Genomic DNA, 56050 nt, shown 5'->3' on the forward strand with positions numbered 1-56050 from the left:
AGACCGTCAGCTGACCACTTTTTTCGCTTGCGGCTCGCTTGGCGCCAGCCAGGCCTGCCCGGGCGACAACGACAGTGCCAGTGATACGGGCGGCAAAGGCCAGGACGCCAGCCGCCGGATGCAAAAACGGCTGCGCTTCGTCGAGACCGTCAGCTGACCACTTTTTTCGCTTGCGGCTCGCTCGGCGCCAGCCGCCGGACGCAAAAACGGCTGCGCTTCTTCAAGACCGTCAGCTGATGTTTGCGGCGAACGGCGCGATCTGCCGCTGCTTGTCGGCGATTTCGCACACGCCGTCGGCGTAGCGGTTCGAGATGGCGACGAACTGGTCCTGGATCTCCAGAAAGGCGTCGACGATCTCGGCGTCGAAGTGCGTGCCGCGCCCTTCGCTGATGATCTGCACGGCCTGCGCGTGGCCCATGCCCTGCTTGTAGATGCGCCGGCTGATCAGGGCGTCGTACACGTCGGCCAGCGCCATCAGGCGCGCGGAGATCGGGATCGCCTCGCCGGCCAGGCCTTGCGGATAGCCCGTGCCATCCCATTTTTCATGGTGGCTGTAGGCGATCTCCTTGGCATATTTCAGGAAATCGACTTCGATGCCCAGCTCGTGCTCGGCTGCCAGGATGGCGTCGCGCCCCAGGGTAGTATGCGTTTTCATGATGGCCATTTCATGCGGCTCGAAACGGCCCGGCTTGAGCAGGATATGGTCGGGAATGCCCACCTTGCCGATGTCGTGCAGTGGCGCCGTCTTGAACAGCAGTTCGATATTCTTGTCCGTCAAAAAAGCGCGGAAGCGGGGCAGGTGGCGCACTTTTTCCGCCAGCGCCTTCAGGTAATGCGAGGTGCGGCGGATATGGTTGCCCGTCTCGCTGTCGCGCGTCTCGGCCAGCGACGCCATGGCGTGGATGGTGACGTCCTGCAGCGCCTTGACCTCCTGCACGCGGCGCTCCACCTCCGTTTCCAGATACTGGTTCTGGTCGCGCAAAAAATCCTGCATCTGTTTCATCGCCAGCTGCGTCTTGATGCGCGCCAGCACGATGGGCGCGGAAATCGGCTTGGTGATGTAATCGACGGCGCCCAGCGCCAGGCCCAGCTGCTCGTCCGCCACTTCGCTCATGGCCGTGACAAAAATCACGGGAATGCCGGCCGTGGCGGGACTGGCCTTCAGCGCGCGGCAGACGTCGTAGCCGCTCATGCCCGGCATCATGATGTCGAGCAGGATCAGGTCGGGCTGGTCGCCGCCGGCGGCGATCTTCAGGGCGCGCTCGCCATTGACGGCGATCTTGGTGCGGTACTCGTCTTCCAGCACGGCGCGCAGCAGGTCGATATTGTCCGGCGTATCGTCGACCACCAGAATGGTTGGCTTGCTTGCCGGCGCTCTCATGCCCATCTCTCGCTCCGCATAGTTATCCTTGTCACAGTGTCAGTTCCAGCGCGTCGGCCACTTCGCCCAGCTGCGCCAGCGCGCCTTCGAAATCGTATTGCCCCAGCATGCGCTTCAACTGGCGCGCGTGTTCGGCCTGCCCCGCCGCCACCAGCACGGGCCCGATGCAGTCCAGGTGCTTGACGGCCTGGGCATCGTCCTGCTGCAGCAGCAGCGACAGTTCGCGCAAGCCCGCCTCCAGCTGCGCCCTGTCCACCGGCGCCACCGGCAGCGCCACGCCGCCACCCGCCTCCGCCACGCCGGCGCGCGACTGCATCGCCAGCACGATCTTCGGCACCAGTTCGTCGAGCGCCTGGCTGCACGCAGCCAGCGCCTGCGACAAGCCGTCGTGCGAGCCCAGGCTGAGCAGATGCTCGACCCGCGCGGCGCTGTCGGCCAATCCACCGGCGCCGATATTGCCCGCCAGGCCCTTCAAGGTATGCGCTTCGCGGATGGCCGTGTCCAGCTGGTTGTTGTCGATGGCGCTGGCGATGCGCAGCATGGCATCGAACTGGGTTTCCACGAAACGCTCCAGCAATTTTCGCATCAAAGCGGCATTCCCGCCCACGCGCCGCATGGCTTCCGTCATTTTCAGGCCGGCGACCAGCGGCAGTTCCACCTCCGGCTGCGCCTCCATTACGCGCGATGCCTGTGGCGCAGCCGGATTGATCCAGCGCGCCAGGGTGCCGAACAGCTGCGCCACGTCGATCGGCTTGGCGATGAAATCGTTCATGCCCGCATCCAGGCATTTCTCCTTGTCGCCCACCATGGCGTTGGCCGTCATGGCGATCACGGGCAGATTCGAAAAGCGCGGGTCCTGGCGCAGTTTGCGCGTCGCCTGGTAGCCATCCATCACCGGCATCTGGCAATCCATCAGCACGCCGTCGTAGGCGTTTTCCGCGATTTTCGCCAGCGCGATGGCGCCATTGCCGGCGATGTCCACACGGATGCCCGCATCATGGAGAATATGCTGCGCCACTTCCTGATTGACTTCGTTGTCTTCGACCAGCAGCAGCCAGGCGCCGCGCAAGGCACGCTCGTCGTCGCGGTAGCTGCTCTGGCGCTGAATCTTGCGGCTCTGGCCCGTGACGCCGCCAAACACGAACGCAATCTGATCGAGCAGGGTCGAGGCGCTGACCGGCTTGCTCAACACGCCATCGAGCGGCAACTCGCGCTGGCGCGCCGCTTCCAGCAGCGCCTCGCGGTGAAAGGCGGTGACCATGATGCAGGCCGGTATCGCATCGATGCCGGCGCCATCGGCGCGGATGGCGGCGAGGGTATCGAGGCCATTCATGTCCGGCATTTTCCAGTCCATCAGCAGCAATCCATACGGGCGCCCTTCGGCGCGCGCCTGCGCCACGGCGCCAATGGCCAGCCCGCCGCTGTACACGGCGCGTGCCTCGAAGCCCAGCGCCGTCAGCATATTGACGAAGATCTCGCGCGCGCTGGGGTTGTCATCCACCACCAGCACGCGCAGCCCGGCGAACTGCTGCTGGTGCTGCAGCTGCGGCAGGCCGTCGCGCGGCACGGCGGCCAGGCCGAAGCGGGCCGTAAAGAAGAAGGTGCTGCCCACGCCCGCTTCGCTTTCCAGGTCGATCTCGCCCTCCATCATTTCCACCAGGCGCTTGCTGATGGTCAGTCCCAGCCCCGTTCCGCCATGGTGGCGCGTGGTGGAGGTATCGGCCTGCGTGAACGCCTGGAACAATTTGCTGCGCTGGGCCGGTGTCAGGCCGATGCCCGTGTCGCGCACCGCGACGCGCAGGACGGCCGCATGCGCTTCGCGCTGCCGCAGGCGGATGGTGACGACGATCTCGCCCTTCTCGGTAAATTTGATGGCGTTGTTGGTGAGATTGATCAGCACCTGCCCCAGGCGCAGCGGGTCGCCCTGCAGCGCGTTGGGCACGTCCGGCGCGACGTCGAACAGCAGTTCCAGTCCCTTGTCCTGCGCCCGCATCACGGACAGGTCGGCGATCTGCGCCAGCACATCCTCAAGGAAGAAATCGACCTTTTCAAAGGCCATCTTGCCCGCCTCGATCTTCGAGAAATCGAGGATGTCGTCGATGATGGCCAGCAGGTTCTTCGATGCCGACTCCACCTTCTCCAGGTAGTTGCGCTGGGTTGGCGTCAGCTCCGTCTGCAGCGCCAGGTGGGTCATGCCGATGATGCCGTTCATGGGCGTGCGGATCTCGTGCGACATATTGGCCAGGAAATCAGACTTCATCTTGGTCGCATCCTCGGCCACTTCGACGGCGTGGCGCAGGTCCTGTTCGACGGCCAGGCTGGTGCTCATGTTTTTCAGCGCCTGCATCAATTCGCCCGTCTCGTCGCGCGACGTGACTTCGATGGCGGAACTGAAGTCGCCGTTGGCCACGCGCGTGGCGATCGCCACCGCTTCACCCAGGGGCCGCGTGATCGAGCGCGCCGACCAGGCAAAGGCCAGGCCCACCAGCAGCGCCGCCAGGCCGATGCCGCCCATCAGGGTCAGCGAGGTATCGATGTCATTGCGTATGCGGTCCGCGCTGTCGCGGATCTGCTGCTGCTGCAGGTCATCGAGCTGGCCCACGTACAGCAGCACCTTTTCCAGCACGGGCAAGGTTCGCGTCTGCATGGCCTGCTCCGCGCCCGCATCATCGCCCTGCGCGAGCAGCGCGAACAGCGTCTGCAGCGACGCGTAATAGTCGGCGCGGGCACCGTGCATCTGTTCCAGCAGGCGCCGCTCCTCGGCACGCGCCTTCAGGCCGTCGAGGACGCGTACCTGGTCGTCGATGCCCTGCTTGATCGCTTCCAGGCGCTCCTGGTTCGCCCGGCGCAGCGCCAGCTTGTGCTGCTCGGGCAGGCTGGCGATGCGCGTGGCCGCCTCGCGGGCCAGCCCATGGATCTTGCTGGTGGCCTTGGCGGCGACCCAGTCGCGCTGCAGGATATTGTCCGTCTCGGCGCGGATGGCATAGATGCGACTGCCAGACAGGACGATGACGACCAGCATCAGCACGATCAGCATGGCGTAGCCCGCGTTGATGCGCACGCCGATCCGGATATCCCTGAAACGCATGACAGTTTCCTATAAGAAATTCTTAAAAACGGCAGTCTGACCGTATTCCCCTACAAAATGCAAGGTCTTTTGCAAAGGAATGGCACGCCGACAGGCTTATTTGGCCGCTGTTGGCGCCGCGACAGGGGGTGTCAAGCTGGCGATGTGGGCTTGCAGGCAGGCCGGGCACCAGCAGCCCGCGGCAACGTTGCCGGGCATGGGAACGGCCGGCGGCAGGGCCACGCACCAGCATGGCTCACTGGCGTTCGGCTCAAGCTGGCCGCACTGGAAGGTGGCGCCGCAACGGCTGCACTGGCTCATGGCTGTAAGTGAATTGGCAAGTATGTGACGCGCTGCATGAATGCACGACGCACATGTAACTGGCGGTAAAAGGGCTGGCTGGCGGACATATCGGGCCAGACTATAGGATCATCAGGGAAAATACAACAAGATCGCCCTATAATGCCTCCAGGATTTTCTTCTTCCCTGTAAAATCGCACAAATCTATTTTCCGGACTCGCCATGAATCAACTAGCTAACTTGAACCTGGACATGAATGACGACTTGACGGCGGTGTCGCCGCAAATCAAGGCGCAGATTCTGGCCGAGGCCCTGCCCTACATCCGTAATTTCCACGGCAAGACCATCGTCATCAAATACGGTGGCAATGCCATGACGGACGAGCGCCTGAAGCACGGCTTCGCGCGCGACGTCATCCTGCTCAAGCTGGTCGGCATGAACCCGGTCGTGGTCCACGGCGGCGGACCGCAAATCGACAACGCGCTGAAAAAAATCGGCAAGCAAGGCACCTTCGTGCAAGGCATGCGCATCACCGACGAAGAAACCATGGAAGTGGTGGAGTGGGTGCTGGGCGGCGAAGTGCAGCAGGATATCGTCATGCTGATCAACCATTACGGCGGCCAGGCCGTGGGCCTGACGGGCAAGGATGGCGGCTTGATCCGCGCGCGCAAGATGCAGATGCCGGACCGCGAGCATCCGGGCGAATTCCTCGACATCGGTTTCGTCGGCGAGATCGACGCGATCAACCCGGCCGTCGTCAAGGCGCTGCAGGACGACGCCTTCATTCCCATCATTTCGCCGATCGGTTTCGGCCAGGATGGCCAGGCCTACAACATCAACGCCGACGTCGTGGCGGGCAAGATCGCGGAAATCCTGAAGGCGGAAAAGCTGATCATGATGACCAACATCGCCGGCGTCCAGGACAAGCAGGGCAACCTGGTGACCGACCTGTCGGCACGCGAAATCGACGAGATGTTCGCCGATGGCACGATCTCGGGCGGCATGCTGCCGAAGATCTCGTCCGCGCTCGACGCCGCCAAGTCCGGCGTGAACACGGTGCACATCATCGATGGCCGCATCGAACACTCATTATTGCTGGAAGTGTTGACCGAGCAAGCTTTTGGTACTATGATCCGTTCGCACTAAAAAAATCGCAATGCATCACAGCGAGTAGTCTGGCGGCGCAGATCACCTGGCGCCGCTTTTAATTTGCCCTTGTAGCTCAGTGGTAGAGCACTCCCTTGGTAAGGGAGAGGCCACGTGTTCGATCCACGTCAAGGGCACCAGTATCCTTTCCCCGCAGCTGTCAAAATGTCCATGGCGGCGTTGTCCTTCCTCGCCGTACTTGCGTACTGTCTTCGTCAGTCCGCCTTGCCCTGAACATTTTTCCATCTGCTCGGCTATCCGTCGCCCGCATCTCCTCCGCGTTTCAATACACCCGCTCGACCTTCAAGCCCTTCTGACGCAATAAATCCGGCACGCTTTTCGTTCCCACCAGGTGCAGCACGCCGATGGCGGCCAGGCTGGACTTTTCGCGCGCCAGCAGTTGGGCGATGCCGTCGGCCAGGGCCGGGTTGCGGCCGTCCAGCAATACCTTTTGCACGAACTGCGCGGCGAACGAGGGGTCTGTCGCCGCCTTGGCGGCCAGCCTGTCGAAGGCGGCCGCGTCGGCCGTGCGCCAGGCGTCGGCGATCTCGCGCGCTTCCTGGCTTTGCTCCTGGTCCTCGATCGAGGCCACGCCGTCTTCCAGGAAGCGGCATTGGTCGGCCGGCGTCATGGCGCCGAACAGCGCCATCTGGCTTTCCATCGATTCGAGTTCCACCACGGGGATCTTGCGCGCCCTGGCCTGCTGCGACAGATAATTGTCCACCGCCAGGTCCGAGCGGTAGCCGAGGGTGGAGAATTCGCCGATGGCCAGCACGCTGGCCAGCATCCACGGCTTCATCGGCGCCACGGCTTCCGGCGCGATGCCGTATTTTTGCAACAGCGGCGCCAGGCGCGGCGCCAAGGCCTGGCGGCAGTCGGCGGGCGCCTTGCTGCCCGGCGCCTCCATGCCATATTTCAGCACGGCGCTGATGGCGGTGCGCGGATCGGCGCCAGGATCGATCTCCAGCGCCAGCGCGCCGGCGCCTGCCAATGCCTGCGCCACCGTCGGCTCGAGCGGATAGAAGTCGGGCGCGCCGACATGGATGGTGCCGAACAAATACAGGGTATGACTGGCGTCCTGCACCTTGAACAGCGCACCGCGGTTTTGCGCCACGGGCGGCGCTTCGGCGCGGGCCGCCTGCAACGGCAGCAAGAATAATCCGCAAAACATCACTATAATCTGGCGTCGCATGGTTTTCCTGATTGTTGAATTTTTCATCTTTGCTTAAAGACTCCTGTGCCTGTGTCCCATCTTAACCGCTCGTCGCCGGTCTGGCTGTTTGACCTCGACAACACGCTGCACAATGCCTCGCACGCCATCTTCCCCACCATCACGGCCAATATGAATACCTATATTGCCCGCGTGCTGGGCGACGGCGTGACGCCGGCCGACGACGCCATCGTCAATGCGGCGCGCGCGGCCTACTGGCGCCGCTATGGCGCCACCTTGCTGGGCATGGTCAAGCACCATCAGGTGCAGGCCGCGCATTTTCTGCACGAGACGCACGCGTTCGACGATTTGCGCGCCATGATACGCGCCGAGCGGGGACTGGGGGCTTTACTCAAGCGCCTGCCTGGCCGTAAAATTTTACTCACCAACGCGCCGCTGCGCTATTCGAGCGACGTGATGCGCCACCTGGGACTGCGCCAGCACTTTTCACACCACATCGCGATCGAGGCGATGCGGGTGCACCGCCAGCTGCGGCCCAAGCCATCGACACTGATGCTGCGCAAACTGATGCGCAAGCATCGCATCCGGCCCGGCCGCTGCATCCTGGTGGAAGATACCCTGGCCAACCTGAAGGGCGCAAAAAAGCTGGGGTTGCGCACGGCCTGGGTCACGCAATACCTGAAAATGGCCGATCCGATCGGCGTGGCAAAACTGCCCAAGGCGTTAAATCGCCCCGCTTACGTCGATGTCAAAGTAAAATCTGTCCGGCATTTGGCACGCCGCCTTCACCGCCTGCGTTGAAGGGGAACTCTTGGGCCTCCGCTTGACAGCGGAAGCCGCACCGCTAGCGGCGGTGACGGAATTCTCCATCAAGGCAGCATTTTTTTTAACGACAAGAGAAAATATGGCAAGCACACCGCCGGGCCAACGCAGGCTACAAATTCTTCAGGCCCTCGCCGCAATGCTGGAGCAGCCGAAAGGCGAAAAGATCACCACCGCCGCACTGGCCGCCAGACTGGCCGTCTCGGAAGCGGCCCTGTACCGCCATTTCGCCAGCAAGGCGCAAATGTTCGAAGGGCTGATCGAATTCATCGAGTCGAGCGTTTTCGGCCTGATCAACCAGATCGCGGACAAGCACAGCGACGGCATGACGCAGACGCGCGACATCATCGGCATGCTGCTCAATTTCGCCATCAGCAATCCGGGCATGACGCGCGTGCTGATCGGCGACGCGCTGGTCAACGAGGACGAGCGCCTGCAGGTGCGCATGAACCAGTTCTACGACCGCGTGGAGCTGGCCCTCAAGCAGGCCTTGCGCGTGGCCGCGGCCGAAGGCCACGGCAAGGAAAGCGAAGTGGCGGCGCGCGCCACCCTGATCGTCAGCTTCGTCATCGGACGCTGGCACCGCTACGCCAAGAGCGGCTTCAAGATCAATCCGTCCCAGGAAGCGGCGCTGCAAATCGCCATGCTGCTGGGATAAGTCACCGCCGTCGTTGTTCCCATGCCTACCGACTGTTTCGCCCTGCTCGACGATGCCAGCTCCCCCGGCGCCGGTTCGCGCCTGTACACGGGCCTGGCGGCGGTCTTGCAGTGCACCGACGGGCAGGCATGGCCCGCCTTGCTGGATGGGCTGCAAGACGCCTTACATCGCGGCCAGCATGCCGTCAGCGTGTGCAGCTACGAACTGGGCGCGCACCTGCTGGCCATGCCGCCGCGCGCGGCCAGCCCTGACGCGCCGCCGCTGGCGCAGGTGCTGGTCTTTGAGCACTGCACCCTGCTGTCGCAAGACGAGGTGGCGCAGTGGCTGGCCAAGCACGCGCCAGCGACCGCTGCCCCGGCCGGCGTGGCCGGCATCGAAGCGAATGTCGACCAGGCAGAATTTACGCGCGCGCTGCACCGCATCCACGACTACATCCTGGCTGGTGACACCTACCAGGTCAACTATACGTATCGGCTGCGCTTCGATGCCTTCGGCTCGCCCCTGGCCCTGTATGCGCGGCTGCGCGCACGCCAGCCCGTGCCGTATGGCGCGCTGGTGATGCTGCCCGATGGCGGCGCCCTGCTGTCGCTGTCGCCCGAACTGTTCGTGCGCCATGCGCAGGGCGAACTGACGGCGCGCCCCATGAAAGGCACGGCGCCGGCCGCCCCGCCTGAACAAACGGACGAAAACGCGCGCCGCGCCGCCGCCCTGGCCAGCGACCCTAAAAACCGCGCGGAAAACCTGATGATCGTCGACCTGCTGCGCAACGACATCGGCCGCATCGCCGTCACGGGCTCCGTCAAGGTACCGGCGCTGTTCCAGGTGACGCGCTACAGCAGCGTGCTGCAAATGACCTCCACCGTGCAGGCGCGCCTGCGCGACGATGCATCGCTGGCCGACATCTTCCACGCCCTGTATCCATGCGGGTCGATCACGGGCGCGCCAAAACGGCGCACCATGGAAATCATCGCCGAGCTGGAGCCGGCGCCACGCGGCATCTACACGGGCGCCATCGGCTGGTTCGATCCGCCGGCCGCCGGCGCTGCCCATCCTGTGGGCGACTTCTGCATGTCCGTGCCAATCCGCACCCTGGCCTTGCAGCCGCCAGGCGCGAACGGCACCCGGCGCGGCGAGATGGGCGTGGGCGCCGGCATCGTCCTCGACAGCGATCCGCACGATGAATTCGCGGAATGCCAGCTCAAGGCGCGCTTCCTGACGGGCCTGACAAACGACTTCGAACTGTTCGAGACCCTGCACGCCAGCCGTGCCGATGGCTGCCGCCAGCAGGAACGCCATTTGGCGCGCCTGGCCGCCTCCAGCGCCTACTTCGGTTTTGCCTGGGATGCGGACGCGGCCCGCGCGGCGCTATTGGCGGCATGCGCGGCACGCGCCGACGATGCGCCGTTCCGCCTGCGCCTGGCCCTGCGCCAGGATGGCCAGTTCAGCGTGCACAGCGGCGCCCTGAGCGCCTTGGCGGCCACCGTGCGCGTCATGCTGGCGGACGACGCCACCGTGGCGGACGACCTGTTCCTGCGCCACAAGAGCAGCGTGCGCACGCGCTACGATGCGGCCTGGCGCACGGCCGAGGCGCAGGGCGCCTTCGACATGCTGTTCTTTAACGAGCGGGGAGAATTGACGGAGGGCGGGCGCAGCAATGTCTTCGTGCGGCTCGATGGCCGCTGGCATACGCCGCCCCTGTCCTGCGGCCTGCTGCCCGGCGTGCAGCGCGCCGCCATGCTGGCCGATCCCGCCTGGAATGCACAGGAAACCATCATCACGCGCGCCATGCTGGCACGCGCCGAAGCCATCGTCGTGTGCAATGCGCTGCGCGGCGCGCTGCCGGCCGTGCTGATGACTTAAATATCTATCCGCATGTCATAGCCGCCATAGATCATGCGCTTGCCATCGAACGGCAATTTTGCCGGGTCCATCATGTCTGCCAGGCGCGGATCCTTCATGACCTTGTCGTTGATCTCGTCGCGCTTGGCGCGCGATTCATAGACGATCCAGGAAAACACCACCACTTCGCCATCCTGCAAGTCCACCGCCTGCGGGAACGAGGTCAGCTTGCCGGGCTTGACGTCGTCGCCCACGCATTCACGAAATTCCAGCGCGCCATATTCGCGCCAGACGGCGCCGCAACTGCGCGACATGGCCAGATAGTCATCGAGCTTGGCTTTCGGCACGGGCACCACAAATCCATCGACATACGCCATGATGATCTCCTTGATGGTTGTTTTGACAAATTTTCTGACAAACGCGAACCACCAGCTTAGGACAAGCATGGCAAGACGACAAGCACGGCATTAAAAAAAAAGCAGGCTTGCAAGCCTGCTTCTGTTTTACATCGCCAGCGCCTTTTCCACCGCGCCGACCAGTTTCTTGTCGTCCGGCGTCACCTTGCTGGGGAAGCTGTCCACGACCTTGCCGTGGCGGTCGATCAGGTATTTATGGAAATTCCAGGCCGGCGTCTTGCCCGTCTGCTTGATCAAGTCCACGTACAGCGGGTTCGGCGCAGGGCCGGACACCACCGATTTGGCGAACATGGGGAACTTCACGCCATAGGTGTTGTAGCAAAAATCGGCGATTTCCTTGCTGTTGCCCGGCTCCTGCTTGCCGAAATCGTTCGACGGGAAGCCCAGCACCACCAGGCCCTTGCTGCCGTACTTGGCGTACAGCGCTTCCAGCCCCTCGTATTGGTTGGTAAAACCACAGTAGCTGGCCGTATTGACCACCAGCACGACCTTGCCCGCGTACTGGCACAGGTTTTGCGGCGTCTCGTCCTGCAGGCGGTTGAAGGTCTGCTTCAGAATGGCGGGACAGGCCGCCGGCGTGGCGGCGGCAGCGGGGGCGGCTTCGGCGGCATGGGCCGGCACGGCCAGGCTGGCACTGGCGGCAAGGGTGGTCAGCGCGAACAGCTGGGCAAGAGTCTTGGACATGAAAGGCACCATGGTCGAAAAGGAAAAAAACCATTCTATGCCAAACGCCGCCAGCGCGTATGCGAACGACAACGACAGCGATTGCTTGAGCGACATCAAGGACGGTGCAGTACTTGCCCAGCGCACAGTTTTTTTACCTATGCTCGGCCTTCCTGCCCCTTTCCTTGTCCTGTGGAGTTGCCATGCCCTACCCGCACCTGACCGCATTCCCCGCCGCCCTGCTGGCCGCCAGCCTGCTGCTCCTGGCGCCAGCCGGCGCGCACGCCGCCACCACCGCCAAAGCCGCCAAGGCCGTCAAGCCCGCCGCGAGCCAGGACGCCCCCGCCCTGCCCGGCTACCAGGCCGACCTGAGCCAGACCACGGTTTCCGGCCTGTCCTCGGGCGGCTTCATGGCGGCGCAGTTTGCCGTCGCCTACTCGGCCACCGTCGCCGGCGCCGGCATCATCGCGGGCGGCCCGTATTTCTGCTCGGGCATGCCCGGCCGTTTCCCCTACATTCCCTACCTGACGAACGCGCTGACGACCTGCATGAACCCGGGCGAATCGCAGGTGGCGCCGCCCGTGGCCAGCGAATTGCTGCGCGCGGCGAACGACTTCGCGCGCGCCAACCTGATCGACGATACGGCCAACCTGAAACGCCAGCGCGTGTACCTGTTCAGCGGGATGAAAGACCGGACCGTGACGCGGCCCGTGGTGGAGCAGGTGAATCAGTTCTATCTGCTGGCGGGCACGCCGGCGGCGCAGATCCGCTTCGTCGACAATGTCGGCGCGGGCCACGCCATCCTGACGGACAGCAGCGCCGACAAGCCGTGCGCCGTGACGGAGTCGCCGTTCATCAACGACTGCGACTACACGCAGGCGCGCGACATCCTGCAGCACCTGTACCCGGACCTGCAGCCCTCGTCGACCACCCTGACGGGCAAGGTGATCGCCTTCAACCAGCGCAACTTCATCCAGGAAGCGTATTCCAGCATGAACAATACGGGCTACGCCTACGTCCCGAAAGCCTGCGACAGCGAGAGCTGCCGCGTGCACGTGGTGTTCCACGGCTGCCTGCAAACGACGCAGGCGATCGGCAACCGCTTCTACACCAGCACCGGCTACAACCAGGTGGCTGACGCCAACAAGATCATCGTGCTGTACCCGCAGGCCGAGCCGAGCCCCGTCTACCCCTACAACCCGAAAGGCTGCTGGGACTTCTGGGGCTACACCAGCGTCAACCCCATCGACCCGGATTTCTACCGCAAGAGCGGCACGCAGATGCAGGCGGTCAAGGGCATGCTGGACCGCCTGGGCTCGGCCCGCAACAGCCGTCGATAACGGCCGTCAAGGATGCTTGAGAAAATCGTGGCGGGCGGCCACGATTTCCAGCCCGCGAAGCGGCGCCGGAGCGCAGCTTCGCGGCAGGCTTACTCAGGCATCCTAGATACCGCCCATGCAGATGTACTTGATGACCAGGTAATCCTCGATACCGTAGGTCGAGCCCTCGCGGCCCAGGCCAGACTGCTTGACGCCGCCGAACGGTGCGATTTCATTCGAGATCAGGCCCGTGTTGACGCCGACCATGCCCGTTTCCAGGCCTTCGGCCACGCGCCAGATGCGGCCGATGTCGCGCGAATAGAAGTAGGCGGCCAGGCCGAATTCCGTGTTGTTGGCCAGGCCGATGACTTCCTCGTCCGTCTTGAAGCGGAACAGGGGCGCCAGCGGGCCGAAGGTTTCTTCGGTGGCCACGCGCATGTCGTTCGTCACGTCGGCGATGATGGTCGGCTCGAAGAAGCCATTGCCCAGCGCATGACGCTTGCCGCCGGCCAGCAGGCGCCCGCCCTTGCCCAGCGCGTCGGCCACGTGTTCCTCCACCTTGGCGACAGCCTTGTCATCGATCAGCGGGCCTTGCGTGACGCCCGCCTCGATGCCATTGCCGACCTTCAGCTTGGCCACGGCCGCCACCAGTTTCTCGGCGAACGCTTCATACACGCTGTCCTGCACGTACAGGCGGTTGGCGCAGACGCAGGTCTGGCCCGCGTTGCGGTATTTCGAGGCGATGGCGCCTTCCACGGCCGCATCCAGGTCGGCGTCGTCGAAGACGATGAACGGCGCATTGCCGCCCAGTTCCAGCGACAGCTTCTTGATCGTCGGCGCGCACTGCTCGGCCAGCAGGCGGCCCACTTGCGTGGACCCCGTAAACGTCAGCTTGCGCACGATGGGATTCGAGGTCATTTCACCGCCGATATCCTTCGGCGCGCCGGTGACGATGCTGAACACGCCCGCCGGCACGCCCGCGCGCTCGGCCAGCACGGCCAGCGCCAGCGCGGAGAACGGCGTCGCTTCGGCGGGTTTCAGGACCATCGGGCAGCCGGCGGCCAGGGCCGGGCCCACCTTGCGCGTGATCATGGCGGCCGGGAAATTCCACGGCGTGATGGCGGCGCACACGCCGATCGGCTCCTTGGTGATGACAAGGCGGCGGTCCGGCCATGGCGACTGCAGGGTGTCGCCCGAGACGCGCTTGCCTTCCTCGGCAAACCACTCGATGAACGAGGCGCCGAACTGCACTTCGCCCTTCGCTTCCGGCAGCGGCTTGCCCTGCTCGGTGGTCATGATCAGCGCCAGGTCGTCGGCGTTTTCCAGGATCAGGTCATGCCAGCGGCGCAGCACGGCCGCGCGCTCCTTGGCCGTCTTCTTGCGCCAGGCCGGCCAGGCCGCATTGGCCGCCTCGATGGCGCGGCGCGTCTCGGCCGCGCCCATCAGGGGCACCGTGCCGATATGCTCGCCCGTGGCGGGATTGCTCACATTAATCGTCTGGCCACCGTCCGCATCGACCCAGGCTCCATTCAGGTAAGCCTGGTGACGCAACAAGGTAGGATCTTTCAACTGCAGCATATGGATCTCCGGTCTGGTTTGAATTATCGACGGGAGATACTATGCCACAGCGCGGCCGATTTCGCAGGCGGGCAGCCGAATTGGCGTTGCTTTACTCGACCTTGAACGACGACAGCTTCGGGTCCGGCGGCGGATAGGCAAGCTTCATGCCCTGCAGGGTTTCCAGCAGCAGGGTCGCCACCACCAGGTTGCGCTGGGTCTTGGAATTGGACGGCACCACATACCACGGCGCGTGGTCGGCGTCCGTCTCGCGGATCGCCGTTTCATAGACGCGCTGGTAGCCGTCCCACTTCTTGCGCTGGGCGATATCGTTGGGATCGAACTTCCATTGGCGGTCGGGATCGTCGAGCCGTTCCTGCAGCCGTCCCCGCTGCTCATCCTTGGAAATATGCAGAAAGATTTTCAGGATGACGGTGCCCGTCTCGCTCAGCATGCGCTCGAAATCGCGGATCTGCGCGTAGCGGCGCTGGCATTCGGGCTTGTCGATCATGTCCTGCACGCGCGTGATCAGCACATCCTCGTAATGGCTGCGGTTGAAGATGGCGATCTCGCCCTTCACGGGCACGTGCTGGTGCACGCGCCACAGGTAATCGTGCGCCAGCTCGATATCCGTCGGCCCCTTGAACGCCACGGCGCGGATGCCCATCGGGTTGATATTGCTGAAGATGGCCTTGACGGTGCCGTCCTTGCCCGAGGTATCCATGCCCTGCAGGACCAGCAGCACCTTCTTCTTGCGCTGCGCGTACAGCATGCTCTGGCACTCGGCGATCTGCGCCGTCAATGCCACGGTTTCCTCGCGGTCCAGCGCCTTGCACTGGGCCGCCGTCAGCTTCTTGTTGGCCGCCTTGGTGGCGGCGCCCAGCAGGCGCTTGCCGGCGAAGTCCTCGTCCAGCGCATAGCCCTTGCCGGCGCGAAATTGGGTGCGCGCCTTCATGCCGCCACCGCCAGCTTGCGGTGCTCGATTTTCGTGCAGTGGTCCATCACCACGTCCAGACCCGCCGCGCGCGCCAGCTGCGCCGCCGCCTCGTTGACGACGTCGAGCTGCAGCCACAAACAGCCGGCCTTGACGGCGATGGCTTCCTCGGCGATGGGCAGGATATCCTCGGACTTGCGGAAGCAATCGACGATGTCGATGCGCGCCGGCGCCACGGCAGCCGCCGCCTGCGTCAGGGTGGCGTGGGCGCGCTGGCCCAGCACTTCCTTGCCGGCGAGGGCGGGATTGACAGGCAGCACGCGGTAGCCATGCCGCAGCAGGTAATCGGCCACCTCGTGGCTGGCGCGTTCCGGCTTGTCGGACATGCCGACGATGGCGATGATGCGGCTGTCTTGCAGGATGCGGGCGATGTTGGACATATTCTGGTCTATGAGGCGTGCGACATTGCCCGCCTAGCGTAGCAGAAAAAACCTGTTGCGCGGCGCGATTTGCGGCCTCCGATGCTCACTGCCTTGGCGGCCCCGTGCTTCGCACAGCTCCGCTTCTCAGCCACAACTCACATCCGCTCGCTACGGTTTTCTCAGCAGGACGTTACTGAGAACGCACGGCCGCCATCTGCGCCACGAAGGCCTGCGCACGCGCCGTCACGGCGGCGTAATCTCCCGTGGCGCCGGGGCCACTCAGGCTGCCGCCGATGCCCACGGCCACGGCGCCGCTGGCGAACCACTCACCCAGGTTTTCCACCGTCACGCCGCCCGTCGGCATCAAGGGCGCCTGCGGCAGTGGCGCGCGCAGGGCCTTGATGTAGGCGGGGCCGAACATCTCGGCGGGGAAGACCTTGACGATGTCGGCGCCCGCCTGCAGGGCCGTGACGATTTCCGTCGGCGTCATTGCGCCCGGCATGGCCAGCACCTGGTAGCGCTGGCACAGCGCGATGGTCTCCACGTTGACGCCGGGCGAAATGATGAACTGGGCGCCGGCCAGGATGGCGGCGCGCGCCGTCTCGGCATCGAGCACCGTGCCCGCGCCCAGCAGCACCTCGTCGCCATGGCGTTGGCGCAGGGCGCGCAGCACGCCCAGGGTATCGGGCGTGGTGAACGCCACTTCCAGCGCCGTGACGCCGCCGGCGATGCACGCCTCGGCGAGCAGCAAGGCCGCGTCGGGCGAACCGGCGCGCACGATGCCCACCATGCCCCGTTCGAGGATGCCATTGAAAACCATGTGCTTTTGCATCTGCTCTCTCCTGTCAGGCCGGCAGGGCGCCGAAACGCACTTCCGGCAAGCCGCGCACGCCCGGCTGGCGCGCATGGAACAAGCCGCCGGCCAAAGGTTCGGCCGCCAGCTGCGCCGGCGCCAGGCTTTCCTGCGCCGTGGTGATGAACAATTCGTCAAAGGCGCCGCCACCGAGGCTCACGCAGCTGGGCTGCGACACGGGCAGCGTCACCGCGCGCTCGACGCTGCCATCGGGCGCGAAGCGCAGCACCTTGCCGGCGCCCCACTGCGCGCTCCACAGGTGGTCATCCGCATCGATGGTGGCGCCATCGGCCGCGCCGGGACCCGCATCGAGCACGGCGAACACGCGCACCTTGCTGGCGTCGCCGCCCAGATAGTCGTCCCAGCGGTAGATGGCCTTCTTCATCGAGTCGCAAAAATACATGGCCGTGCCATCGACGCTGAAGCAGATGCTGTTCGAGATGGCGATGGCCGGCAGCGGCAGGCGCTCCAGGGTCAGATCCAGGTTGAGGCGGTAAAAGCCGGCGATGGCGTCGCGGCACGGACGCTCATCGAGCGTGCCGAAGACAAAGCGTCCCTGGCGGTCGCAGCGGCCATCGTTCAGGCGCGTCATGGGCAAGTCCCCCTCCACCGTGTGCAAGGGCGTGACGGTCCCGCTGCGCGCGTCAAACCACGCCAGGCGCGTGGCAAGGCCCAGCAGCAGGATGTCGTCGCTGTCCGTCTGCGCGAAACAGGCCAGGCGCTCGGGCATGTCCCACACCTGGCGCGCGCCGGTGGCCAGCGTCAGCGCATGCAGTTGGCAGCCTTCGATATTCGTCCAGAAAACCCGGCCGCTGCGTTCGCACCAGCGCACGCCCTCGCCCAGGAAGTTCTGCGCATCGACCAGTAATTGGGCCTGTGTCCCCATCATTGCTTTCCTTGTTTTTTAGTGTGATTCGCGCGGCACGGCCGAACCGCGGCAGCCGACGAGAAAGTCGAGGTCCGCGCCTTCATCGGCCTGCGTCACGTGCTTGATGTACATCGCCTGGTAGCCGCCCTTCATGGCCGGCTCGGGGGCGCGCCATTCTGCGCGCCGGCGCGCCAGTTCCGCGTCGTCGACGTCCAGGTGCAAACGCCGGCCCTCCACGTCCAATTCAATCATGTCGCCGTCGCGCACCAGGGCCAGCGGGCCGCCCACGGCCGCCTCCGGCGCCACGTGCAGCACCACCGTACCATACGCCGTGCCGCTCATGCGCGCGTCCGAGATGCGCACCATGTCGCGCACGCCCTGCTCCAGCAGTTTCTTCGGCAGTCCCATGTTGCCCACTTCCGCCATGCCCGGATAACCCTGCGGACCGCAATTTTGCAGCACCATCACGCAGCTGGCATCGATATCGAGCGCGGGATCGTCGACGCTTTTTTTATAGTGCTCGATGCTGTTGAAGACGACGGCGCGGCCCCGGTGCTGCATCAGCGCGGGCGTGGCGGCCGACGGCTTGATGACGGCGCCGCGCGGCGCCAGGTTGCCGTGCAGGACGGCGATGCCGCCCTCGTCCTTGAATGGCTGCGCCAGCGGCGTGATCACCTGCGGGTTGAAATTTTCCGCTTCCGCCACATTGACGGCCAGGGTGGCGCCCGTCACCGTCAAGGCCTCGCCATGCAGCTTGCCCAGCAGGTCGCGAATGATGACGGGCAGGCCGCCCGCATAGTAAAAATCCTCCATCAGGTACTGCCCCGACGGCATCAGGTTCAGCAGGCACGGGATATCGCGTCCCAGGCGGTCCCAGTCGCCCAGGCGCATGTCCACGCCGATGCGCCCGGCGATGGCCAGCAGGTGGATCACGGCGTTGGTCGAGCCGCCGATGGCGCCGTTGACCATGATGGCGTTTTCAAACGCTGCGCGCGTGAGGATCTGCGACAGTTTCAGGTCTTCATGCACCATGCCGACGATGCGCCGGCCCGTCAGTTGCGCCTGCAGCTTGCGGCGCGCATCGACGGCGGGAATGGCCGCGTTGCCGGGCAAGGTCACGCCCAGCGCTTCGACCATGCTGGCCATGGTGGACGCCGTGCCCATGGTCATGCAGTGGCCGGCGGAGCGCGACATGCACGATTCGGCCTGCTTGAATTCGGCTGAGGTCATGCGCCCGGCGCGCACGTCCTCGGAAAACTTCCACACGTCCGTGCCCGAGCCGATCGGCTGGCCACGGTAATTCCCGTTCAGCATGGGGCCGCCGGACAGCACGATGGTGGGCAGGTCCACGCTGGCCGCGCCCATCAGCAGCGCCGGCGTGGTCTTGTCGCAGCCCGTCAGCAGCACCACGCCATCGATCGGGTTGGCGCGGATCGATTCTTCCACGTCCATGCTGGCCAGGTTACGGAACAGCATGGCCGTCGGCCGCAGGTTCGTCTCGCCCAGCGACATCACGGGAAACTCGACGGGAAAACCGCCCGCCTCCAGCACGCCGCGCTTGACCATCTCGGCGAGATCGCGGAAGTGGCCGTTGCAGGGCGTCAGCTCGGACCAGGTATTGCAGATGCCGATGACGGGACGGCCATCGAAGGCGTCGCTCGGATAGCCCTGGTTCTTCATCCAGCTGCGGTGGATGAAACTGTCCTTGTCGTCGCCGCCGAACCACGCCTGCGAGCGCAGCGAACGCTTTGTTTTCAGTTCGCTCATGCTGCCTCCTGGCGGGCAATCAGGCCGCGCGCGGCGGCGATCAGCAGCGCGCCATGGCCCGCCAGATAGTCTTGCTGGCGGTCGTCGACGACGATGCGCTTGCCGTAAAAGAAGCCCTGCTCCTCGATCAGCAGCGACAGCGCCTGGCGCAGCATCGGTTTCCCCGCGATGACGAGCGGCGTATCGGGACGCATCTGGATGGCCGTGCTGTTGCGCAGGGCCAGCAGGTCGCCACTGAGCACGGCGCCCATCAAAAAATTGGCCCGTTCATTGCATTCGACGGCGCTGAACTGGCCCAGGGTGCGCACGCTGAAACAGGCGCGCGCCAGTCCCGTTTTTTGCGCGGCGGCGGCGCCGGCCAGCAGCATCTTCGGCACCAGGGTCTGCGCAAAGCCCCCTTCGACCGATTGCTTGATCAAGGTGTGCTGCGAGATCGCCTGCAGCAGCTCGCCGGCGATGGTGGTGCTGCAGCCAAGGATGCGGCGCTGCTCGTCCACGCTGATCAGCTTCGTGTGCGAGCCGGGCACGATGATGGTGGCCGCGCCATGCAGCTGCAGCCGCTCCAGCAAGCCGACGACCTCCGTTTCTTCGCCGCGCATCATGTCCATCGCTTCGACGTTATGCAGGCCGATGGCGCCATGCTGGTTGCGCACGCCGGGAATCAGCCACAGGGGCTGCGCCAGCACGTCGGGCACGTCCACCGCCTGCATGCCTTGCGCCAGCTGCGCCAGGCCGGCCGGCGCCGGCAGATGCGGCACTTCCTGCAAGCCCATGGGCGAGCTGATCATGCCCGATGCCAGCGCCAGGTGCAGCTCGGCCGGCGCGACGCCGGCACTGGCCAGCACCGTGGCGATGGTCTCGCGCAGCGCCCGTTTCAGTGCGCCGTTATGGCCATCGATGGCCGTGTCGCGCACGCCCGTTTCCTGCTGCGCCTGGGCGAGGACGACGCCGTCCCGCCATAACAGGGTGCGCGTATTGGTGGTGCCGGCATCGATGGTGACTATATTCATGGGCAGGTTCGCAGCGTCGGTAAGAAAGAAAAAAAAGGGGAAAAACTACCTCATGGTAGAACTGCCCCGCATATCTGACCAATCACTTATTTAACATCATTGATACCGGTTCGGATATGTCGAAATCATCGATATCCTGCACGCCCAAACGGTAGGAGAACGCCAGCCGCGCTGACTCGCCAGGCAGCAGTTCCACGACCTGCATGGCACAGGAAAAACCGCCCGCGTCGGAGCGCAGATGCAAGCCATCCTGGGTGCTGGAAAAACGCAGCACCCTGCCCGATGCGGGATCGGCGACGCGCGCCGCCTCGCGCAGCAGGCCGCCTCCGGCGAGAAAAAAATCGTGATCGAAACCGGGCGTCCCCGCCAGCGCCGGCCAGCCCAGCCGGGCGCCCAGGGGCGCGGGCGGGCAAAAATCAAAGGCGCTGCCCGCCACATCGCGCGGCTCCTCCGTCAAGCGCCCTGCGGACCGGCAGCGGCTGGACGCCAGGCGCAGCACATGGTCGGCCACACTGGCGCCGTGTCCCTGCAGATTGAAGCGGGGAGCGGGAAGATGAAGGCGCGACACGGCACCGGCCGTGGCCTCGCAATCGAGGGACAGGCTACCATCCTCGCCAAGCCGGTAATGCAGGCGCGCCGACAGGCCATTCTGCGACAGGTGCAGCAGCACACTGCCGTCGTCCGGCATCCCGCCCTGCCAGCCCGCCAGCGCTGGCACCGAGGGGGCGGCGGCGGCCAGCACGTCGGCCAGGCGGCCATAGCGATCGGGCGCCCACCAGGCTTGCAGGCTGGCGTCATGGGCATCGATCACCACGCGCATGCCGCGCGCGTTATACAAGGTAAAGCTCATGGCGGCGGGCGGCTGCGCTGCTGGAATTCACGCGGCGTGCAACCGAGTTCGCGCTTGAACACGGCGTGCATGTACTGCACCGTGGTAAAGCCGCAGCGCACGGCCACGTCGGCCACCTGGCCCGGTTCGCGCGCCAGCAGCGTCTTGGCCGCATCGAGCTTGAAATGCAGGATCTCGTCGTGCACGCTGCGTCCCAGCTCATGGCGGAAGTGCGCTTCCAGCGAGGAGCGCGACACGCCCACGTAATCGGCCACCTGTTCCGTCTTGATGCCCTGGCAGGCGTACTGGCGGATGAAATGGCGCGCCTGCATCACCTGCGGATGCTGGAACGGCTGGTGGCGCGTGGAGGCCAGCACGTTCAGGCCGGCCGGCGGCACGAGGATGCGCGTGCCGGACAGGCGCGCGCCATTGAGCATCTGGTGCAGCAGGTGCGCCGCCGTGCGGCCCATTTCCTCGGTCCCCTGGATCACGGAAGTGAGGGGTATGCGCGTGAGCATGCGCGCCAGCGGATCGTTGTCGATGCCGATCAGGGCGACTTGCTCGGGCACGGCGATCCCCGCGTGCATGCAGGCCTGCAGCAGCTGGCGCGCGCGCGCATCGCTCACCGCAATGATGCCGACGGGTTTTTCCAGGCTGTTGAGCCAGGCGATCTGCTGCTCCACCGCCTCGTCCCACGAGGGCGCGCTGGTGGCCACACCGCGGTACACGTCGGCGCGCAGGTGGTCGCGCCGCATCAGCGCGCCAAATGCCGTTTCGCGCTCCTGCGCCCAGCGGTTGACGTCCGCCTCGGGCAGGCTGAAACAGGCGAAGCGCGTCAGGCCCGCTTCCACCAGGTGGTCGTAGGCCAGCTTGACGATCTTGAAGTTATCGGTGGCCACGTAGGGAATGCCGACGGGATAAGCATCCTCGCGCGCATACGAGCCGCCCACGGCCACCACGGGCACGCGGCTGTGGGCCAGCGCCGCGCACACGGCCGGATCGTCGAAATCGGCGATGATGCCGTCGCCCTGCCAGCGCTCGATGCCGGGCAGGCGGCAGCGGAAATCCTCTTCCAGGAACAGGTCCCACGACACGCGCGTGGTGTTCAGGTAGGCGGCGATGCCCGCGATGATGTCGCGGTCATAGATCTTGTTCCCGTTGAACAGCAGCGCGATGCGGTGCGCGGTCGGTAACTTCATGCTGGTGTCTCCTCCATGTGGCGGCCGGGACGTATTTTCGTCCCTGGCTGCCGGTCACGCATCGGTCTTACCGGCGTCCCGCCCTTGTACTCACATCGACCCAGACGGCGAGGGTCAGAATACTGCCTTTCACGATCATCTGCCAGTAGGTGTCCACGTCCAGCATCGACATGCCGTTATCCAGGCTGGCCATGACCAGCGCGCCGATCAGCGCCCCGTAGACGGTGCCCGAGCCGCCGCGCATCGAGGTGCCGCCGATGAAACACGCGGCGATGGCATCGAGTTCGCTGAAGGTGCCGGCCGAGGGCGAGCCGGCCGCCAGGCGGCCCGTGTTGATCAGCCCCGCCAGGGCGCACATCAGGCCCATGATGCCGAAGATCCACAGCTTGACGGCTTTCACATTGATGCCGGACAGGCGCGTCGCTTCCATATTGCTGCCGACGGCGTAGATGCGCCGGCCAAACACCGTCTGGCTGGTGATGTAGCTGAACAGGCCCAGCAACGCCAGCAACAGCAGCACGGGCAGCGGGATGCCCTCATAGCCGTTCAGGGTCTGCACGAAGGCATACAGCACGGCGCCGATGACGAGCACGCGCAAGCCGTCGAGCCACGCGGCCGGCTGCGGCAAGCCGTGCTGCGCGCGGCCCATGCGCGCGCGCCACGTCAGGAAGGCGGCCAGCAGGAACAGGCCGATGCCCAGCGCGATGCCGGGCAGCGCCGGCAGGTAGCCCTGCCCCAGGTAGACCAGCGGCTCGGAGACGGGCGCGATGGTGATGCCGCCCGTGATGCCCAGCAAAATGCCGCGGTACGCCAGCATGCCGCCCAGGCCCACGATGAACGAGGGAATGCCGCGATACGCCGTCAGGTAGCCATTCAAGAGGCCAATCACCAGGCCGCAGCCCAGCACGGCCGCCAGGTTCAGCGCCAGCGGCCAGTGCTGCGTCACGTCGAGCACGGCGGCGATGCCGCCCAATAGCCCCAGCAGCGAGCCGATGGACAGGTCGATCTCGCCGGCGATAATCACCAGCACCATGCCGCAGGCGAGGATGCCCGTCACCGACATCTGGCGCAGCAGGTTCGACAGGTTGCGCGGCGTGAGGAAACTGCCCTCCGTCTTCCAGGAAAAGAAGGCCCAGATCAGCGCCACGGCGATCAGCAGGGCCAGCATCTTGTATTGGGTGAACAGCTGTTTGACATTCATCGGTTTCATGCGGCGGGTTCCTTGTTTGCGGTCGTGGCGGCAGGCGCCGGATGCTGGGACAGCGCCGCCGCCAGCACGGTTTCCTGGCTCAGGCCATCGTTGATAAAGTCGCCGCGCAGCCGGCCTTCGCCCATCACCAGCACGCGGTCGGACACGCCCAGCACTTCGGCCAGTTCCGACGAGACCATGATGATGGCCACGCCGCGGTCGGCCAGCGCCAGCATCAATTTGTAGATTTCATATTTGGCGCCCACGTCGACGCCGCGCGTGGGCTCGTCGAGGATCAGCAAGCGGGGGCGCGTCAGCAGCATCTTGGCCAGCACGGCCTTTTGCTGGTTGCCGCCGGAAAGACTGGTGATCGGCAGCGACGGGCTGGCCGTCTTCAGCTCCAGCTGGGCGATCTCGCCGCGCACGGCCGCCAGTTCCGCCTCGCCATCGATGCGCGTGGCGCGCGCAAACTCCGCCAGCACGGCCAGGGTGATGTTCTGCCCCACGTCCAGGTCGGGCACGATGCCGTGGTGCTTGCGGTCTTCCGGCACCATGGCCAGCCCCCTGGCGATGGCCTTTTGCGGCGAGCCGGTATCGATGCGCTGGCCATCGAGCCAGACCTCGGCCTGGCACGGTCCCTGGTAGGCGCCGAACAGGGCCGAGACGAGCTCCGTGCGCCCCGCGCCCACCAGCCCCGCGATGCCGAGGATCTCTCCCTTGCGCAGGGTGAACGACACATCGTCGACGCGCTTGCGCTGCGGGTTGTCCGCATCGATGCACGTCACATGGCGCGCCTCGAACAGCACCTCGCCGATGGCCGCCGGCTGCGTACGCCGCGGATACAGCTGGTTCATTTCACGCCCCACCATCTGCGCGATGATGCGCTCCACATTCATCTGCGCCATCGGCGTGGTGGCGATGTGCCTGCCGTCGCGGATGACGACGATGGTGTCGCAGATGGCGGCCACTTCATCGAGCTTGTGCGAAATGTAGATGCAGGTGACGCCGCGCGCCTTGAGTGCGCGCAGAATGTCGAGCAGCACGGCGATTTCCGACGCCGTCAGGGACGACGACGGTTCATCGAGGATCAGCAATCGCGCATTCTTGTTGAGCGCCTTGGCGATTTCCACCAGCTGCTGGTGGCCGCCGCCGTAATTCATCACGGGCAGCGCCACGTTCAGCTGCGGGATCTTCAATTCACGCAGCAGTTCGTCGGCGCGCCGGTACATGGCCGCGTAGTGCATGCGTCCGCCGGGCAGAGTGATCTCGCGGCCCATGAAGATATTCTCGGCCACGGACAGCTGCGGCACCAGCATCAGCTCCTGGTGGATGATGATGATGCCGGCCGCCTCCGTATCGCGGATGGACTGCGCGCGCAGGGGCTGGCCTTCCCACAGGATCTCGCCCTCCCAGCTGCCGTGCGGATAGACGCCGGACAGCACCTTCATCAGGGTCGACTTGCCGGCGCCATTCTCGCCGCACAGGCCGATGCACTCGCCGGCCCGCACCTGCAGGTCGATGCCGTCGAGCGCACGCACAGCGCCTACGCGGACGTCGCCAAACTGTTTGACGATACCTTTCATTTCAAGCAGATAATCGGCCATGCTCACTCTCGTTGCGGATACGGGGAAAACCACAGGCTGGAACACCGGCGCAGGTCGGGTTGGCGCGCAGCGCGTAACCCGACCCACGTCCAATACTCTCGAGGGACTTAATTACCCAGCTGCGCCTTGGTATAGAAACCGTCATCGACGAGAATGTTCACGTTCGCCTTGGTCAAAGGCGTGGGCTTGAGCAGCACCGTGCTGACTTTTTTCAGGCCATTGTCATAGCTGGAGTTGTAGGCCGGCTTTTCATTGCGCGCCAGCTGGATGGCCAGCTTGGCCGCTTCCGAGGCGATGGTTTTCAATGGCTTGTAGACGGTCATCGCCTGCGTGCCGGCGATGACGCGTTTGACCGCCGCCAGGTCGGCATCCTGGCCCGAGACAGGCACCTTGCCCGCCAGCTTTTGCGCGGCCAGGGCCTGGATGGCGCCGCCGGCCGTGCCGTCGTTCGAGGCGACGATGGCGTCGATCTTGTTGTTGTTCGCCGTCAGCGCGTTTTCCACGATGGACAAGGCTTCCGTGGCGCTCCAGTCCTTCACCCACTGCTGGCCCACGACCTTGATGTCGCCCTTGTCGATGTACGGTTTGAGCACCTTCATCTGGCCTTCGCGCAGCATCTTGGCGTTGTTGTCCGTCGGCGCGCCGCCCAGCAGGTAGTAATTGCCCTTCGGCTGCAGCTTGACGACGCCTTCGGCCTGCATCTCGCCCACTTTCTCATTGTCGAACGAGATGTAGGCGTCGATGTCGGCGCCCAGGATCAAACGGTCATACGAGAGAACCTTGATGCCGGCCTTTTTCGCTTCCTTGATGGTGTTATTGAGGACGGTCGCGTTGAACGGCACGATCACCAGCACGTCGACGCCGCGCGAGATCAGGTTTTCGATCTGCGAAATCTGGCGCTGCTCGCTGGCGTCGGCCGACTGCACGAACACCTTGGCACCCTGCTTTTCGGCGGCGGCGATGAAGAAGTCGCGGTCGCGCGTCCAGCGTTCCACGCGCAGATCGTCGATGGAAAAGCCGATCTTCGGGTTTTTCGCGTCGGCCAGGGCGGCGCTGCTGCTCAGTGCCAGCATGGCGGTCATGATGGCTGCGCTGATGATCTTGTTCATTGTGTGTCTCCTTGTGGATGTTATTAACGACGTTTTTTGAACTACGGGTGCTGCTGAAAAATGTGGTGATGCCGCTGTTGCCGGTTTACGCGCGCAGCGCTAATCCGGCCTACGTGCTGCGACTGCTAATGGTTGTGACGCGGCAGGGTCTGGCCCACGGCGCGGTACTTCAGCGCCAGCTCCATGCAGGCGCCCGTTTCCAGCTGGCCCACGCTGGCGCGGTACATCTCCTGCCACGGCGTGGCGCTGTCGTTGACGGGTGGCGGCAACTCCTGCGCGCGGCGCGCCAGTTCGGCACGATCGACCAGCATGTCGCAGCGCCCCGCACTTAAATCCACGCGGATGATGTCGCCCGTGCGCAGCAGGGCCAGGCCGCCGCCGACGGCGCTTTCCGGCGACGCGTTCAGGATCGAGGGACTGTCCGAGGTGCCCGACTGGCGTCCGTCGCCCAGGGTCGGCAAGTTCAAAATGCCCGCCTTGAGCAGCGCGTCGGGCGGCTGCATGTTGACCACTTCGGCCGAACCGGGCCAGCCCACGGGCCCCGCGCCGCGCATCACCAGCATGCAGCTGTCGTCGATGTTGAGCGCCGCATCGTTGATGCGCGCGTGGTAGTCGGCGGAACCGTCGAAGACGATGGCGCGCGCCTCGAACACGCCTTCGCAACCGGGACGCGACAGGTAGCGCTCGCGGAAAGCGGGCGAGATCACGCTGGTCTTCATGATGGCGAAATCGAACAGGTTGCCCTGCAGGGCCAGGAAGCCCGCCTTTTCCTTCAGCGGTGCGGCAAACGGGCGGATCATCTCGCGGTCCGCGCTTTCGCGGCCTGCCAGGTTGGCCGCCATGCTCTGGCCCGTGACCGTCAACCGGTCCGCATGCAGCAGGCCCGCCTGCTGCAGCTCCCACATGACGGCCGGCACGCCGCCGGCGCGGTGGAAGCGCTCGCCCAGGTATTTCCCGGCTGGCTGCATGTTCAGCAGCAGCGGCACGTCATAGCCGTATTCCATCCAGTCGCTCGAATGCAATGCCACGCCCGCGTGGCGCGCCATGGCCATCAGGTGCGGCTGCGCGTTGGTCGAGCCGCCGATGGCCGCGTTGACGATGATGGCATCCAAAAAAGCCTCGCGCGTGAGGATGCTCGAGGGGCGCACGTCCTCATGCGCCATGCCGACGATGCGCCGTCCTGTGGCATAGGCGACCTGGCCACGCTCGCGGTACGGCGCGGGAATCGCCGCGCAGCCCGTCAGGGACATGCCCAGCGCCTCGGCCAGCGCATTCATGGTCGATGCCGTGCCCATGGTGTTGCAGTGGCCGGCCGATGGCGCCGAAGCGGCGGCGATCTGCAGGAATTTGTCGCTGTCGATGGCGCCGGCGGCCAGCTGGCGGCGGCCTTTCCAGATGGCGGCGCCCGAGCCCACCAGTTCACCGTCCATCCAGCCATCGAGCATGGGGCCACCGGACAGCACGATGGCGGGAATATCCACCGTGGCGGCGGCCATCAATTGCGCCGGCGTCGTCTTGTCGCATCCGGTGGTCAGCACCACGGCGTCGATCGGGTAGCCGTGCAGGATCTCCACCAGGCCCAGATACGCCAGGTTGCGGTCCAGCGCCGCCGTGGGGCGGCGGCAGTTTTCGAAGATCGGATGCAGCGGGAATTCCATGGGGATGCCGCCCGCATCGCGGATGCCGTCGCGCACGCGCTGCGCCAGTTCCAGGTGAATGCGGTTGCACGGACTGATATCGCTGCCGCTTTGCGCGATGCCGATGATGGGACGGCCCGAACGCAGTTCCTCGGGCGTGATGCCATAGTTCATGAAGCGTTCCAGGTACAGCGCCGTCATGTCGATGTGGTCGGGATTGTCGAACCAGTCCTGCGAACGGAAGCGCCGCACAGGTTTCTCCGCGCCGCTCATGCGCCGTACCATCCCGCGTCGACAAAATATTCGCGCCCCGTGCACTTGGCCGCGTTGTCGGACGCCAGGAACAGCGCCAGCGCCGCCACGTCTTCCGGCTCCACGCGCGTCTGCAGGCACTGGCCCTGCAGGATCACGGCTTCCGCTTCCGGCGTATGCCACAGGCGCTCCTGGCGCGGCGTGCGCACGGCGCCGGGAATGATGCAGTTGACGCGGATGCCATCGACGCCCAGGTCGCGCGCCAGGCCATGCGTCAAGCCTTCGATGCCCGCCTTGGCCGTCATGTAGATCGACAGGTTGGCCTGCGCCAGGTGCCAGGAAATCGAGCCCAGGTTGAGGATCACGCCGCTGCCCTTGCTGCGCATGGCCGGCGCCACGGCCTGGGCGCAGAAATACTGGTGGCGCAGGTTCACGGCAATGCGCTCGTCCCAGTAGGCGGGCGTCACGTCCTGCAACTGGTGGCGGTCGTCATTGGCGGCGTTATTGACGAGGATATCGGTGGCGCCGCGGGTATTGCCGATATCGGCGAAGGTACTGGCCAGCGCATCGAGGTCCGTCAGGTCGCAATGGCGGAAGACGGGCGGTTGCGGCAGGTGCGCCAGTTTTTCCTGCAGCGCCAGCGACGCTTCGCGGGCGATGTCGAGAAAAGTGACGTGGGCGCCCTGGCGCGCGAATGCCTCGACGATGGCCACGCCGATGCCGGTGCCGCCGCCCGTGATGACGACGCGCTTGCCAGCCAGGCTGGGATAAGTTGCATGCTGCATGGTGTCTCTCGTTATGGGAATGGGGAAATCAGATCAGGCCGCGCTGCGCCAGGTTCTGGTACAGGGCGCGCACGCCGAAGGTCCAGGGCGGGATCGCGTCGCAGCGCTGCACTTCGTTGACCAGCGCGCCCAGCGCGGCGCTGGCGATGGTGACTCTGTCGCCCAGGTGGTGGGTAAAACCGCCGCCCCGGGCATCGCGGTCCTTCACGGGCGAGAACATGGTGCCGAGGAAGAGCATGAAGCCGTCCGGATACTGGTGGTACTGGCCCGCCGTCTGGCGCACCAGGTCCAGCGGATCGCGGCTGATCTCGCGCATGAAGCTGGCGCCTTCCAGCACAAAGCCGTCGTCCGCGCCCTCGATCAGCAGCGACACTTCCGCCTGGCGCACGGTGTCGAGCGTAAAGCCCTCGTCGAAGAGGCGGATGAAGGGGCCGATGGCGCAGGAGCCGTTGTTATCCTTGGCCTTGCCCAGCAACAGGGCGCTGCGCCCTTCGATGTCGCGCAGGTTCACGTCATTGCCCAGGGAGGCCCCCAGCACGGCGCCGCGGCTGTTGACGGCCAGGACGATCTCGGGCTCGGGGTTGTTCCACGCGGACGATGGCAGCAAGCCCACCTGCGCGCCGCAGCCGACGGAGGACATGGCCTGCGCCTTGGTGAACACTTCCGCATCGGGGCCGATGCCCACCTCCATGTACTGTGACCAGGCGCCGCGCTGCTGCAGCTGCTGCTTCAATCGCTGCGCCGCCTCCGAGCCGGGCTTCAACGCCGACAGATCGCTGCCCAGGGTGGCTTGCAGCGCGCCGCGCAGGCTGGCGGCGCGCGCCGCGTCGCCTCCCGCCTGCTCCTCGATCACGCGTTCGAGCAGGCTGACGGCGAACGTCACGCCGCAGGCCTTGATGGCTTGCAGATCGCACGGCGCCAGCAACAGCGGGCGCTCCAGCGGTGCAGCCATGGCCTGCTCCAGCAATGCCTGCACGGGGCCAAGCGCGGTGCCCGGCGCATGGCGGGCGATGTCCAGCGCGTCATCGCTTTCGAAGAGCCCGGCCACGGTGGCGACGGTGTCCGTGATGTCGACCACGTCGCCACCGCGCACGGCGACGACGCAAGGGCCATCGCGCCAGATGCGGCCGATCAGGGTAGATTGCGCCAGGTCGACGGGTAGCAGGGAGGCGGGAGAAATCGGCAACATGGCAGCTTTCAAAAGACGGTCATCGGATGGTCAGGCGTCAAGGTCGAACCGATTCTGCGCGCCGTCATGGCGCACCGCAATTACGAAAATCACCAAATTGCATGATGATTATTGGTATTGCGGCGCACCAAAAAATGCCGGAGAACAGCCCGGTGCAAGCCCCCTTGCGCGCGTCTGGGGCGGGCCTTTTGGCGCATCGCATCAATCGCGCCAGCGATACCGTTTTGGATATCGGCAATGCGAAAAAAGTGATTGGTGGGGCCGGTATGGACAAACTAGTATCAGCCGTGGCCCACATGCGGCCATCGGCACGGAGCGGGCCCACAGAGGCCACGACGCCGGCACATTCACACTCAAAGAAGGTGGAGACCCGAAATGAAAACAACAATGAAAATGCTGGCCGCGAGCCTGGTGCTGGCGCTGGCAGCTCCCATGGCGAATGCCGCTGACAAGGGCGCCATCGGCATCTCGATGCCGACCAAATCCTCGATGCGCTGGATCGCCGATGGCGACAACATGGTCAAGGTATTCAAGGAGCGCGGCTACAAGACGGACCTGCAGTTCGCCGACGACGACATCCCCAACCAGCTGGCGCAGGTGGAAAACATGATCACCAAGGGTGCCAAGGTGCTGGTGATCGCCGCCATCGACGGCACCACCCTGTCGGACGTGCTGAAAAAAGCGGCAGACAAGGGCATCAAGGTCATTTCCTATGACCGTTTGATCCGCGGCACGAAGAACATCGATTACTACGCCACCTTCGACAACTTCCAGGTCGGCGTGCTGCAGGCGGGCTATATCGAATCGGCGCTGAAACTCAAGGAAGGCAAGGGCCCGTTCAATATCGAACTGTTTGGCGGCTCGGCCGACGACAACAATGCGCACTTCTTCTACAACGGCGCCTTGTCGGTGCTGAAACCCTACATCGACAGCGGCAAGCTGGTGGTGCGTTCGAAGCAGATGGGCATGGACAAGGTGGCGACCCTGCGCTGGGACGGCGCCGTGGCGCAGGCGCGCATGGACAACCTGCTCAGCGCCTACTACGGCAATGCGCGGGTCGATGCCGTACTGTCGCCGTATGATGGCCTGAGCATCGGCATCCTGTCGTCGCTGAAAGGCGTCGGCTACGGCACGCCGAAGCAGCCCTTCCCCGTCGTCACGGGCCAGGACGCGGAAATCCCGTCCGTCAAATCCATCATCCGCGGCGAGCAATCGTCCACCGTGTTCAAGGACACGCGCGAACTGGCCAAGGTGACGGCGAACATGGTCGACGCCATGTTGTCGGGCAAGGCGCCCACGGTCAACGATACCAAGACCTACAACAACGGCGTCAAGGTCGTGCCGTCCTACCTGCTCAAACCCGTCACCGTCGACAAGGCGAACTGGAAGCAGGTGCTGGTCACGGGCAGCGGCTACTACACCGAAGCGCAGCTCAAGTAACAGGATCGCTCTCCATGACGGACACCCTGCTGGAAATGCGCGCGATCCGGAAGACCTTTCCCGGCGTCGTCGCGCTTGACCGGGTCGACCTGCGCGTGCGCAGCGGCGAAATTCACGCCATCGTCGGCGAGAATGGCGCCGGCAAGTCGACCCTGATGAAAGTGCTCAGCGGCGTGTACGGCGCCGGCTCGTACACGGGCGACATCGCCTGGCAGGGGCAGGTAAGCGAGTTTGCCGGCATCCGCGACAGCGAGGCGCTGGGCATCATCATCATCCACCAGGAACTGGCGCTGGTGCCGCTGCTGTCGATCGCCGAGAATATCTTCCTCGGCAACGAGCCGGCGCGGCACGGCGTGATCGACTGGGAAGCGGCGCAGACGCGCACGCGCGCCCTGCTGAAAAAAGTGGGGCTCGACGAGCAGCCCGACACCCTGGTGACAAACCTGGGCGTGGGCAAGCAGCAGCTGATCGAGATCGCCAAGGCGCTGTCGAAGAACGTCAAGCTGCTGATCCTCGACGAACCCACGGCCAGCCTGAACGAAAGCGACAGCGCGGCCCTGCTGGACCTGCTGCTGGAACTGCAGCGCCAGGGCATCGCCTCGATCCTGATTTCGCACAAGCTCAATGAAATCTCGCGCGTGGCCAATACCATCACCGTGCTGCGCGACGGAAAAACGGTGGACAGCATCGACTGCCGCGCGGAGAAAATCAGCGAAGAGCGCATCATCGAAAAGATGGTGGGACGCGAAATGGCCGAACGCTACCCGAGCCGCGAGCGCCACATCGGCGAGACGATCTTCGAAGTGCGCGACTGGCGCGTGCACCACCCGGATCACGCGGAACGCGCCGTCATCAAGGGCGTCAGCCTGCACGCCAAAAAGGGCGAGATCATCGGCATCGCCGGCCTGATGGGCTCGGGACGCACGGAACTGGCGATGAGCATTTTCGGGCGCGCCTGGGGCCAGGGCATCAGCGGCACGGTGCTGAAAAATGGCGTGGCCATCGATGTGTCGAGCATCAGCAAGGCCATCGCGCACGGCATCGCCTACGTGACGGAAGACCGCAAGGCGCTGGGCCTGATCCTGGAAGAGGACATCACGCTCAATACCAGCCTGGCCAACCTGCCGGCCGTGTCGAAGCGCCTGGTGATCGACAAGCAGCACGAGTTCGCCGTGGCCGACGGCTACCGCAAGCGCTTGAACATCCGCTGCTACAGCGTGCTGCAAAAAGTCGTGAACCTGTCGGGCGGCAACCAGCAGAAAGTGGTGCTGGCCAAGTGGCTGTTTTCACGCCCCGACATCCTCATCCTCGATGAACCGAGCCGCGGCATCGACGTGGGCGCCAAGTACGAGATCTACAGCATCATCAACGAGCTGGCCGCGGAAGGCAAATGCATCATCATGATTTCCTCGGAAATGCCTGAATTGCTGGGCATGTGCGACCGCATCTACGTGATGAATGAAGGACGTTTTTCCGCCGAATTCACGGCCGCCGAGGCGACGCAGGAAAGCATCATGCGCGCCATCGTCACTCAAGGAGACAAGCATGCACACTGACACCGCCGGGACGGCCACACCGGCAGCGGCGCCACCCGCCAAAGCCTATGCCGGCTTCCTGAAAAATAATATGCGCGACTACGGCATGCTGCTCTCGCTGGTCGCCATCATGGGATTTTTCGAGTACATGACGGACGGCACCCTGCTGCAGCCGCTGAACCTGACCAACCTGGTGCTGCAGAACAGCTATATCGTCATCATGGCGCTGGGCATGCTGATGGTGATCGTGGCCGGCCACATCGACCTGTCGGTCGGTTCCGTGGTCGGCTTCGTGGGCGCGCTGGCGGCCGTGCTGATCGTGCGCTACGAGATGAACTTCATCGCCGCCAGCATCCTGTGCCTGCTGGCCGGCGCCGTCATCGGCGGCGCGCAAGGCTATTTCGTCGCCTTCTTCAAGATCCCCTCGTTCATCGTCACCCTGGCCGGCATGCTGGTCTTCAAGGGCCTGACCCTGGCCCTGCTGGAAGGCCAGTCCGTCGGCCCCTTTCCGGCCGGCTTCCAGATGCTCAGCTCCGGCTTCCTGCCCGACCCGTTCAATGGCGACAAGCTGCGCGGCTTTTCGCTGCTGCTGGGCGTGATCGGCGCGGCCGCCCTGCTGTTCGCCTCGCTGCGCGCGCGCGCCAGGCAGCTACGGCACGGCATGGAGAACGAGCCGCGCGCCTTCTTCCTGCTGAAGAACGCCGTGTTCGCCGCCATCATCGTATACTTCAGCTACCTGCTGGCTTCCTACAAGGGCTTTCCCAACGTGCTGGCCGTGATGTCGGTGCTGATCATCGCCTACACCTACATCAGCAAGCGCACGGTGCTGGGCCGCCGCGTGTATGCCGTGGGCGGCAACGAGAAGGCGGCGCGCCTGTCCGGCATCAAGACGGAAAGGGTCAGCTTCTACACCTTCGTCAACATGGGCATGCTGGCCGCCCTGGCCGGCCTGATCTTCGCGGCGCGCCTGAACACGGCCACGCCCAAGGCGGGCACGGGCTTCGAGCTGGACGTGATCGCCGCCTGCTTCATCGGCGGCGCTTCCGCCTCGGGCGGCGTGGGCAAGGTGATGGGCGCGGTGATCGGCGCCTTCATCATGGGCGTGATGAACAACGGCATGTCCATCATGGGCATCGGCATCGACTACCAGCAGGTGATCAAGGGCCTGGTGCTGCTGGCGGCCGTGTTCCTCGACGTGGTCAACAAGAACAAGTAGCCCGGTTCGAGCCTTAGGGGGCTCTGGCCGGCGTTCGCGCCGGCCTTTTTTACATATAACGTCGGACAAAAGCGTAGCGAGCGGCAGCAAGTTGTGGCTGAGAAGCGCAGCTGTGCTTTAGCATGGCGCCGCCGAGGCAGTGAGCATCGCAGGCCGCAAATTGCGACGCGCAGTAGCTTATGTCAGACGTTGGCGGCCAGTCGCGCCGCCCTATCCCCCCACCACGCCGCCTCCTCGAACACGGAAAAGCCGGACAAATCCGCATGCGCGAACAGGATGGCGCCGTCGTGTTCGCGCAAGGCTTTCAAGCCCGCATTGCTGCGAAACCCGGGCAGCGGCGCGGCCATGGCGTGGCCGCGCACGGTGATGTCGACGCGCTCGACGCAGCTGGCAAAATCGCGTCCATACGCCGTCTTTAAATCGACGCTGGCCAGCGCCAGCAGTTCCTCGGGCGTGGCCACATCTAACCATTTGCGCGCTTGCTGCGGCGTGCGGTCGGACAGGGCCACGTAGGCGCTGAAGACGGTTTTCTCGGGCGGGCGCACGCGGATATCCTGGTGCGTGGACACCACATAACCGAGGCCCGGCTCCTGGTACACCACATTGTCCCAGCACAGGGGCGCATGCGGCAGTTCGTCGGGAAAGCGTTTGAGTAAAAAATTCGCCACCAGCCACGGCGCATACGCAGGCGTATCGCGTTTCGCGTCGAAGCCATAGCTGGCGATGTCGCGCACCACGCGCGCCGCGACATACAACGGCATGGCGCAGATGGCCTTGCGCGCCTTGACCAGGTAGGTGCGCGGCTGGCCATCGACCAGTTCCAGGCACAGCGCCTCCACGCCCTGCTCTGTGGTGGTCACGGAGACCACCGTGCCCGCGTGGCGCCGGACCTTGGACGCCTGTTCCATGGCCGTGGCCACCGGCTGCATGCCGCCCGGCCAGGTCAGCCAGGCGCCGTTGCCCGCGTTGGCCGCCTGGCCCCAGCGGCTGCAGTAATAATGCAGGCCGGCCCAGGCCGAGACATGGTCGTAGCGCGTGCCGTAATCATCGCGGCAGCAGTAGTTCAGATACCAGTGCAGGGTGGGCGAGGTATAACCTTCGCGTTCCAGCCACTGCTTCAGGGTGATCTCATCGAGCGCCTGCCAGGCCGGGTCCTGCGAGGACGCCACGGTAGGGAAGACGAAGACGCGCTTGCCATCGTTGCCACGCGCCTGGCGCAGGCGCCGCACCTCGGCAAAGAAGCGCGCGTGCTGCGCCAGTTCGTCGGCGGAGACGCCTTCGGTGGGAATGAAACCGTCCTGCCACTGGCCGTTGAACAGCAATCGCTCTTCCGGCGCGTGCAGGATATAGCGCTCGTCATAATATGGCTTTTCCGCCTGCGGGTCGCGCTGGATAATCCCCAGGTCGAACAGGATCTCGCGCACATGGATCGATTCGGGCGAAGGCAGCGGCAGGTAATGGCCACCGGTCGGATAGGCCAGGTCGCCGAAATGCCCGCCGGCCGCATTGCCATACGGCTGCGGGCCATCGATCATGAGGAAATCCTGGTGCCCCAGCTTGTTCAGGCGCCAGGCGGCCGTCAGGCCCGCGATGCCCGAGCCGAGGATGGCCACGTCGGTGGTGATGGTCTCGGACGGCGGCGGCAAGGCCTTGCGCTCGCGCAGCAGCTCACGCAAATAATGCCCCTCGCTGCGGCCCGGATACAGCACTGTCGGCGTGATTTCCTGCCAGCGCAGATATGCGGCGATGCTGCCGATGCCGGCGGCCGCCGCCGCGGTGCCGCCGGCGGCCCACAGCATGAAGGAACGGCGCCGCATCAGCGGATCACCCGGTTCCAGTCCTGCTCGAATTCATGCACGAGCGACTGGGTATTCAGGCGGTTCGGCGCCATGGGCAGCGGCTGCATGTCGGGCGGGAAGATGAACATCTCGCGCGTGGTGTCCGCATTCAGGTAGCGCATGGGCAGGCGGTAGCTGGTGGGCGGTGCGTAGTCGAGCTGGGGCGAGGCGAGGATAAAACCCCATTCGCCGAACGAGGGCACGTAGGCGTGGTAGGGCCAGGTGCGCATGCCCACTTCGCGCAGGGTCGAATTGATGGTCCAGTAGGCGTGCGGCGCGAAGAACGGCGACGTCGACTGCACCACCATCAGGCCCTTGGCCGCCAGGTGCTTTTTCACCAGGTCGTAGAACGGCACCGAGTACAGTTTGCCAAGCGCGAAGCTGGACGGATCGGGGAAGTCGACGATGGCCGCGTCGAACATGTCGGCATTGTTGCGCAGCCAGACGGCGGCATCGGCATTGACGACGGTGACGCGCTTATCCGAGAACGAGCCGTTATTCAACTTCGCCAGTTCCGGGCGCGTGGTGAATGCGGCCGTCATGGCCGGATCGAGGTCGACCACGGTGACGTGTTCGATGTGCGGGTAGCGCAGGATCTCGCGCAGCGCCAGACCGTCGCCGCCGCCCAGCACCAGCACGCGGCGCGCCCACGGCAGCGCTTCCAGCACGGGATGCACGAGCGCCTCGTGGTAGCGGTATTCGTCGCGCGAGGAAAACTGCAGGTTGCCATTGATGTACAGGCGCGTATCGTCCTTCCAGCGCGTGATCACCAGGCGCTGGTAGGGCGTGGTGGTGGAATACACGATCTGGTCGCCGAACAGGCCGTGCTCGCCCCAGGCCACCATGCGGTCCGACATGGCAAAGCCCACCAGCAGCAGCAGCATCACGGCGCAGGCGCGCAGGAAGCGCCCCGTGAGGTTCTTCAGCTCCGCGCGGAACACGTAAATGGTCCACAGGCCCACGCCCACGTTGAGCATGCCGAACAAAAAGCCCGTGCGCACCAGGCCCAGGTACGGCGACAGCACCAGCGGGAACAGCAGGGAGACGGCCAGCGCGCCCAGGTAGTCGAAGGTCAGCACGCGGCTGACCAGCTCGGAAAACTCCGTCTGGCGCGAATTCAGGGCGCGCATCACCAGCGGCACTTCCATGCCGACCAGTGCGCCGATCAGGAAGACCATCACATACAATAAGGTGCGAAACGGCGCCGCCATCCATGAAAACGTCATGAACAGGATGGCGGCCGACAGACCGCCGATCAGGCCCACGGCCAGCTCGATGTCGACGAAGCGCGAGAGCACGTCGTCGTCCCGCACATACTTGGAAAAGTGAGCGCCCACCCCCATGGCAAACAGGTAACAGCCGATGATGGTGGAAAACTGCAGGATGGAATCGCCGAGCAGGTAGCTGGACATGGCGCCGGCGATCAGTTCGTACGCAAGGCCGCAGGAGGCGACGACGAAGACGGACAGAATCAGAATCTTTTTGTTCATGGGACTTTTTTTTGTTCTAATATGCGTTGACGTTATCAAATGCTCATTGCGAGGAAAGCCGTGCCCGCCATCCTAAACTATCTGATCCATCTTATACTGGCCGCCGCGCTGCTGATTGCCTTTTTTATCATCTATACGCGCGTCACGCCGTATAACGAGGTGCTGCTGATCCGCCAGGGCAACCATGCGGCGGCGCTGTCGCTGGGCGGCGCGCTGCTGGGCTTTTCCGCCACCATCGCCTCGTCGCTGATGCACACGGCCGACTACCAGCAATTCTTCGCCTGGGCCTTTGGCGCCATGGTGGTGCAACTGCTCGTCTACCTGGTGACGACGCGGTTGCTGCGCATGTCGAAGGACCAGATCGAATCGAACAACAGCGCCTTTGGCGGCCTGCTGGGCGCCATCTCGCTGTCGATCGGCGCCATCAACGCCGCCTGCATTTCCTGACACCGCCCCATCTTATTCAAGGACATCCATCATGAGCCTCGGCAGCTTTATCAAGAAGCAGTTTATCGACGTACTGCAGTGGAACGAAGAGACGGAAGGCGTGCTGGCCTGGCGCTTCCCCATGCAGGATTTCGAGATCCAGAACGGCGCCATCCTGAATGTGCGCGAATCGCAGGTCGCCGTCTTCGTCAATGAAGGCAAGATCGCCGACGTCTTCGGTCCCGGCACGCACAAGCTGACGACGCAAACGTTACCGCTGCTGACCAACCTGAAAAACTGGGACAAGCTGTTCGATTCGCCCTTCAAGTCGGACGTGTATTATTTCAGCACCCGCGTGCAGACGGGCCGCAAGTGGGGCACGCCGCAGCCGATCACCATCCGCGACAAGGATTTCGACATGATCCGCGTGCGCGCCTTCGGCATGTACTCGTACCGCATCGCCGACGCCCGCACCTTCTTCACCGAGATCAGCGGCACGCGCGAGGTGTACACGCGCGACGAGGTGGAAGATCAGCTGCGCGGCATTTTGATGTCGAGCATGGCCAGCTCGCTGGGCGGCGCGAATGTCCCCTTCCTCGACATGGCGGCCAACCAGGCGCTGATGGCGCAGGAAGTCAAGGATGGCCTGGCGCAGGCGTTCGCCCGCTATGGCGTGGGCCTCGATGAATTCAACGTGGCCAGCATCAGCCTGCCCGAGGAATTGCAGGCGGCGCTCGACGAGCGCATCTCAGCCGGCATGAAGGGCGGCCTGGGCGCCGACAAGATGAGCGGTTTTACGAAATTCCAGGTGGCCAACGCGATCCCGCTGGCGGCGCAGAACGAAGGCGGCATGGCCGGCATCGGCGCCGGTCTCGGCGCCGGGCTGTCGATCGGCCAGGTGATGGCGCAAAGCATGGGCGGTGCGCTGCAGCAGCCCGCCCCGGCACCTGCCGCACCGCCTGCGGCGCCACCGGCCCCCATGGAAGAACCGATCGAGGCGCGCCTGGAAAAACTCAAGGGTTTATTGGACAAGGGGCTCATTTCGCCGGCCGACTACGACGGCGCCAAGGCTGAACTGCTGAAAAAACTGATCGGCTGATTAGAGCGACATACGACTGCATGCAAACTGTTTCCTGTCCCAGCTGCGGCGCGGAAGTCCACTTCCGTTCGCACGCTTCCGTGCTCGCCGTGTGCGAGTACTGCCACAGCACCATCCTCAAGGACGCCGACTCCGTCAGGGACCTGGGCAAGATGTCGGCCGTCCTGGAAGACTACACACCGATCCAGATCGGCACGGCCGGGGTGCACGATGGCGTGCACTTCACCGTCGTCGGGCGCATCCAGCAGCGCTACAGCGCCGGCACGTGGAACGAGTGGTATGTGCTGTTCGACGATGCCAGCACGGCGTGGCTGGGCGACTCGTCCGGCCTGTACACCCTGACGCGCGAGCGCAAGACCCAGGACGCCCTGCCCGCCTTTGGCGAGCTGGCGCCGGGCAGGCGCTACACGATCTGCGGCGAACCGTATACGGCGGCCGAGATCCGCAATGCCGAATGCATCGCCGGCCAGGGCGAGCTGCCGTTCAAGGTGGGCGCCGGCTGGCGCATCCAGGTGGCGGATTTCCGCAACTACGCCAGCTTTGTCACGCTCGACTACACGGATGGCCCGCAGCCCGTCGTCTACCAGGGCGTGGCCGTCACGCTGGAGGGCTTGCAATGCCAGTTGCTGCGCGACGACGACGCCATCGCCAGGAGCGCCGGCAAATACCGCGGCAAGCTCGATGCGCTCGACTGCCCCTCCTGCGGCAGCGGCATCCAGTACGTGCCCGGCGCGGCGGCGCAGCTGGTGTGCCCCGCCTGCCACGCGCAGCTCGACGCCAGCGGCCCGGAAGCGCAGGTGCTGGCCATCGGCAAGCAGGTGCACGAGAACGCCGACATCACGCTGGAGCTGGGCGCCGGCGCGAAGATCAACAATGTCGCGTACACCGTGATCGGCATGATGCGCCGCGCCGACGACGAAGGCAGCGAGTGGAACGAATACCTGCTGTACAACGCGCGCGCCGGCTTCTTCTGGCTGGTGGAAACGGACGATGGCTGGTCGCGTGCCAACGTGCTGCCGAACTGGCCCAGCTGGGCGTCCATGGATGCCGACAGCTGCACCCTCGATGGCGCCACCTACCGCAAGCTGTATGGCTATGGCTCGCAGGTCGTGTATGCGGCGGGCGCCTTCAACTGGAAGGTGGCCGTGGGCGACACCACGCAGGTGGTGGAATTCGAGCAGGGACAGAGCAAACTGGCGGCGGAAATCACGGCAGAGGAAATGACCTGGTCGCGCTCCGTGCCCGTCGCCTACGACCAGATGGCCGCCTGGTTCGGCGCCGCCTTCCATGGCGCCAGCAAGACGGCGCATATCCAGCTGAGCCACCGTGGCATCGCCAAGATCTTCATCGTCATCGTGCTGGTCTTGAACGCGATCCCCATGTTCGTCTCGTTCTCCAGCACCCTGATGTGGAGCCTGCTGGGCTGCCTGGCGCTGTTCCTGCCGGCCGCCTTCCTCGACAAGAATGAAAAGAACCGCCCATGAGTAAATATGTGATCTATGCCTTGATGGTGACGTTTTCCGTCACGGCCGCCAACTGGGTGCGCATGTTCAAGGTGGCCGGCAGCGGCAGCGGCGGCGGCAGCAGCTGGAGCTCGCGCACGGGCGGCGGCGGCGGCAGCTATGGCGGCGGCTCCAGCGGCGGCAGCCACAAATAAGCATGGCCGCCACACCGCATCTGCCCCTGGGCACCCATCTGCTGGCCGATTTGTCCGGCATCGCCGCGCCACGCCTGCGCGACTGCGCCGCGCTGGAACACTTGCTGCGCGCGGCGGCCAGCACGGCCGGCGCGCAAGTGCTGCACAGCCATTTCCACAGCTTTGGCGCGGGCATGGGCGTCACGGGCGTGGTGCTGCTGGCCGAATCGCACATCTCCATCCACACGTGGCCGGAATGCGGCTTTGCCGCCGTCGACATCTTCATGTGCGGCGCGGCGCGGCCGCAACTGGCGCTCGACGCCATCAAGGATGCGCTGCAGGCGCCGCACTGCCAGCTGCAATCCGTACGGCGCGCGCCACCGGAGCACGCCTAGGCTCGCTGGTGCATCGCGTGGCGATCGCTTACACTGTCGTCTCCTACTCCTACCGTGACTCCCATGCGCCGTTCCGCCCTGCTTGCCCTGCCCCTGCTGCTGCTGGTTTCCGCCTGCGATGACTACACGGCGCCCAGCCTGTACCAGGCCACCACGCCCGAATGCAAGACGTGGATGGAAGGCTCGCGTTTCGAGCTGCCGCGCGGGATCAGCGTGTATGCCACGCCGCCCGTCACCCTGAAGGATGGCGGCACGGAACTGGCGCTGATTTTCACTCTTCCCGTCGGCACGCAAGCCAGCTTTACGCGCCTGTCCTTCCTGCTGGAAGAACCGCACAAGGAGCCGTTCGCCGAAGCCAAGGTGCTGACCATCTACCAGCGCGGCATGAGCCAGAAGGCGGAAATGGTCGACGTCATCGAAACGCTGCCCATCATGTTTGCCGCCGTCGGCAACAGCAAGGAAACCCAGTGGCGCCTGCGCCTGCAGCTGCCGCGCCAACTGCCGCAGCGCTTCGACCTGTCCATGCCCGACATGCTGGTCGCCGGCAAGCGCTATCCGGTGCGCACGTTTACCTACCGCTATTTCCCCGAGCGCCAGGCGTATGGCATGTGCAGCTAACGGCGATGGCGGAGCGGGAAATGGGCAAGCATAAGCGACGCTAATTTCTGCACAAAAAAAAGGCAGCCCGAAGGCTGCCTTTCTTGTGCGGCGCAGATTGAAATTAAATCTTGCGCAGCTTCTGGATCGCTGCCAGCTGCGCAATCGCGCTGGCCAGCTCGGCTTGCGCTTGCGCGTAGTCGATGCCCGAATCCTTGTTGTGGATATTTTCTTCCGCCAACTTCTTCGCTTCCAGCGCTTTCGCTTCATCCAGGTCGTGACCGCGGATCGCGGTATCGGCCAGGACGGTCACGGTATCCGGTTGCACTTCCAGCAGGCCGCCGGCAACGAAGACGAACTCTTCTTCAGCCTGGCCGACTACCTTGATGCGGACCGCGCCCGGACGGATGCGGGTAATCAAAGGCGTGTGGCGTGGGTAGATACCCAGCTCGCCCTGCTCACCCGGCAACGCGACGAATTCTGCTTCGCCTGAAAAAATCAGTTCTTCAGCGGAAACCACGTCAACGTGAATTGTGTGTGCCATGTGTGTCCTATCGGGTTGAAGAACCCCGCCGTGTAAGGGGCGGGGTTAGGCCCAGACTTAACTTAGTTAAGTTTCTTGGCTTTTTCGATTGCTTCTTCGATCGTGCCGACCATGTAGAACGCTTGTTCCGGCAGGTGATCGAGTTCGCCCGAAGCGATCATTTTGAAGCCCTTGATCGTGTCTTTGAGCGAAACGTATTTACCAGGCGCGCCGGTAAAGACTTCAGCGACGTGGAAAGGCTGCGACAGGAAACGCTGCATCTTACGTGCGCGGGCGACCAGCAGTTTGTCTTCCGGTGCCAGTTCGTCCATGCCCAGAATCGCGATAATGTCGCGCAATTCCTTGTAGCGTTGCAGGGTCGTTTGCACGGCACGCGCGGTGTCATAGTGCTCTTGACCAACGATCAACGGATCGAGCTGACGCGAGGTCGAATCCAGCGGGTCCACGGCTGGGTAGATACCCAGGGAAGCGATGTCACGCGACAGCGCAACGGTCGAATCCAAGTGAGCAAACGTGGTAGCAGGCGACGGATCGGTGTAATCATCGGCTGGAACGTAGACGGCCTGGATCGAGGTGATCGAGCCGGTCTTGGTCGACGTGATACGCTCTTGCAGACGGCCCATTTCTTCGGCCAGGGTCGGTTGATAACCCACGGCCGACGGCATACGGCCCAGCAGTGCCGACACTTCGGTACCGGCCAGCGTGAAGCGGTAGATGTTGTCGACGAAGAACAACACGTCCTTGCCTTCATCACGGAACGATTCAGCGATCGTCAGGCCGGTCAGCGCGACGCGCAGACGGTTACCTGGCGGTTCATTCATCTGACCGTAGACCATCGCCACTTTGGAGTTCTCTGGGTTTTCCAGATCGACCACTTTCGCGTCAGCCATCTCGTGGTAGAAGTCGTTACCTTCACGGGTACGCTCACCGACGCCGGCGAACACGGACACGCCGCTGTGCGCCTTGGCGATGTTGTTGATCAGTTCCATCATGTTCACGGTCTTGCCTACGCCAGCGCCGCCGAACAGACCGACTTTACCGCCTTTTGCAAACGGGCACACCAGGTCGATCACCTTGATGCCGGTTTCCAGCAGCTCTTGCGAAGGCGACAGTTCGTCGTAGGCAGGAGCGGTGCGGTGGATCGATGCGATCTGCTCGTGCGACACGGGGCCGCATTCGTCGATCGGGTTGCCCAGCACGTCCATGATGCGACCCAGGGTTGCCTTACCGACTGGCACCATGATTGGTTTGCCGGTATTTTGAATCATCATGCCGCGACGCAGGCCATCGGACGAGCCGAGTGCAATGGTACGGACAATGCCGTCGCCCAACTGCTGTTGTACTTCCAGGGTCAGTTCCGAGCCTGCCATCTTCAAGGCATCAAATACCTTAGGCATCGCGTTGCGGGGAAACTCAACGTCCACCACAGCGCCGATACACTGAACGATTTTGCCATCAGCCATGTTCGTTCCTTCAATATAGTTAAATTCGTTTAAACCGCAGCCGCACCGGCGACGATTTCGGAGAGTTCTTTGGTAATCGCAGCTTGGCGGGTCTTGTTGTAGATCAGCTTCAATTCGCCGATCACACTACCCGCGTTGTCGCTTGCAGCTTTCATCGCGACCATCCGTGCCGATTGCTCGGACGCCAGATTCTCCGCGACTGCCTGGTACACCAGCGCTTCTACATAGCGCTCCAGCAATTCGTCGATGATGCTTTGTGCATCCGGCTCGTAGATGTAATCCCACGAGTGTGCGCTCTTGTCGGCGACCATTTTGTCAGCCGTCAACGGCAGCAGCTGTTCGACCACTGGTTCCTGCTTCATCGTGTTGATGAATTTGGTGTAGCACAGGTACACTGCGTCGAGCTTGCCAGCCTGGAACTCTTCGAGCATGACCTTGACAGGTCCGATCAATTTATCCAGGTGCGGCGTATCACCAGTCTGAATGGCAGAGGCGACGATCTTGACGCCGATGCGATTCAAAAAACCCAAACCCTTGTTACCGATGGCAACTGCTTCAACCCGGTTGCCAGCTGCTTCCAGCTCGCGCGACTTCGACGTCACCTGGCGCAGGATGTTGGTGTTCATGCCGCCGCACAGACCCTTGTCGGTCGTGACAACGATGAAACCCACTGCCTTCGCTTGCGTACCCTGGGCAGCTGCCAGGAACGGGTGCGTGTATTCCGGATTGGCGGTCGCCAGATTGGCGGCGATATTCCGAATCTTGTCACTGTAGGGACGGGCGGCCCGCATCCGGTCTTGCGCCTTGCGCATTTTGGACGCGGCGACCATTTCCATCGCCTTGGTGATCTTCTTCGTATTCTCTACGCTCTTGATCTTGCCTCGTATCTCTTTGCTTGATGCCATGAGTCCTTACTCCTTCTGCGCGTAGGGCGGCGCCTCACTCAAAGGTGGGCACCGCCTGGCCGCTTAATATGCGCCGGATTTCTTGAAATCAGCAATGGCCGCCGACAGAGTTGCTTCGCTGTCTTTGTCGAGTTGCTTGGTTTCTTCGATCTTGGCCAGCAGAGCAGCTTGCTTGGTCTTCATGTAAGCGTGGACACCAGCTTCGAACGACAGCACTTGCTTGACTGGCACGTCGTCCATGAAGCCTTTGTTCACCGAGAACAGCGATACGGCCATCAGCGAGATCGACAGTGGCGAGTACTGGGCTTGCTTGAGCAATTCCGTCACGCGCGCACCACGGTCCAGCTGCTTGCGGGTCGATTCATCCAGGTCCGAAGCGAACTGCGCAAACGCGGCCAGTTCACGGTACTGCGCCAAGTCGGTACGGATACCGCCGGACAGGTTTTTGATGACCTTGGTCTGGGCGGCGCCACCGACGCGCGATACGGAAATACCGGCGTTAATCGCAGGACGGATACCGGCGTTGAACAGCGAGGTTTCCAGGAAGATCTGACCGTCGGTAATCGAAATCACGTTGGTTGGCACGAATGCGGACACGTCGCCAGCTTGCGTTTCAATGATCGGCAGTGCCGTCAGGGAACCGGTCTTGCCTTTGACGGCGCCGTCGGTGAACTTCTCGACGTAGTCGGCGTTCACGCGTGCTGCGCGTTCCAGCAGGCGGCTGTGCAGGTAGAACACGTCGCCTGGGTACGCTTCGCGACCTGGTGGACGGCGCAGCAGCAGCGAGATTTGACGGTATGCAACAGCTTGTTTGGACAGATCATCGTAGACGATCAGGGCATCTTCACCGCGGTCACGGAAGTATTCGCCCATGGCGCAACCGGAGTACGGCGAGATGTATTGCATGGCGGCCGATTCCGAAGCGGAAGCGGCGACAACGATGGTGTATTCCATCGCGCCGTGCTGTTCCAGCGAGCGCACGATGTTCTTGATCGACGAGGCTTTTTGGCCAATCGCGACGTAGATACATTTCATGCCCTGGCCTTTTTGATTGATGATCGCATCAATCGCCACAGCCGACTTGCCGGTTTGACGGTCGCCGATGATCAGTTCGCGCTGGCCGCGGCCAACGGGAACCATCGCATCGATCGACTTCAGGCCGGTTTGCATCGGTTGCGACACGGATTCACGGGCGATCACGCCCGGAGCGATTTTTTCAATCGCGGCCGTCAGTTTGGTGTCGATGGCGCCTTTGCCGTCGATCGGCTGGCCCAGCGCGTTGACCACGCGGCCGAGCAGCTCAGGACCGACTGGCACTTCCAGAATGCGGCCGGTGCATTTCACCGTGTCGCCTTCGGAGATGTGCTCGTAGGCACCCAGAATCACGGAGCCGACGGAGTCGCGTTCCAGATTCATCGCCAGGCCAAACGTGTTGCCTGGGAATTCCAGCATCTCGCCTTGCATCACGTCCGACAAACCGTGGATGCGGCAGATACCGTCGGCGACGGAGATAACCGTGCCTTGATTACGCACTTCAGCGCCGCCGTCAAGACCTTGGATCCGGCTCTTGATCAACTCGCTGATTTCAGATGGGTTGAGTTGCATACTAACTCCTAAAAGTGTTTCTCTCAGCTTGCGCGAGGGGTAAGGGTCTGTCTAAGCTGGCCTGCCGAAGCGCGTGTCTTACGACACCAGTGCAGCGTGCAGTTGCTGCAGCTTGGCGCGCACCGAGGTATCGAGCACTTGGTCGCCAACAACCACGCGCACGCCGCCGAGCAGCGATGGATCCACTGTGACGGCAGGGTTGAGCTTACGACTGAATTTCTTTTCCAGCGTTGCGACCAGCTCGGCCGTTTGGCCTTCGCTCAGATCGAAAGCGCTCGTGATCTCGGCGTCAGCCGCACCTTCCAGGCCATTTTTCAAGGCATGGAATTGCGCGCCGATTTCCGGCAGCAGGCTGATGCGGCCATTTTCGATCAACATGGTGACGAAGTTTTTCACTTCCTCATTGAGCGGCGATTTCAACAACGACAGGATGGTGGCGGCGACGTCGCTTTCCGAAACTTTCGGATTGCGCGCGTACGCCTGTACCTCGGGGTGGCTACCGATCTGTGCCAGTTCGGACACCAGTTCGGACCACGCCGCGAGGTTGCTTGACTCCTTACCAGCTTGGGCTACGCGGAACAAAGCTTCCGCGTAGGGACGGGCGACGGTTGCGAGTTCTGCCATGATTACAGCTCGACAGCAAGACGCTGCAACATTTCGGCGTGAGCCGTTGGGTTTACTTCACGCTTCAAGATCTGCTCGGCACCCTTGACAGCCAGGTCAGCCACCTGAGCGCGCAATTGTTCGCGTGCTTTCGACAGTTGCTGTTCGGCGTCCGACTGGGCTTGCGCAATGATACGCGCAGCTTCAGCTTGAGCATTTTGCTTGATCTCTTCAGCAACCAGCTGCGCGCGCTTTTCAGCGTCCGCAACGCGTTGCGAAGCTTCTTCACGTGCACTGTTCAATGCCTCTTGCGCACGCTTTTCAGCGACAGCCATCGAAGCCTGACCTTGATCGGCCGCAGCCAATCCATCCGCGATTCGTTTGGCACGCTCATCCAGCGCATTGTTCAACGCTGGAAATACGAACTTCATCGAGAACCAGACCAACACCGCGAAGGTGATCATCTGGCCGATGAGCGACATATTGATGTCCATACCTTTGCTCCTAACTAAAAGTTTCTCCTAGGGTTGGAGCGAATTACTGAGCAACAGCCGTCAGAGCGGACAGGAACGGGTTAGCGAACGTGTACAGCAGAGCAACACCAACGCCGATCATCGAGATAGCATCCAGCAGACCAGCGATAACGAACAGTTTGGTTTGCAGTTGTGGCATCAGTTCTGGTTGACGTGCCGATGCTTCCAGGAATTTGCCACCCAAGATAGCGAAGCCCAGAGCGGTGCCGATTGCGGCCAGGCCGATGATGATTGCTGCTGCCAGAACGGTCATGCTTTGTACTTGTGCGATCAGAGCTTGCATAAAATTCTCCTAAATTTAAAAACGAAAGATACTAAAAAAACAAAATATAAAGTCGATGATTAATGTTTCTCAACCGCGAGGCTCAGATACACAACCGTCAACGCCATAAACACAAAAGCTTGCAAAGTTACAATCAAGATATGGAAAATTGCCCATGGACCACCCAACGCCCACTGTGCCCACCAAGGCAACAACGCGATCAAGATGAAAATCAGTTCGCCGGCATACATATTGCCGAACAGTCGCAGCGACAGGGAGATCAGTTTGGCAACCAACTCAACCATTTGCAGCAGGAAATTAACAGGTGCCAGGGCGATCGTGCCGATCAGGCCGCTCGCATGGAACGGGGCCGTAAACAGTTCCTTGATCCAGCCGCCCAGGCCCTTGGCCTTGATCGAGAAGGCGATCACGCACAGTACGACCGACAGCGACATGGCGAAGGTGTGGTTGACGTCGGCGGTCGGCACGGCGCGCAGTTTATGCACGCCAAACCAGCTCAGAATCTTCGGCAACAGGTCAACCGGCAGGAAGTCCATCGCGTTCAGCAACCAGACCCACACAAAAATTGTGATGGCCAGCGGCGCGATGACCTTGCTTTTCGCGTGGAAGGCCCCATTAATAGTGTCATTGACGATTTCCATGACCATTTCGACGAAGTTTTGCAACTTGCCAGGCACGCCGGCAGTGGCACGACGCGACGCCATGTAGAAAACACCGAGGAAAACAAAGCCCAGAATGGCCGAGATCCAGAACGTGTCCAGATTGATGGTGCCTTCCGCATTGCGCAGGTGCGCCAGATGGTGGCTGATGTATTCTGTGGCGTTGGCCGGGGCAGCATGGCCCGCTTCAATAGCGTGTTCTGTGGTCATAATGAATTTAGATTTGTCGTTTCAGAGCTCAACAGGCCCCAAAACCAATGATTAAACAGCGAGCAATGAAAACCAGTATGCTAAGGTTGCCACCGCGAAACCCAAGATCAGCCATAACCAGGCGGCCGACTGAAACAACACCAGTGCCAAGATAAAGAGCACCGCTGTGATAAATATTTTCACCACTTCTGCGCGCAAATGCGCCCGGAATGCTTTGTTGGCGTCGCTAGAACCGCGAACCACCAACAGGGCATATGCCAGGCTACCGATGACTGCGATAGCGCCGCCGTATGCGGCGGACCAGCCTTTCACACTGCCACCGAAAAACAGGGTGACCGTGGCAAAACTGATAGCGATTGCTAGCTGCAAAGCAACTACTTTGTAGACTGGTTTGGCAATATTTTGTTGTGAATCACTCAATTACCAGGTTCCCAGAAAAATCTACACACGCAAAGACACGGGATTATAGTTGGCTTTGATCTATAGAGTCAAACGTTGCTGCACCGCAGCAGGGCAATTGCTGCGTGAAACTGACGCTTTACCGACTATTCGCCGCCATTTGCACCACTATATGGCAAAGTCGCTTGCCGGGCCGCTTCCAGCCGTGTTATCAAGGAATTATGCACTGCGACCGGAAAGCATTGGCAGCCTGTCCACAGCGCCGGCCCCGGCCTTTTCCCGCAACTTCTTCCCGCATCTTTGCCAACTTGCTATTTAACCACGCAAGCGCGTCAACAATCCATCCAGGACGTCAAGATCGGCAAAATCGATCACCAGCTGGCCGCGGCCCTTATTGCCCATCTTGAACACCACCGGCGTGGCCAGGGCATCGGACAGTTCCTCTTCCAGGCGGGCGATATCGCCGGACTTTTCCTTCTGCCGCGATTCGACGGGATGGGCCGCTTCCTCGATCGTGCGGTTGACGAGCTTTTCCGTTTCGCGCACGGACAGGCGTTTGGCCACCACCTGGTTCGCCAGCGTGATCTGACTGGCCGCGTCGACGGCCAGCAGCGCGCGCGCATGCCCCATGTCGATATCGCCGGCCATCAGCATGGTCTGCACGGGGTTGGCCAGATTCATCAGGCGCAACAGATTGGAGACGGCGCTGCGCGAGCGTCCCAGCGCAGTGGCCGCTTGCTCATGCGTAAAGCTGAAGTCGGCGATCAGGCGGTGGATGCCCTGCGCCTCTTCCAGGGGATTCAAGTCTTCGCGCTGGATGTTCTCGATCAGCGCCATGGCGGCGGCGGCCAGATCGTCCACGTCGCGCACCAGCACCGGCACTTCCGTCAGGCCCGCCAGTTGCGAGGCGCGGAAACGGCGTTCGCCGGCGATGATTTCATATTTGACAAGCCCGCTCAGGGTATCGTGCCCGATCGGGCGCACCAGGATCGGCTGCATCAGCCCCTGCGCCTTGATCGAGGCGGCCAGTTCATTGAGGGCCCCCTCGTCCATGCGCGTGCGCGGCTGGTATTTGCCGGCTTGCATTTGTGACACGGGCAAGTTCGATGGTTGAGTCGTGTCCGCACTGGCGAAGTCGCCGCCGCCGCCCAGGAGGGCGTCGAGTCCGCGACCCAGTCCTTTTAATTTTTTCGTAGCCATGCTGTCCTAACTAACTAAGGGGTCAGACCCTCCGGGACTCGGCGTCCCCGTCTGACCCCAGTATTTTTCTTGGGGTTGGCAATTTTTTAGCCCAACCGCTAAAGCCGGGGCCAGACCCAAAGGGGCCGACCCCGATACTGCTGTTTACATATGCTTGATGCGTTCGACCATCTCGGCGCCGAAGGCGATATACGCCTGCGCACCTTTCGAGCTGGGGTCGAAGGTCACGCCGGGCAAGCCGTACGATGGCGCTTCGGCCAGGCGCACGTTGCGCGGGATGATGGTATTGAAGACCTTGTCGCCAAAGTGCTGTTCCAGCTGGGCCGACACCTGTTGCGATAATGTCATGCGCGGATCGAACATCACGCGCAACAGCCCAATGATCTTCAAATCCGGGTTCAGGTTGGCATGCACCTTCTTGATGGTGTTGACCAGGTCGGACAAGCCTTCCAGCGCGTAGTACTCGCACTGCATCGGGATGATCACGCCATGCGCGGCGCACAAGCCGTTCAGGGTCAGCATCGATAATGCCGGCGGGCAATCAACTAAGATGAAATCGTATTCGCCGTCCACTTCGGCCAGCGCATCCTTCAGGCGGCGCTCGCGGTTGTCCAGTTCAACCATCTCCACTTCGGCGCCGGCCAGTTCACGGTTCGACGGCAGCACATCGAACCGCCCCGCTTCCGACCGCTGGCGTGCCGTCTTGACATCGGATTCGCCCAGCATCACTTCATAGGTCGACGCCTTCAGGCCGGCCTTGTTGATGCCGGCGCCCATGGTCGCATTGCCCTGCGGGTCGAGGTCGACCAGCAGCACGCGCTGGTTCAACTTGGCCAGACCGGCGGACAGGTTGACGCTTGTTGTGGTTTTACCAACACCACCCTTTTGATTTGCTACACAAAAAATTTTGGCCATGTATCTTCTAGTTGTAAATAGGTGCAAACTTCATCGTGCGCCCCGGCATCCGGCCGAAACGATTTATACTATTTATTTCATTTATACGATATAAATCGTTTATACGGTTTATATAATTTATACCGCATAAACTGTTTATATCATTTATACCGTTTAATTTTGCGGCTCTTGAATTCTTGTTATAAAGACCAGATGACGCTCTGCATTTAGCCCTGGCACCTGGATAGGCCGCAATTCCTGCACTTTCCAGTCTGCCGGCAGTCTCTCCCGCTCGTCCGGCGGTGCCACCCCTTTCAGGGCGATGAATTGCCCGCCCTCGGCCAGCACGTGGTTCGACCAGTTGACGAAGTCGGACAGGTCGGCAAAGGCGCGCGAGGTGATGACGTCGAATTTCTGCGCCACTTCCAGCTGTTCCACCCGTTTCGTGTAGACCGTGACGTTGGCCAGACCCAGTTCCGCCTTCACCTGCGTCAGGAAAGCCGTCTTTTTATGCACCGTGTCGATCATCGACACCTTCACATCGGGCCGTGCGATGGCCAGGACCATGCCCGGCAAGCCGCCGCCGGCGCCCACGTCGAGCACGTTCTTTGCATCCGCGAAGGCGGGCACGGCGGCCAGCGAATCGAGCACATGCAGGGTCAGCATCTGCAGGGGATCGCGCACCGACGTCAGGTTGTACACGCTGTTCCATTTGGCCAGCAAGCCCAGGTAATCGAGCAGTTTTTCCGTCTGATCCGCGCTCAGATCGAGTCCCAGCGCGGCGATGCCTTCATTCAAAATGGGGGCCAATGCGGCCCGGTCAAACTGCTTCATTCAACAACCTCGTCCTTTAAAGTGGTGGTCTGTATTTCGGCTTGCCCTGCGCCAAAACCGCGCTTTTTCAAGTGCACCAGCAGCAGCGAAATCGCCGCCGGCGTCACGCCGGAAATGCGCGATGCCTGGCCCAGGGTTTCAGGGCGCTGCTTGTCGAGTTTTTGCCGCACTTCGACGGACAGCGCACCGATGTCCAGGTAATTGAAACCTGCCGGCAAGGCCAGGTTTTCATAGTGTTCGTGGCGCTCGATTTCCTTGCTCTGGCGCTCGATGTAGCCCGCGTATTTGAGCTGGATTTCCACCTGTTCGCGCACCGCAGGGTCTTCCACGCCGGGCCCGGCCAGGGCCTGGCCTTCCATGCCCGTCATGCTCATCAGGGTGTCGTACGCCACGTTCGGGCGGCGCAGCAGGTCCGCCAGCGAGTATTCGCGCTCGATGGCCTGGCCGACGATGCGTTCCGATTCGGCCGCCGCCAGGATGCGCGGATTGACCCACGTGGAACGCAGGCGCTCCAGTTCCCGCGCCACCGCTTCGCGCTTGGTCTCGAAGGCTTGCCACTGGGCGTCGCCCACGCAGCCCAGGGCGCGGCCGATTTCCGTCAGGCGCATGTCGGCATTGTCTTCGCGCAGGCTCAAGCGGTACTCGGCGCGGCTGGTGAACATGCGGTACGGTTCCTGCACGCCCTGCGTGATCAGATCGTCGACCAGCACGCCCAGATAGGCCTCGGAGCGGCCCGGTACCCAGGCGTCCTTGTCCTGCGTCAGCAGGGCCGCATTCAAGCCCGCCAGCATGCCTTGCGCGGCCGCTTCCTCGTAACCCGTGGTGCCGTTGATCTGGCCGGCGAAGAACAGGCCGGCGACGGCCTTCGTTTCCAGCGAGGCTTTCAAGCCGCGCGGGTCGAAATAATCGTATTCGATGGCATAGCCGGGACGCAGGATGTGGGCGTTTTCCATGCCCTTCATCGACTGCACCAGGGCGATCTGCACGTCGAACGGCAGGCTGGTGGAGATGCCGTTCGGATAGAACTCGTGCGTCGTCAAGCCTTCCGGCTCGAGGAAGATCTGGTGCGATTCCTTGCCCGAGAAACGGTGGATCTTGTCCTCGATCGACGGGCAATAGCGGGGACCGACGCCCTCGATCACGCCCGTGTACATGGGGCTGCGATCGAGGCCGGCGCGGATGATGTCGTGCGTCTGGCTATTGGTGTGCGTGACCCAGCACGGCACCTGGCGCGGGTGCATGGCCGTGTTGCCCATGACGGAAAACACGGGCACGGGATCGAGGTCGCCCGGCTGTTCCTGCATCACGGAAAAGTCGATCGTGCGACCGTCGATGCGCGGCGGCGTGCCCGTTTTCAACCGGCCCTGCGGCAGTTTCAACTCTTTTAGGCGGGCGGACAGCGAGATGGCCGGCGGGTCGCCGGCGCGGCCAGCCGAGTAGTTATTCAGGCCCACGTGGATCTTGCCGTCGAGGAAAGTGCCAGCCGTCAGCACCACGGCGCGCGCGAGAAACTTCAGGCCGATCTGCGTCACGGCACCGACGACCCGGTCGCCTTCGACGATCAAATCATCGACGGCTTGCTGGAACAGCCACAGATTCGGCTGGTTTTCCAGGCGCGTGCGGATGGCGGCCTTGTAGAGAATACGGTCGGCCTGGGCGCGCGTGGCGCGTACCGCCGGGCCTTTCGAGGAATTCAGGATGCGAAACTGGATGCCGGACTCGTCGGTGGCAATCGCCATCGCGCCGCCCATGGCATCGACTTCCTTGACCAGGTGGCCCTTGCCGATGCCGCCGATGGAAGGATTGCACGACATCTGGCCCAGTGTCTCAATATTATGCGTGAGCAAAAGCGTCTTCTGCCCCATGCGGGCGGAAGCGAGGGCCGCCTCGGTACCGGCGTGACCACCACCGACAACGATGACGTCGAATTCTGTAGGAAATAACATGATAAATAGGTAACAGTGCAAGTAAAAATGCGGGAAGAGAGCTCCGATTATAGAGTCTTTTTGCGAGCGCAACCTTCCGCAGGCCATTTTTTGCTTAATTTTTACTCAGCAAGGGCGTGGCGGCGCCTGTTTCTGTTTCACGTGGAACACGCGGCGCTGCCACGCCAGGGGCCTGCATGGGGCTGCGGCAGGGTGAAATGTTTGCTACAATTGCCGCATCGTCCGCCTGCGTGCTCACGCCAGTGACCATGGCGACGATCATCCAGGAGGACGGCCTCCCCCATCATGGGAACACACCGGGACGGCCCGCTCTGTATAAGGAGCCGCCATGGCCTGGATACTCTTACTCATTGCCGGCATGTTGGAAGTCGTGTGGGCATACTCGATGAAACTCTCCGCGGGTTTTACCCGCCTCACTCCCTCTGTCGTGACCATCGTCATGATGATCGCCAGCTTCGGCTTGCTGTCGGTGGCCATGCGCACCCTGCCCCTGGGCACGGCCTATACCATCTGGACGGGCATCGGCGCCGTCGGCGCCTTCATCGTCGGCGTCGTCTTGCTGGGCGAGCAGCTCAGCGCCATGCGCGTGTGCGCCGCCGTTCTCATCGTCAGCGGCATCGTGCTGATGAAACTGTCTTCCAGCCACTGAGGGGCATCACCATGTTCCTCGAAAGCTACTTTCCCGTGCTGCTGTTCATACTCGTCGGTATCCTGGTTGGCATCGTGCCCATGCTGCTGGGGCGGGCGCTGGGACCGCATAAACCCGATCCGCAAAAGCTGTCCCAATACGAATGCGGCTTCGAAGCGTTCGGCGATGCGCGCATGAAGTTCGACATCCGCTTCTACCTGGTGGCCATCCTGTTCATCCTGTTCGACATCGAGGTGATCTTCCTGATGCCATGGGCGGCCAATGTGCACGCGCTGGGTCTGCTCGGCTTCTGGGCCGTCATGGGCTTCCTCGCCGTGCTGACGATCGGCCTCGTGTATGAGTGGAAGAAGGGCGCGCTCGACTGGGAATAACGGGCGCAAGCAAGGCGTCTGGTTCCACGTGAAACAGGCGCGGTGCGGGAAAGCGGAGTAAGCTTGGTTTTCCTCCCCACTGCCAGGAGTACGCATGTCCGCCTTCCAGTTTCGCACCGTGCCCCATCTGATCATCGCGGCGGGCGCCGCCGGTCAGGTGGGTGTCCACGTCGCCCATCATTTTCCGGCCGTCCGCCGCGCCCTGCTCGTCACCGACGCGGGCTTCTTGCGCACGGGCCTGGCCGAGGCGCCCCTGCGCAATCTGCAGGTGGCCGGCATCGAGGTCCACGTCTTTTCCGAGGTACAAGCTGATCCGTCCGAAGCCATCGTGCTGGCCGGCGTGGCGATGGCGCAGATGTTTCACGTGGAACTGATTATCGGCCTCGGGGGCGGCAGCTCGCTGGACGTGGCCAAGCTGATCGCCGTGCTGGCGCCGGGCCACCAGGAATTGGCGCAACTGTATGGCATCGGCAATGTCCACGGCCAACGCCTGCCGCTGGTGCAACTGCCCACCACGGCGGGCACGGGTTCGGAGGTGACGCCGATTGCCATCGTCACCACGGGCGCCACCACCAAGATGGGCGTGGTCGCCCCGCAACTGTATGCGGACCTGGCCATCCTCGACGCCAGCCTGACGCTGGGCTTGCCATCCGCCGTCACGGCCGCCACGGGCATCGATGCCATGGTACATGCGATCGAAGCGTACACCAGCCGCCTGCAAAAGAATCCACTGTCCGACATGCTGGCCACCCAGGCGTTGTCGCTGCTGTCTGGCAATTTAATAAGGGCGTGCCACGATGGCCAGAACCTGGCGGCGCGCCAGGCCATGCTGCTGGGCGCCATGCTCGCTGGTCAGGCGTTTGCCAATGCGCCGGTGGCCGCCGTGCACGCCCTCGCCTATCCCATCGGCGGCCTGTTCCACGTGCCACATGGCTTGTCGAATGCGCTGGTGCTGCCGCACGTGCTGCGCTTTAATGTGTCCCATGCGGCGCCCCTGTATGCGGAGCTGGCCGCCATCCTCCGCCCGGGCGTCACGGGCAGCGACGAGGCACGGGCCCATGCCCTCATCGATGCCATGCAGGAGATTGCGCACGCCACCGGCATCGCCCGCACCCTGCGCGAGGTGGGTGTCGCCGCCAGCGATCTAGACCGGCTGGCCGACGAAGCCATGCTGCAAACGCGCTTGCTGGGCAATAATCCCCGCCTGGTGACACGCGGCGATGCGCGCGCCATCTATGCGGCGGCACTGTGAGCCAGCAGACGGAATAAGCCGGCCCCCCTGCTACACTGCCGC

General features: G+C 63.3%; 53 protein-coding genes and 1 tRNA gene. 18 read left to right on the forward strand and 36 right to left on the reverse strand.

Annotation, left to right across the window (positions count from 1 at the left end; translation table 11 throughout):
* Positions 1–229 precede the first annotated feature (229 nt).
* The 3 genes from BM193_RS17560 to BM193_RS17570 all read right to left on the reverse strand — a co-directional run bounded on the left by BM193_RS17560 (position 230) and on the right by BM193_RS17570 (position 4769).
* Positions 230–1381 carry a response regulator gene (locus BM193_RS17560; protein WP_092799203.1) on the reverse strand — a complete coding sequence of 384 codons (1152 nt, stop codon included), beginning with the start codon at positions 1379–1381 and terminating at the stop codon, positions 230–232.
* Between the two features lie 31 nt (positions 1382–1412).
* Positions 1413–4469, reverse strand: coding sequence for a response regulator (locus BM193_RS17565; protein WP_092798855.1), 3057 nt, complete (start codon positions 4467–4469; stop codon positions 1413–1415).
* 96 nt (positions 4470–4565) lie between these two features.
* Positions 4566–4769: a cysteine-rich CWC family protein gene (locus tag BM193_RS17570; RefSeq protein ID WP_092798857.1), complete on the reverse strand. Its 204-nt coding sequence runs from the start codon at positions 4767–4769 to the stop codon at positions 4566–4568.
* A 231-nt stretch (positions 4770–5000) separates the two neighbouring features.
* Between BM193_RS17570 and argB the strand changes: the two genes are divergently transcribed.
* Positions 5001–5894 (forward strand): acetylglutamate kinase, encoded by an 894-nt coding sequence (gene argB, locus BM193_RS17575; protein ID WP_010393729.1) that lies wholly within the window; start codon positions 5001–5003, stop codon positions 5892–5894.
* Positions 5895–5959: 65 nt separating this feature from the next.
* Positions 5960–6034, forward strand: a tRNA-Thr gene (locus BM193_RS17580).
* Between the two features lie 143 nt (positions 6035–6177).
* On the opposite strand, the gene BM193_RS17585 is transcribed toward BM193_RS17580, so the two are convergent.
* A complete protein-coding gene (locus BM193_RS17585) occupies positions 6178–7047 on the reverse strand; it encodes a TraB/GumN family protein (protein ID WP_254786303.1) in 870 nt (289 codons plus the stop codon).
* Positions 7048–7131: 84 nt separating this feature from the next.
* On the opposite strand from BM193_RS17585, the gene BM193_RS17590 reads away from it, so the two are divergent.
* The 3 genes from BM193_RS17590 to pabB all read left to right on the forward strand — a co-directional run bounded on the left by BM193_RS17590 (position 7132) and on the right by pabB (position 10405).
* Positions 7132–7866 carry a pyrimidine 5'-nucleotidase gene (locus tag BM193_RS17590; protein ID WP_092798861.1) on the forward strand — a complete coding sequence of 245 codons (735 nt, stop codon included), beginning with the start codon at positions 7132–7134 and terminating at the stop codon, positions 7864–7866.
* 103 nt (positions 7867–7969) lie between these two features.
* On the forward strand, positions 7970–8545 hold the full coding sequence (gene slmA, locus BM193_RS17595; protein WP_092798863.1) for a nucleoid occlusion factor SlmA: 576 nt from the start codon (positions 7970–7972) through the stop codon (positions 8543–8545).
* A 21-nt stretch (positions 8546–8566) separates the two neighbouring features.
* Positions 8567–10405, forward strand: coding sequence for an aminodeoxychorismate synthase component I (gene pabB / locus BM193_RS17600; RefSeq protein ID WP_092798865.1), 1839 nt, complete (start codon positions 8567–8569; stop codon positions 10403–10405).
* Here the strand turns inward: pabB and BM193_RS17605 are convergent.
* Both BM193_RS17605 and BM193_RS17610 read right to left on the reverse strand, forming a co-directional pair.
* Positions 10402–10761 (reverse strand): DUF1428 domain-containing protein, encoded by a 360-nt coding sequence (locus BM193_RS17605; RefSeq protein WP_092798867.1) that lies wholly within the window; start codon positions 10759–10761, stop codon positions 10402–10404. The genes pabB and BM193_RS17605 overlap by 4 nt on opposite strands.
* Before the next feature lie 126 nt (positions 10762–10887).
* Positions 10888–11484, reverse strand: coding sequence for a glutathione peroxidase (locus BM193_RS17610; protein ID WP_092799205.1), 597 nt, complete (start codon positions 11482–11484; stop codon positions 10888–10890).
* A 182-nt stretch (positions 11485–11666) separates the two neighbouring features.
* On the opposite strand from BM193_RS17610, the gene BM193_RS17615 reads away from it, so the two are divergent.
* Complete coding sequence (locus BM193_RS17615; RefSeq protein ID WP_092798869.1) at positions 11667–12803, forward strand: extracellular catalytic domain type 2 short-chain-length polyhydroxyalkanoate depolymerase; 1137 nt, start codon at positions 11667–11669, stop codon at positions 12801–12803.
* A gap of 102 nt (positions 12804–12905) precedes the next feature.
* Here the strand turns inward: BM193_RS17615 and gabD are convergent, their stop codons facing one another.
* The 15 genes from gabD to BM193_RS17690 all read right to left on the reverse strand — a co-directional run bounded on the left by gabD (position 12906) and on the right by BM193_RS17690 (position 29986).
* Positions 12906–14360: an NADP-dependent succinate-semialdehyde dehydrogenase gene (gabD, locus tag BM193_RS17620; protein WP_092798871.1), complete on the reverse strand. Its 1455-nt coding sequence runs from the start codon at positions 14358–14360 to the stop codon at positions 12906–12908.
* 91 nt (positions 14361–14451) lie between these two features.
* Entirely contained in the window at positions 14452–15294 is an 843-nt protein-coding gene (locus BM193_RS17625; RefSeq protein ID WP_092798873.1) for a PPK2 family polyphosphate kinase, read from the reverse strand.
* Positions 15291–15713, reverse strand: a complete 423-nt coding sequence (locus BM193_RS17630) for a CoA-binding protein (RefSeq protein WP_092798875.1) — start codon at positions 15711–15713, stop codon at positions 15291–15293. The genes BM193_RS17625 and BM193_RS17630 overlap by 4 nt, the downstream gene beginning before the upstream one ends.
* A 172-nt stretch (positions 15714–15885) precedes the next feature.
* Positions 15886–16527, reverse strand: a complete 642-nt coding sequence (locus BM193_RS17635; protein ID WP_092798877.1) for a bifunctional 2-keto-4-hydroxyglutarate aldolase/2-keto-3-deoxy-6-phosphogluconate aldolase — start codon at positions 16525–16527, stop codon at positions 15886–15888.
* Between the two features lie 13 nt (positions 16528–16540).
* Positions 16541–17434 carry an SMP-30/gluconolactonase/LRE family protein gene (locus BM193_RS17640; RefSeq protein ID WP_092799207.1) on the reverse strand — a complete coding sequence of 298 codons (894 nt, stop codon included), beginning with the start codon at positions 17432–17434 and terminating at the stop codon, positions 16541–16543.
* Between the two features lie 18 nt (positions 17435–17452).
* Positions 17453–19183 (reverse strand): L-arabinonate dehydratase, encoded by a 1731-nt coding sequence (gene araD / locus BM193_RS17645; protein WP_092798879.1) that lies wholly within the window; start codon positions 19181–19183, stop codon positions 17453–17455.
* Positions 19180–20193 (reverse strand): 2-dehydro-3-deoxygalactonokinase, encoded by a 1014-nt coding sequence (locus tag BM193_RS17650; protein WP_092798881.1) that lies wholly within the window; start codon positions 20191–20193, stop codon positions 19180–19182. The genes araD and BM193_RS17650 overlap by 4 nt, the downstream gene beginning before the upstream one ends.
* Positions 20194–20275: 82 nt before the next feature.
* Complete coding sequence (locus BM193_RS17655) at positions 20276–21043, reverse strand: aldose epimerase family protein (RefSeq protein WP_092832451.1); 768 nt, start codon at positions 21041–21043, stop codon at positions 20276–20278.
* Complete coding sequence (locus BM193_RS17660) at positions 21040–22221, reverse strand: XylR family transcriptional regulator (protein ID WP_092798885.1); 1182 nt, start codon at positions 22219–22221, stop codon at positions 21040–21042. Before BM193_RS17660 ends, BM193_RS17655 begins: the two co-directional genes overlap by 4 nt.
* A gap of 67 nt (positions 22222–22288) precedes the next feature.
* Complete coding sequence (locus tag BM193_RS17665; protein ID WP_092798887.1) at positions 22289–23431, reverse strand: sugar ABC transporter permease; 1143 nt, start codon at positions 23429–23431, stop codon at positions 22289–22291.
* Positions 23428–25014, reverse strand: a complete 1587-nt coding sequence (xylG, locus tag BM193_RS17670; protein WP_092798889.1) for a D-xylose ABC transporter ATP-binding protein — start codon at positions 25012–25014, stop codon at positions 23428–23430. Before xylG ends, BM193_RS17665 begins: the two co-directional genes overlap by 4 nt.
* Before the next feature lie 107 nt (positions 25015–25121).
* Positions 25122–26123 (reverse strand): D-xylose ABC transporter substrate-binding protein, encoded by a 1002-nt coding sequence (gene xylF, locus BM193_RS17675; protein WP_217638493.1) that lies wholly within the window; start codon positions 26121–26123, stop codon positions 25122–25124.
* Positions 26124–26248: 125 nt separating this feature from the next.
* The gene (locus BM193_RS17680) at positions 26249–28033 is read right to left on the reverse strand and encodes an IlvD/Edd family dehydratase (protein ID WP_092798891.1); all 1785 of its coding nucleotides are present in this window, start codon (positions 28031–28033) and stop codon (positions 26249–26251) included.
* Complete coding sequence (locus BM193_RS17685; RefSeq protein ID WP_092798893.1) at positions 28030–28797, reverse strand: D-xylose 1-dehydrogenase; 768 nt, start codon at positions 28795–28797, stop codon at positions 28030–28032. The genes BM193_RS17680 and BM193_RS17685 overlap by 4 nt, the downstream gene beginning before the upstream one ends.
* A gap of 28 nt (positions 28798–28825) precedes the next feature.
* Positions 28826–29986, reverse strand: a complete 1161-nt coding sequence (locus tag BM193_RS17690; RefSeq protein WP_092798895.1) for a fumarylacetoacetate hydrolase family protein — start codon at positions 29984–29986, stop codon at positions 28826–28828.
* 432 nt (positions 29987–30418) lie between these two features.
* On the opposite strand from BM193_RS17690, the gene chvE reads away from it, so the two are divergent.
* The 3 genes from chvE to mmsB are packed head-to-tail and all read left to right on the forward strand — an operon-like array spanning position 30419 to position 34177.
* Entirely contained in the window at positions 30419–31426 is a 1008-nt protein-coding gene (gene chvE, locus BM193_RS17695) for a multiple monosaccharide ABC transporter substrate-binding protein (protein ID WP_302847654.1), read from the forward strand.
* A gap of 14 nt (positions 31427–31440) precedes the next feature.
* Positions 31441–32982 (forward strand): multiple monosaccharide ABC transporter ATP-binding protein, encoded by a 1542-nt coding sequence (mmsA, locus tag BM193_RS17700; protein WP_092798899.1) that lies wholly within the window; start codon positions 31441–31443, stop codon positions 32980–32982.
* Positions 32972–34177: a multiple monosaccharide ABC transporter permease gene (mmsB, locus tag BM193_RS17705; protein ID WP_092798901.1), complete on the forward strand. Its 1206-nt coding sequence runs from the start codon at positions 32972–32974 to the stop codon at positions 34175–34177. Before mmsA ends, mmsB begins: the two co-directional genes overlap by 11 nt.
* A gap of 182 nt (positions 34178–34359) precedes the next feature.
* Here the strand turns inward: mmsB and BM193_RS17710 are convergent, their stop codons facing one another.
* Positions 34360–35994, reverse strand: a complete 1635-nt coding sequence (locus tag BM193_RS17710) for an NAD(P)-binding protein (protein WP_092798903.1) — start codon at positions 35992–35994, stop codon at positions 34360–34362.
* A complete protein-coding gene (locus BM193_RS17715; protein ID WP_302847655.1) occupies positions 35994–37526 on the reverse strand; it encodes a polyamine aminopropyltransferase in 1533 nt (510 codons plus the stop codon). The genes BM193_RS17710 and BM193_RS17715 overlap by 1 nt, the downstream gene beginning before the upstream one ends.
* Positions 37527–37565: 39 nt before the next feature.
* Between BM193_RS17715 and BM193_RS17720 the strand changes: the two genes are divergently transcribed.
* The 6 genes from BM193_RS17720 to BM193_RS17740 all read left to right on the forward strand — a co-directional run bounded on the left by BM193_RS17720 (position 37566) and on the right by BM193_RS17740 (position 41679).
* On the forward strand, positions 37566–37952 hold the full coding sequence (locus tag BM193_RS17720; RefSeq protein WP_092799211.1) for a DUF350 domain-containing protein: 387 nt from the start codon (positions 37566–37568) through the stop codon (positions 37950–37952).
* Between the two features lie 31 nt (positions 37953–37983).
* Positions 37984–39030: an SPFH domain-containing protein gene (locus BM193_RS17725; RefSeq protein ID WP_092798907.1), complete on the forward strand. Its 1047-nt coding sequence runs from the start codon at positions 37984–37986 to the stop codon at positions 39028–39030.
* Positions 39031–39050: 20 nt separating this feature from the next.
* On the forward strand, positions 39051–40514 hold the full coding sequence (locus BM193_RS17730) for a DUF4178 domain-containing protein (RefSeq protein WP_092798909.1): 1464 nt from the start codon (positions 39051–39053) through the stop codon (positions 40512–40514).
* Entirely contained in the window at positions 40511–40687 is a 177-nt protein-coding gene (locus BM193_RS28805) for a hypothetical protein (RefSeq protein ID WP_175533332.1), read from the forward strand. The genes BM193_RS17730 and BM193_RS28805 overlap by 4 nt, the downstream gene beginning before the upstream one ends.
* A gap of 2 nt (positions 40688–40689) precedes the next feature.
* Positions 40690–41061 (forward strand): adenosylmethionine decarboxylase, encoded by a 372-nt coding sequence (speD, locus tag BM193_RS17735; protein WP_092798911.1) that lies wholly within the window; start codon positions 40690–40692, stop codon positions 41059–41061.
* Between the two features lie 63 nt (positions 41062–41124).
* Entirely contained in the window at positions 41125–41679 is a 555-nt protein-coding gene (locus BM193_RS17740) for a hypothetical protein (RefSeq protein ID WP_092798913.1), read from the forward strand.
* Positions 41680–41782: 103 nt separating this feature from the next.
* Here BM193_RS17740 and BM193_RS17745 read toward each other — a convergent pair whose 3' ends face one another.
* The 13 genes from BM193_RS17745 to mnmG all read right to left on the reverse strand — a co-directional run bounded on the left by BM193_RS17745 (position 41783) and on the right by mnmG (position 53736).
* Positions 41783–42202 (reverse strand): F0F1 ATP synthase subunit epsilon, encoded by a 420-nt coding sequence (locus tag BM193_RS17745; protein ID WP_058050961.1) that lies wholly within the window; start codon positions 42200–42202, stop codon positions 41783–41785.
* A gap of 62 nt (positions 42203–42264) precedes the next feature.
* Entirely contained in the window at positions 42265–43665 is a 1401-nt protein-coding gene (gene atpD, locus BM193_RS17750) for a F0F1 ATP synthase subunit beta (protein WP_034752705.1), read from the reverse strand.
* 29 nt (positions 43666–43694) lie between these two features.
* The gene (atpG, locus tag BM193_RS17755; protein ID WP_071325905.1) at positions 43695–44570 is read right to left on the reverse strand and encodes a F0F1 ATP synthase subunit gamma; all 876 of its coding nucleotides are present in this window, start codon (positions 44568–44570) and stop codon (positions 43695–43697) included.
* A 63-nt stretch (positions 44571–44633) separates the two neighbouring features.
* Complete coding sequence (atpA, locus tag BM193_RS17760) at positions 44634–46175, reverse strand: F0F1 ATP synthase subunit alpha (protein WP_077398373.1); 1542 nt, start codon at positions 46173–46175, stop codon at positions 44634–44636.
* Positions 46176–46253: 78 nt separating this feature from the next.
* On the reverse strand, positions 46254–46799 hold the full coding sequence (locus tag BM193_RS17765; protein ID WP_034752699.1) for a F0F1 ATP synthase subunit delta: 546 nt from the start codon (positions 46797–46799) through the stop codon (positions 46254–46256).
* 2 nt (positions 46800–46801) lie between these two features.
* Positions 46802–47272, reverse strand: coding sequence for a F0F1 ATP synthase subunit B (locus BM193_RS17770; protein WP_071325906.1), 471 nt, complete (start codon positions 47270–47272; stop codon positions 46802–46804).
* Positions 47273–47315: 43 nt separating this feature from the next.
* On the reverse strand, positions 47316–47594 hold the full coding sequence (atpE, locus tag BM193_RS17775; protein WP_034752695.1) for a F0F1 ATP synthase subunit C: 279 nt from the start codon (positions 47592–47594) through the stop codon (positions 47316–47318).
* A 59-nt stretch (positions 47595–47653) separates the two neighbouring features.
* Positions 47654–48463, reverse strand: coding sequence for a F0F1 ATP synthase subunit A (atpB, locus tag BM193_RS17780; RefSeq protein ID WP_071325907.1), 810 nt, complete (start codon positions 48461–48463; stop codon positions 47654–47656).
* 51 nt (positions 48464–48514) lie between these two features.
* Entirely contained in the window at positions 48515–48883 is a 369-nt protein-coding gene (locus BM193_RS17785; RefSeq protein WP_092798915.1) for an ATP synthase subunit I, read from the reverse strand.
* Positions 48884–49177: 294 nt separating this feature from the next.
* Positions 49178–50062 carry a ParB/RepB/Spo0J family partition protein gene (locus BM193_RS17790; protein ID WP_092798917.1) on the reverse strand — a complete coding sequence of 295 codons (885 nt, stop codon included), beginning with the start codon at positions 50060–50062 and terminating at the stop codon, positions 49178–49180.
* Positions 50063–50206: 144 nt separating this feature from the next.
* Positions 50207–50977 (reverse strand): ParA family protein, encoded by a 771-nt coding sequence (locus tag BM193_RS17795; RefSeq protein ID WP_034752687.1) that lies wholly within the window; start codon positions 50975–50977, stop codon positions 50207–50209.
* 153 nt (positions 50978–51130) lie between these two features.
* Positions 51131–51790, reverse strand: a complete 660-nt coding sequence (gene rsmG, locus BM193_RS17800; protein WP_092798919.1) for a 16S rRNA (guanine(527)-N(7))-methyltransferase RsmG — start codon at positions 51788–51790, stop codon at positions 51131–51133.
* Positions 51787–53736: a tRNA uridine-5-carboxymethylaminomethyl(34) synthesis enzyme MnmG gene (gene mnmG, locus BM193_RS17805; protein ID WP_092798921.1), complete on the reverse strand. Its 1950-nt coding sequence runs from the start codon at positions 53734–53736 to the stop codon at positions 51787–51789. Before mnmG ends, rsmG begins: the two co-directional genes overlap by 4 nt.
* A gap of 328 nt (positions 53737–54064) precedes the next feature.
* Here mnmG and sugE point away from each other — a divergent pair, with 328 nt between their 5' ends.
* The 3 genes from sugE to BM193_RS17820 all read left to right on the forward strand — a co-directional run bounded on the left by sugE (position 54065) and on the right by BM193_RS17820 (position 56008).
* Positions 54065–54385, forward strand: a complete 321-nt coding sequence (gene sugE / locus BM193_RS17810; protein ID WP_092798923.1) for a DMT family transporter — start codon at positions 54065–54067, stop codon at positions 54383–54385.
* A gap of 11 nt (positions 54386–54396) precedes the next feature.
* The gene (locus BM193_RS17815) at positions 54397–54756 is read left to right on the forward strand and encodes an NADH-quinone oxidoreductase subunit A (RefSeq protein WP_092798925.1); all 360 of its coding nucleotides are present in this window, start codon (positions 54397–54399) and stop codon (positions 54754–54756) included.
* A 94-nt stretch (positions 54757–54850) separates the two neighbouring features.
* Positions 54851–56008 (forward strand): iron-containing alcohol dehydrogenase, encoded by a 1158-nt coding sequence (locus BM193_RS17820; RefSeq protein WP_092798927.1) that lies wholly within the window; start codon positions 54851–54853, stop codon positions 56006–56008.
* Positions 56009–56050 lie beyond the last annotated feature (42 nt).

This window comes from Janthinobacterium sp. 344 (assembly GCF_900112025.1).
GTDB lineage: Bacteria > Pseudomonadota > Gammaproteobacteria > Burkholderiales > Burkholderiaceae_D > Janthinobacterium.

What these genes read in the sequence shown, in the direction of transcription:
- BM193_RS17570 (WP_092798857.1), bottom strand. Translation starts at nt 4,769, where the DNA reads ATGAGCCAGTGCAGCCGTTGCGGCGCCACCTTCCAGTGCGGCCAGCTT.
- BM193_RS17685 (WP_092798893.1), bottom strand. Translation starts at nt 28,797, where the DNA reads ATGCAGCATGCAACTTATCCCAGCCTGGCTGGCAAGCGCGTCGTCATC.
- slmA (WP_092798863.1), top strand. Translation starts at nt 7,970, where the DNA reads ATGGCAAGCACACCGCCGGGCCAACGCAGGCTACAAATTCTTCAGGCC.
- BM193_RS17635 (WP_092798877.1), bottom strand. Translation starts at nt 16,527, where the DNA reads ATGCAAAAGCACATGGTTTTCAATGGCATCCTCGAACGGGGCATGGTG.
- atpB (WP_071325907.1), bottom strand. Translation starts at nt 48,463, where the DNA reads ATGACCACAGAACACGCTATTGAAGCGGGCCATGCTGCCCCGGCCAAC.
- xylF (WP_217638493.1), bottom strand. Translation starts at nt 26,123, where the DNA reads ATGAACAAGATCATCAGCGCAGCCATCATGACCGCCATGCTGGCACTG.
- speD (WP_092798911.1), top strand. Translation starts at nt 40,690, where the DNA reads ATGGCCGCCACACCGCATCTGCCCCTGGGCACCCATCTGCTGGCCGAT.
- BM193_RS17745 (WP_058050961.1), bottom strand. Translation starts at nt 42,202, where the DNA reads ATGGCACACACAATTCACGTTGACGTGGTTTCCGCTGAAGAACTGATT.
- BM193_RS17640 (WP_092799207.1), bottom strand. Translation starts at nt 17,434, where the DNA reads ATGGGGACACAGGCCCAATTACTGGTCGATGCGCAGAACTTCCTGGGC.
- atpD (WP_034752705.1), bottom strand. Translation starts at nt 43,665, where the DNA reads ATGGCTGATGGCAAAATCGTTCAGTGTATCGGCGCTGTGGTGGACGTT.
- atpE (WP_034752695.1), bottom strand. Translation starts at nt 47,594, where the DNA reads ATGCAAGCTCTGATCGCACAAGTACAAAGCATGACCGTTCTGGCAGCA.
- mmsA (WP_092798899.1), top strand. Translation starts at nt 31,441, where the DNA reads ATGACGGACACCCTGCTGGAAATGCGCGCGATCCGGAAGACCTTTCCC.
- BM193_RS17730 (WP_092798909.1), top strand. Translation starts at nt 39,051, where the DNA reads ATGCAAACTGTTTCCTGTCCCAGCTGCGGCGCGGAAGTCCACTTCCGT.
- BM193_RS17740 (WP_092798913.1), top strand. Translation starts at nt 41,125, where the DNA reads ATGCGCCGTTCCGCCCTGCTTGCCCTGCCCCTGCTGCTGCTGGTTTCC.
- atpG (WP_071325905.1), bottom strand. Translation starts at nt 44,570, where the DNA reads ATGGCATCAAGCAAAGAGATACGAGGCAAGATCAAGAGCGTAGAGAAT.
- chvE (WP_302847654.1), top strand. Translation starts at nt 30,419, where the DNA reads ATGGCGAATGCCGCTGACAAGGGCGCCATCGGCATCTCGATGCCGACC.
- BM193_RS17610 (WP_092799205.1), bottom strand. Translation starts at nt 11,484, where the DNA reads ATGTCCAAGACTCTTGCCCAGCTGTTCGCGCTGACCACCCTTGCCGCC.
- BM193_RS17710 (WP_092798903.1), bottom strand. Translation starts at nt 35,994, where the DNA reads ATGCGGCGCCGTTCCTTCATGCTGTGGGCCGCCGGCGGCACCGCGGCG.
- rsmG (WP_092798919.1), bottom strand. Translation starts at nt 51,790, where the DNA reads ATGAAGCAGTTTGACCGGGCCGCATTGGCCCCCATTTTGAATGAAGGC.
- BM193_RS17790 (WP_092798917.1), bottom strand. Translation starts at nt 50,062, where the DNA reads ATGGCTACGAAAAAATTAAAAGGACTGGGTCGCGGACTCGACGCCCTC.
- xylG (WP_092798889.1), bottom strand. Translation starts at nt 25,014, where the DNA reads ATGGCCGATTATCTGCTTGAAATGAAAGGTATCGTCAAACAGTTTGGC.
- BM193_RS17795 (WP_034752687.1), bottom strand. Translation starts at nt 50,977, where the DNA reads ATGGCCAAAATTTTTTGTGTAGCAAATCAAAAGGGTGGTGTTGGTAAA.
- pabB (WP_092798865.1), top strand. Translation starts at nt 8,567, where the DNA reads ATGCCTACCGACTGTTTCGCCCTGCTCGACGATGCCAGCTCCCCCGGC.
- BM193_RS17815 (WP_092798925.1), top strand. Translation starts at nt 54,397, where the DNA reads ATGTTCCTCGAAAGCTACTTTCCCGTGCTGCTGTTCATACTCGTCGGT.
- BM193_RS17765 (WP_034752699.1), bottom strand. Translation starts at nt 46,799, where the DNA reads ATGGCAGAACTCGCAACCGTCGCCCGTCCCTACGCGGAAGCTTTGTTC.
- BM193_RS17630 (WP_092798875.1), bottom strand. Translation starts at nt 15,713, where the DNA reads ATGTCCAACATCGCCCGCATCCTGCAAGACAGCCGCATCATCGCCATC.
- BM193_RS17565 (WP_092798855.1), bottom strand. Translation starts at nt 4,469, where the DNA reads ATGCGTTTCAGGGATATCCGGATCGGCGTGCGCATCAACGCGGGCTAC.
- araD (WP_092798879.1), bottom strand. Translation starts at nt 19,183, where the DNA reads ATGAGCGAACTGAAAACAAAGCGTTCGCTGCGCTCGCAGGCGTGGTTC.
- sugE (WP_092798923.1), top strand. Translation starts at nt 54,065, where the DNA reads ATGGCCTGGATACTCTTACTCATTGCCGGCATGTTGGAAGTCGTGTGG.
- BM193_RS17660 (WP_092798885.1), bottom strand. Translation starts at nt 22,221, where the DNA reads ATGAAGTTACCGACCGCGCACCGCATCGCGCTGCTGTTCAACGGGAAC.
- atpA (WP_077398373.1), bottom strand. Translation starts at nt 46,175, where the DNA reads ATGCAACTCAACCCATCTGAAATCAGCGAGTTGATCAAGAGCCGGATC.
- BM193_RS17690 (WP_092798895.1), bottom strand. Translation starts at nt 29,986, where the DNA reads ATGTTGCCGATTTCTCCCGCCTCCCTGCTACCCGTCGACCTGGCGCAA.
- gabD (WP_092798871.1), bottom strand. Translation starts at nt 14,360, where the DNA reads ATGCTGCAGTTGAAAGATCCTACCTTGTTGCGTCACCAGGCTTACCTG.
- BM193_RS17650 (WP_092798881.1), bottom strand. Translation starts at nt 20,193, where the DNA reads ATGAATATAGTCACCATCGATGCCGGCACCACCAATACGCGCACCCTG.
- BM193_RS17665 (WP_092798887.1), bottom strand. Translation starts at nt 23,431, where the DNA reads ATGAAACCGATGAATGTCAAACAGCTGTTCACCCAATACAAGATGCTG.
- mnmG (WP_092798921.1), bottom strand. Translation starts at nt 53,736, where the DNA reads ATGTTATTTCCTACAGAATTCGACGTCATCGTTGTCGGTGGTGGTCAC.
- BM193_RS17625 (WP_092798873.1), bottom strand. Translation starts at nt 15,294, where the DNA reads ATGAAGGCGCGCACCCAATTTCGCGCCGGCAAGGGCTATGCGCTGGAC.
- BM193_RS17725 (WP_092798907.1), top strand. Translation starts at nt 37,984, where the DNA reads ATGAGCCTCGGCAGCTTTATCAAGAAGCAGTTTATCGACGTACTGCAG.
- BM193_RS17655 (WP_092832451.1), bottom strand. Translation starts at nt 21,043, where the DNA reads ATGAGCTTTACCTTGTATAACGCGCGCGGCATGCGCGTGGTGATCGAT.
- BM193_RS17560 (WP_092799203.1), bottom strand. Translation starts at nt 1,381, where the DNA reads ATGAGAGCGCCGGCAAGCAAGCCAACCATTCTGGTGGTCGACGATACG.
- BM193_RS17680 (WP_092798891.1), bottom strand. Translation starts at nt 28,033, where the DNA reads ATGAGCGGCGCGGAGAAACCTGTGCGGCGCTTCCGTTCGCAGGACTGG.
- BM193_RS17820 (WP_092798927.1), top strand. Translation starts at nt 54,851, where the DNA reads ATGTCCGCCTTCCAGTTTCGCACCGTGCCCCATCTGATCATCGCGGCG.
- mmsB (WP_092798901.1), top strand. Translation starts at nt 32,972, where the DNA reads ATGCACACTGACACCGCCGGGACGGCCACACCGGCAGCGGCGCCACCC.
- BM193_RS17615 (WP_092798869.1), top strand. Translation starts at nt 11,667, where the DNA reads ATGCCCTACCCGCACCTGACCGCATTCCCCGCCGCCCTGCTGGCCGCC.
- BM193_RS17605 (WP_092798867.1), bottom strand. Translation starts at nt 10,761, where the DNA reads ATGGCGTATGTCGATGGATTTGTGGTGCCCGTGCCGAAAGCCAAGCTC.
- BM193_RS17770 (WP_071325906.1), bottom strand. Translation starts at nt 47,272, where the DNA reads ATGGACATCAATATGTCGCTCATCGGCCAGATGATCACCTTCGCGGTG.
- argB (WP_010393729.1), top strand. Translation starts at nt 5,001, where the DNA reads ATGAATGACGACTTGACGGCGGTGTCGCCGCAAATCAAGGCGCAGATT.
- BM193_RS28805 (WP_175533332.1), top strand. Translation starts at nt 40,511, where the DNA reads ATGAGTAAATATGTGATCTATGCCTTGATGGTGACGTTTTCCGTCACG.